Annotated in this window: 46 protein-coding genes (1 of these 46 running past the window's edge); 37 read left to right on the top strand and 9 right to left on the bottom strand. The window is 66.6% G+C overall.

The window, feature by feature from the left end; all coding sequences use genetic code 11:
• The 4 genes from ACYYG1_RS01770 to ACYYG1_RS01755 form a co-directional block, all read left to right on the top strand.
• Positions 1-1,448: the 3' end of a PAS domain-containing hybrid sensor histidine kinase/response regulator gene (locus ACYYG1_RS01770; protein ID WP_461208557.1), read on the top strand. The gene continues 1,795 nt to the left of window position 1, outside the view; the window shows 1,448 of its 3,243 coding nt (coding positions 1,796-3,243); the start codon falls outside the window, past its left edge; its stop codon occupies positions 1,446-1,448.
• A gap of 335 nt (positions 1,449-1,783) precedes the next feature.
• Positions 1,784-3,043, top strand: a complete 1,260-nt coding sequence (locus ACYYG1_RS01765) for a phage tail protein (protein WP_461208556.1) — start codon at positions 1,784-1,786, stop codon at positions 3,041-3,043.
• A 9-nt stretch (positions 3,044-3,052) separates the two neighbouring features.
• Positions 3,053-3,604, top strand: a complete 552-nt coding sequence (locus tag ACYYG1_RS01760) for a hypothetical protein (RefSeq protein WP_461208555.1) — start codon at positions 3,053-3,055, stop codon at positions 3,602-3,604.
• A gap of 58 nt (positions 3,605-3,662) precedes the next feature.
• Positions 3,663-5,927, top strand: a complete 2,265-nt coding sequence (locus ACYYG1_RS01755; protein WP_461208554.1) for a type IA DNA topoisomerase — start codon at positions 3,663-3,665, stop codon at positions 5,925-5,927.
• 237 nt (positions 5,928-6,164) lie between these two features.
• On the opposite strand, the gene ACYYG1_RS01750 is transcribed toward ACYYG1_RS01755, so the two are convergent.
• The 6 genes from ACYYG1_RS01750 to ACYYG1_RS01725 all read right to left on the bottom strand — a co-directional run bounded on the left by ACYYG1_RS01750 (position 6,165) and on the right by ACYYG1_RS01725 (position 16,800).
• Positions 6,165-7,961: a PAS domain-containing sensor histidine kinase gene (locus ACYYG1_RS01750; protein WP_461208553.1), complete on the bottom strand. Its 1,797-nt coding sequence runs from the start codon at positions 7,959-7,961 to the stop codon at positions 6,165-6,167.
• A 190-nt stretch (positions 7,962-8,151) separates the two neighbouring features.
• A complete protein-coding gene (locus ACYYG1_RS01745) occupies positions 8,152-9,384 on the bottom strand; it encodes a pentapeptide repeat-containing protein (protein ID WP_461208766.1) in 1,233 nt (410 codons plus the stop codon).
• A gap of 161 nt (positions 9,385-9,545) precedes the next feature.
• The gene (gene malQ, locus ACYYG1_RS01740; protein WP_461208552.1) at positions 9,546-11,039 is read right to left on the bottom strand and encodes a 4-alpha-glucanotransferase; all 1,494 of its coding nucleotides are present in this window, start codon (positions 11,037-11,039) and stop codon (positions 9,546-9,548) included.
• A 3-nt stretch (positions 11,040-11,042) separates the two neighbouring features.
• Positions 11,043-14,423 (bottom strand): maltose alpha-D-glucosyltransferase, encoded by a 3,381-nt coding sequence (treS, locus tag ACYYG1_RS01735; protein WP_461208551.1) that lies wholly within the window; start codon positions 14,421-14,423, stop codon positions 11,043-11,045.
• Between the two features lie 190 nt (positions 14,424-14,613).
• Positions 14,614-15,960 (bottom strand): glutamine synthetase family protein, encoded by a 1,347-nt coding sequence (locus ACYYG1_RS01730; protein WP_461208550.1) that lies wholly within the window; start codon positions 15,958-15,960, stop codon positions 14,614-14,616.
• Between the two features lie 219 nt (positions 15,961-16,179).
• Positions 16,180-16,800 carry a radical SAM protein gene (locus ACYYG1_RS01725; protein ID WP_461208549.1) on the bottom strand — a complete coding sequence of 207 codons (621 nt, stop codon included), beginning with the start codon at positions 16,798-16,800 and terminating at the stop codon, positions 16,180-16,182.
• A gap of 758 nt (positions 16,801-17,558) precedes the next feature.
• Here ACYYG1_RS01725 and ACYYG1_RS01720 point away from each other — a divergent pair.
• From ACYYG1_RS01720 to ACYYG1_RS01695, 6 genes are all read left to right on the top strand, one after another.
• Positions 17,559-19,877, top strand: a complete 2,319-nt coding sequence (locus ACYYG1_RS01720) for a methyl-accepting chemotaxis protein (protein ID WP_461208548.1) — start codon at positions 17,559-17,561, stop codon at positions 19,875-19,877.
• Positions 19,878-20,240: 363 nt separating this feature from the next.
• The gene (locus ACYYG1_RS01715; protein WP_461208547.1) at positions 20,241-21,380 is read left to right on the top strand and encodes an acyl-CoA dehydrogenase; all 1,140 of its coding nucleotides are present in this window, start codon (positions 20,241-20,243) and stop codon (positions 21,378-21,380) included.
• 18 nt (positions 21,381-21,398) lie between these two features.
• The gene (locus tag ACYYG1_RS01710; RefSeq protein ID WP_461208546.1) at positions 21,399-22,181 is read left to right on the top strand and encodes an electron transfer flavoprotein subunit beta/FixA family protein; all 783 of its coding nucleotides are present in this window, start codon (positions 21,399-21,401) and stop codon (positions 22,179-22,181) included.
• A gap of 21 nt (positions 22,182-22,202) precedes the next feature.
• Positions 22,203-23,150, top strand: coding sequence for an electron transfer flavoprotein subunit alpha/FixB family protein (locus ACYYG1_RS01705; RefSeq protein ID WP_461208545.1), 948 nt, complete (start codon positions 22,203-22,205; stop codon positions 23,148-23,150).
• Positions 23,143-24,429 (top strand): FAD-dependent oxidoreductase, encoded by a 1,287-nt coding sequence (locus tag ACYYG1_RS01700; protein WP_461208544.1) that lies wholly within the window; start codon positions 23,143-23,145, stop codon positions 24,427-24,429. Before ACYYG1_RS01705 ends, ACYYG1_RS01700 begins: the two co-directional genes overlap by 8 nt.
• A complete protein-coding gene (locus ACYYG1_RS01695) occupies positions 24,426-24,713 on the top strand; it encodes a ferredoxin family protein (RefSeq protein WP_461208543.1) in 288 nt (95 codons plus the stop codon). The genes ACYYG1_RS01700 and ACYYG1_RS01695 overlap by 4 nt, the downstream gene beginning before the upstream one ends.
• Positions 24,714-24,898: 185 nt before the next feature.
• Here ACYYG1_RS01695 and ACYYG1_RS01690 read toward each other — a convergent pair whose 3' ends face one another.
• A complete protein-coding gene (locus ACYYG1_RS01690; protein WP_461208542.1) occupies positions 24,899-26,284 on the bottom strand; it encodes a sigma-54 interaction domain-containing protein in 1,386 nt (461 codons plus the stop codon).
• A 564-nt stretch (positions 26,285-26,848) separates the two neighbouring features.
• On the opposite strand from ACYYG1_RS01690, the gene ACYYG1_RS01685 reads away from it, so the two are divergent.
• The 17 genes from ACYYG1_RS01685 to ACYYG1_RS01605 all read left to right on the top strand — a co-directional run bounded on the left by ACYYG1_RS01685 (position 26,849) and on the right by ACYYG1_RS01605 (position 46,205).
• Positions 26,849-28,399, top strand: a complete 1,551-nt coding sequence (locus tag ACYYG1_RS01685) for an acyl CoA:acetate/3-ketoacid CoA transferase (protein ID WP_461208541.1) — start codon at positions 26,849-26,851, stop codon at positions 28,397-28,399.
• Between the two features lie 12 nt (positions 28,400-28,411).
• Entirely contained in the window at positions 28,412-28,825 is a 414-nt protein-coding gene (locus ACYYG1_RS01680) for a MaoC family dehydratase (RefSeq protein WP_461208540.1), read from the top strand.
• Between the two features lie 237 nt (positions 28,826-29,062).
• Complete coding sequence (locus ACYYG1_RS01675) at positions 29,063-30,469, top strand: GntP family permease (RefSeq protein WP_461208539.1); 1,407 nt, start codon at positions 29,063-29,065, stop codon at positions 30,467-30,469.
• Positions 30,470-30,653: 184 nt separating this feature from the next.
• Entirely contained in the window at positions 30,654-31,439 is a 786-nt protein-coding gene (locus ACYYG1_RS01670; protein WP_461208538.1) for a short-chain-enoyl-CoA hydratase, read from the top strand.
• A gap of 164 nt (positions 31,440-31,603) precedes the next feature.
• On the top strand, positions 31,604-32,116 hold the full coding sequence (coaD, locus tag ACYYG1_RS01665) for a pantetheine-phosphate adenylyltransferase (RefSeq protein ID WP_461208537.1): 513 nt from the start codon (positions 31,604-31,606) through the stop codon (positions 32,114-32,116).
• A 227-nt stretch (positions 32,117-32,343) separates the two neighbouring features.
• Complete coding sequence (gene recQ, locus ACYYG1_RS01660; protein WP_461208536.1) at positions 32,344-34,563, top strand: DNA helicase RecQ; 2,220 nt, start codon at positions 32,344-32,346, stop codon at positions 34,561-34,563.
• Positions 34,564-34,892: 329 nt separating this feature from the next.
• The gene (locus ACYYG1_RS01655) at positions 34,893-35,612 is read left to right on the top strand and encodes an ABC transporter ATP-binding protein (RefSeq protein WP_461208535.1); all 720 of its coding nucleotides are present in this window, start codon (positions 34,893-34,895) and stop codon (positions 35,610-35,612) included.
• Positions 35,609-36,358 carry a molybdate ABC transporter substrate-binding protein gene (gene modA / locus ACYYG1_RS01650; RefSeq protein WP_461208534.1) on the top strand — a complete coding sequence of 250 codons (750 nt, stop codon included), beginning with the start codon at positions 35,609-35,611 and terminating at the stop codon, positions 36,356-36,358. The genes ACYYG1_RS01655 and modA overlap by 4 nt, the downstream gene beginning before the upstream one ends.
• Positions 36,359-36,365: 7 nt before the next feature.
• Positions 36,366-37,034 (top strand): molybdate ABC transporter permease subunit, encoded by a 669-nt coding sequence (locus tag ACYYG1_RS01645; protein ID WP_461208533.1) that lies wholly within the window; start codon positions 36,366-36,368, stop codon positions 37,032-37,034.
• Positions 37,035-37,052: 18 nt separating this feature from the next.
• Complete coding sequence (locus tag ACYYG1_RS01640; protein WP_461208532.1) at positions 37,053-37,781, top strand: Rossmann-like domain-containing protein; 729 nt, start codon at positions 37,053-37,055, stop codon at positions 37,779-37,781.
• 313 nt (positions 37,782-38,094) lie between these two features.
• Complete coding sequence (locus ACYYG1_RS01635; protein ID WP_461208531.1) at positions 38,095-38,559, top strand: type III secretion system chaperone; 465 nt, start codon at positions 38,095-38,097, stop codon at positions 38,557-38,559.
• 29 nt (positions 38,560-38,588) lie between these two features.
• Complete coding sequence (locus ACYYG1_RS01630; RefSeq protein WP_461208530.1) at positions 38,589-40,724, top strand: hypothetical protein; 2,136 nt, start codon at positions 38,589-38,591, stop codon at positions 40,722-40,724.
• 176 nt (positions 40,725-40,900) lie between these two features.
• Entirely contained in the window at positions 40,901-41,992 is a 1,092-nt protein-coding gene (locus tag ACYYG1_RS01625) for a BMP family ABC transporter substrate-binding protein (protein ID WP_461208529.1), read from the top strand.
• A 62-nt stretch (positions 41,993-42,054) separates the two neighbouring features.
• Entirely contained in the window at positions 42,055-42,702 is a 648-nt protein-coding gene (locus tag ACYYG1_RS01620; RefSeq protein ID WP_461208528.1) for a phosphoribosyltransferase family protein, read from the top strand.
• The gene (locus ACYYG1_RS01615) at positions 42,699-44,210 is read left to right on the top strand and encodes an ABC transporter ATP-binding protein (protein ID WP_461208527.1); all 1,512 of its coding nucleotides are present in this window, start codon (positions 42,699-42,701) and stop codon (positions 44,208-44,210) included. Before ACYYG1_RS01620 ends, ACYYG1_RS01615 begins: the two co-directional genes overlap by 4 nt.
• The gene (locus ACYYG1_RS01610; protein ID WP_461208526.1) at positions 44,207-45,292 is read left to right on the top strand and encodes an ABC transporter permease; all 1,086 of its coding nucleotides are present in this window, start codon (positions 44,207-44,209) and stop codon (positions 45,290-45,292) included. The genes ACYYG1_RS01615 and ACYYG1_RS01610 overlap by 4 nt, the downstream gene beginning before the upstream one ends.
• On the top strand, positions 45,285-46,205 hold the full coding sequence (locus ACYYG1_RS01605) for an ABC transporter permease (protein WP_461208525.1): 921 nt from the start codon (positions 45,285-45,287) through the stop codon (positions 46,203-46,205). Before ACYYG1_RS01610 ends, ACYYG1_RS01605 begins: the two co-directional genes overlap by 8 nt.
• Before the next feature lie 104 nt (positions 46,206-46,309).
• Here the strand turns inward: ACYYG1_RS01605 and ACYYG1_RS01600 are convergent, their stop codons facing one another.
• Positions 46,310-47,281, bottom strand: a complete 972-nt coding sequence (locus tag ACYYG1_RS01600; protein ID WP_461208524.1) for an elongator complex protein 3 — start codon at positions 47,279-47,281, stop codon at positions 46,310-46,312.
• 394 nt (positions 47,282-47,675) lie between these two features.
• On the opposite strand from ACYYG1_RS01600, the gene ACYYG1_RS01595 reads away from it, so the two are divergent.
• Positions 47,676-47,969, top strand: a complete 294-nt coding sequence (locus tag ACYYG1_RS01595) for an integration host factor subunit alpha (RefSeq protein ID WP_461208523.1) — start codon at positions 47,676-47,678, stop codon at positions 47,967-47,969.
• Here ACYYG1_RS01595 and ACYYG1_RS01590 read toward each other — a convergent pair.
• Positions 47,956-48,741, bottom strand: coding sequence for a septal ring lytic transglycosylase RlpA family protein (locus ACYYG1_RS01590; protein WP_461208522.1), 786 nt, complete (start codon positions 48,739-48,741; stop codon positions 47,956-47,958). The two genes, ACYYG1_RS01595 and ACYYG1_RS01590, sit on opposite strands and share 14 nt — an antisense overlap.
• Positions 48,742-48,876: 135 nt before the next feature.
• On the opposite strand from ACYYG1_RS01590, the gene ACYYG1_RS01585 reads away from it, so the two are divergent.
• From ACYYG1_RS01585 to ACYYG1_RS01545, 9 genes are all read left to right on the top strand, one after another.
• Positions 48,877-50,013 carry an amidohydrolase family protein gene (locus tag ACYYG1_RS01585; RefSeq protein ID WP_461208521.1) on the top strand — a complete coding sequence of 379 codons (1,137 nt, stop codon included), beginning with the start codon at positions 48,877-48,879 and terminating at the stop codon, positions 50,011-50,013.
• A 69-nt stretch (positions 50,014-50,082) separates the two neighbouring features.
• Positions 50,083-51,033: an aspartate carbamoyltransferase catalytic subunit gene (locus ACYYG1_RS01580; protein WP_461208520.1), complete on the top strand. Its 951-nt coding sequence runs from the start codon at positions 50,083-50,085 to the stop codon at positions 51,031-51,033.
• Positions 51,020-52,288: a dihydroorotase gene (locus ACYYG1_RS01575; protein ID WP_461208519.1), complete on the top strand. Its 1,269-nt coding sequence runs from the start codon at positions 51,020-51,022 to the stop codon at positions 52,286-52,288. Before ACYYG1_RS01580 ends, ACYYG1_RS01575 begins: the two co-directional genes overlap by 14 nt.
• An 83-nt stretch (positions 52,289-52,371) precedes the next feature.
• Positions 52,372-53,706: an HDIG domain-containing metalloprotein gene (locus ACYYG1_RS01570; RefSeq protein ID WP_461208518.1), complete on the top strand. Its 1,335-nt coding sequence runs from the start codon at positions 52,372-52,374 to the stop codon at positions 53,704-53,706.
• A gap of 161 nt (positions 53,707-53,867) precedes the next feature.
• On the top strand, positions 53,868-54,923 hold the full coding sequence (gene rlmN, locus ACYYG1_RS01565) for a dual-specificity RNA methyltransferase RlmN (RefSeq protein ID WP_461208517.1): 1,056 nt from the start codon (positions 53,868-53,870) through the stop codon (positions 54,921-54,923).
• A 20-nt stretch (positions 54,924-54,943) separates the two neighbouring features.
• Positions 54,944-55,318, top strand: coding sequence for a phosphoribosyl-AMP cyclohydrolase (gene hisI, locus ACYYG1_RS01560; RefSeq protein ID WP_461208516.1), 375 nt, complete (start codon positions 54,944-54,946; stop codon positions 55,316-55,318).
• Positions 55,318-56,205 (top strand): ATP phosphoribosyltransferase, encoded by an 888-nt coding sequence (gene hisG / locus ACYYG1_RS01555; protein ID WP_461208515.1) that lies wholly within the window; start codon positions 55,318-55,320, stop codon positions 56,203-56,205. Before hisI ends, hisG begins: the two co-directional genes overlap by 1 nt.
• A gap of 185 nt (positions 56,206-56,390) precedes the next feature.
• A complete protein-coding gene (locus ACYYG1_RS01550; protein ID WP_461208514.1) occupies positions 56,391-56,978 on the top strand; it encodes a hypothetical protein in 588 nt (195 codons plus the stop codon).
• A 17-nt stretch (positions 56,979-56,995) separates the two neighbouring features.
• Complete coding sequence (locus ACYYG1_RS01545) at positions 56,996-57,622, top strand: DUF3644 domain-containing protein (protein ID WP_461208513.1); 627 nt, start codon at positions 56,996-56,998, stop codon at positions 57,620-57,622.
• Positions 57,623-57,671 lie beyond the last annotated feature (49 nt).

Genomic DNA, 57,671 nt, shown 5'->3' with positions numbered 1-57,671 from the left:
TCGGGTGGGACCCGGCGGAGAAGAACCCGTCCGAGTGCCTGGCCCCGGCCAACGTCCACCCGGAGGATCAGGACCAATACAGAAGGCGGATCCAAAGCTATCTCCACGGCCGCGCCTCCGAGTTCAGCGCGGAATTCAGGCTGCGCACCCGGGACGGGGACTGGCGCTGGTTTTATTCCCGGGGCCGGGTGGTGGAATGGGGCGAGGGCGAGGCCCCCTTGCGCATGGTGGGCGCGGTCACCGACATCACCGAGCTGAAGAAGGTCCAGGAGGACCTCACCCGCGCCAAGGAGGCGGCCGAGCACGCCACCAGGATCAAGAGCGAATTCCTGGCCAACATGAGCCACGAGCTGCGCACGCCCCTCAACGGCGTGTTCGGCATGCTGCAACTCATGCAGGGCACGGAACTCAGCCCCGAACAGGATGAATACGTGCACACGGCCCTGTCCACGGGGCGCAGCCTGCTGACCATCATCAACGACGTGCTGGACTTCTCCAAGCTGGAGGCCGGGCAGTTGCTCATCGCCAGCGAGCCCTTCGACCTGCGCCGCTCCCTGGAGATGGTCATGCGCAACTTCACGGTCCAGGCCCGGGACAAGGGCCTCGACCTGCGGCTGTCCATGGACCGGAACATCCCGCGCCTGCTGACGGGCGACAAGGGCCGCATCAGGCAGGTGCTGTTCAACCTCGTGGGCAACGCCGTGAAATTCTGCGACCGGGGCTCGGTGCTGGTGGACGTGTCCGTGCTGCCCCGCGCGGCCAGGGGCGAGGACGTGCGCCTCTTGTTCCACGTGTCGGACACGGGCATCGGCATCCCCGAGGACATGCTGGAGTACGTGTTCAAGGCCTTCACCCAGGTGGACGGGGCGGCGACGCGCCGCTACTCGGGCACGGGCCTGGGCCTGGGCATCGTGCGCAGGCTGGTGGCGGCCATGCACGGCTCCCTTGCCGTGGACAGCGAACCGGGCCGGGGCACGGACATCTATTTCAGCCTGCCCTTCGGCCTGGCCGAATCACCGGCCCCGTCCCCGGGCGACGCGCGTCCCGAGCCGCCCAGCGGACTGCGCGTCCTGCTGGTGGAGGACGAGAAGGTCAACCAGATGGCCGCGGGCCTGTTCCTGAAAAAGAACGGCCACAAGGTGGCCTGCGCGGACAACGGGGCCCAGGCCCTGGAAATGCTGGAGCGCGAGGCCTTCGACTGCGTGCTCATGGACATCCAGATGCCCGTGATGGACGGACTCTCGGCCACCCGCGCCATCCGCGAATCCGACGGCCCCCAGGCCCGGGTGCCGGTCATCGCCATGACCGCCCACGCCATGCGCGACGACCAGGAACGCTTTCTCCAGGCGGGCATGGACGGCTACATCGCCAAGCCCATGGACATGGACGAACTGCAGCTGGTCCTGGCGAAGGTGCTGCCCCCGGGCAAGCGCCCCTCCGGTTCCTGATCCCCTCCCCCCGCCAATGCACATCCGCCGCCCCGCACGCTGGCGGGCGTGGTATGTATGCCGCCTCATCAGACTGTCGTAAAATCATTTTGCGCAGGCCGTTCCAAAATAGCGCTTCGCTGAGATGCAAGGCGCAAGAAAAATTGTTTGCTGGCCGTCCTGGCCAGCGCCCCTGCGGGCGATGCGCTTCGCCGCATCGACCAATTTTGCCTTCCTGCAAAATTTTCAAGACCGAAGCTTACTCCTAGTAAGTGAGGGTTTGAATTTTTCGCAGCAGCGAAGCGACGAAGCAGATCGCTGTTTTGGGGCGGCCTGCCGTGCGGAGGAAACCTTCCATGACCGTGGAATCCACCACCACCAAGGTCCGCTACCGGGGCAACGGCTCGGCCACGGAGTTCCCCACGGGCTTCGCCTTCGCCCGGGACGCCCACGTGCGCGCGGTGCTGCGCAGACCGGACGTCGACGGCAACGAGGACCTGGAGCTGGCTCTGGGCGAGGACTACGCCCTGTCCGGCGCGGGCGGCGAAGGCCAGGGCACCCTGACCTATCCCCTGGATGGCGCGCCCCTGGCCGAGGGCGAAACCCTGACCATCCACCAGCACGTGCCCATGACCCAGGAGAAATCCTGGGGCAACCTGGACGTCATCGACACGGCGGAGATCGAAAAGGCCGACGACAAGCTCACGCGCATCTGCCTGCAGCTCGGCGAGGCCCTGGAGCGCTGCGTGAAGATGCCCGTTACCGCCGAGGACGACCCGGCCGACCCCGAGGAACTCCTGGCCGCCGCGTCCACGGCCCAGGCCGCCGTGGCCCGGGCCCTGGCCGCGCGGGACGAGGCCGTGGCGGCTGCCGGGTCCGTGGCCCTGCCCGCCCTGGGCGGGGCCGGAACCTTCCTCTCGGTCACGGCCGGGGGAGACGCCCTGGAATACGCGGGCGGTGCCGCCGCGCGGGCCAAGCTGTGCCTGGGCGCGGCCGCCCTGGCGGACACGGGCGCGGCGGCGGGGAACGTGCCCGTGCTGGACGCGGAGGGGCTCCTGGCCCCCGGGCTCGTCGCGGACATGCAGGGGGACGCGGGCGCGGGCGGGGCGCGCGGGCTGGTGCCCGCTCCCGCCGCCGGGGACGCGGGCAAGGCGCTCCTGGGCTCCGGGGCGTGGGGGATGATCGCGGGCGTACCCCCGGGATGCGTGGCCTGGTTCGGCGCGGACACGCCGCCCGAGGGCTGGCTGGAATGCGATGGAGCGGCCGTGTCGCGCACCACCTACGCGGACCTGTTCACGGCCATCGGCGAGGCCTTCGGCGCGGGGGACGGGTCCACGACCTTCGCCCTGCCGGACCTGCGCGGCCAGTTCGTGCGCGGCTGGGACAACGGCGCGGGAGTGGACCCGGGCCGCGCCCTGGGCGGCGCGCAAAGCGACCAGAACGCCTCGCACTCGCATTCGTACGACAAGGCGTCGTCCGACACGCTGATTTGCGATTCGTACGGAGGGTCACCCGGCAGCCATACGGCATCCATATCAAGCGCCAGCACCGGCGGCAGCGGCGGCGGCGAGGCCCGGCCCAGGAACGTGGCGCTGTTGCCCATCATCAAATACTAGGAGGCCCCCATGCTGATCTACAACTACGATGCGGACAGCGGCGAATACCTGGGAGAAGGCACGGCGCGCCCGGATCCCCTGGAAACGGCGCGCGGCGGGCAGCCCGCGTACCTGATCCCGGCGAACGCCACCGCCGGGGCCCCGCCCGAGGCCGTGGCGGGATACGCGCGCTGCTTCGTGGACGGGGCCTGGACCCAGGTGGAGGACCACCGGGGCGAGACCTACTACGGCACGGCCACGGGCCAGGCCGTGACCATCGCAGAACTGGGGGCGCTGCCCGACGGCATCACCCAGGACGCGCCCGGGACCCATCAGATATGGGACGAGGACTCCGCGACCTGGGTGGAAGACCAGGCGGTCATGGACGCCGCCGCCCTGGCGGCGATGGACGCGCAACTCGCGGCCCTGGACCTGGCCGCCGTGCGCGCCCTGCGCGCCGTGCAGGCCGCCGGGCTGGCAGGCGAAACCCCGGACGCCGGGGACGTCTCCACCCTGGCCGGGCTGGAAACCCGGGCCGTGGCCCTGCGCGCACAGCGGGCCGAACTGGCCGCGCAGGCATAGCCCCCGGCCCGAATCCCGGCCTTCCTAAGCGGCGCGGCACCTGCTATGACTGCCGCCTATGGAAAACGCCTCCAAGAGAACCGTCATCGTCGCGGAAAAGCCCTCCGTGGCCCGGGAGCTGGCCAAGGTTCTGGGCGTGCGCGGCGCGCGCGCGGACGGCTACATCGCGGACCAGCGCTACGTGGTCACCTGGGCCATCGGGCACCTGGTGAACATCGCCGAGCCCGAGGAGCAGGACCCGGCCTGGGGCGGCCGCTGGAGCCAGCAGCAGCTGCCCATGATCCCGGGGCGCTTCAAGCTCGCGGTGCTGCCATCCACCAGCAAGCAGTTCTCCATCGTCAGGGCCCTGCTCACGGCCGAGGACACGGGCGAGGTCATCAACGCCACGGACGCCGGGCGCGAGGGCGAGCTGATCTTCAGGCGCATCGCCCTCATGGCCGGGTACGACAAGCCCGTCAAACGCCTCTGGGCCAACGACATGACCGAGGAAGGCCTGAAAAAGGCCCTGGCGCGCACCGTGCCCGACGAGCAGAAGCGCGACCTGGGCCTGGCCGCCTTCGCCCGCGCCGAGGCGGACTGGCTCATCGGCATGAACTTCTCGCGCCTGTTCACCCTGAAGGACAAATCGCTGATCACCGTGGGCCGCGTGCAGACCCCGGTGCTCAAGCTGCTGGTGGACCGCCGCCGCGAGATCGAGCATTTCACGCCCCAGGACTACTGGACCGTGGAGGCCTCCCTGGCGCGCGAGGGCGAGGCCTTCGAGGCCGTGTGGCACGCGCCCGAGGAGTACAAGGACACGCGCCTGGACGCCGAGGACGAGGCCCAGGCCGTGGCCGGGGCCTGCCAAGGTCGCACGGGCAAGGTCCTGTCCGTGGAAAGCCGCAACGGCCAGCAGAAGCCGCCACTGCCCTTCGACCTGACCACCCTGCAGCGCGAGGCCAACTCGCGCTTCGGGCTCTCGGCCAAGGACACGCTGACAATCGCCCAGGCCCTGTACGAGCAGAAGAAGCTGCTGACCTACCCGCGAACCGACTCCCGCTACCTGACCAGAGAGCTGTTCAAGGAGGCGCTTACCCACCTGCGCGCGGTGTACCGCCTGTTCCCGGAGGCGGCCTCGGCCGCGGCCGAGCGCATCAAGAGCGGCAAGCACAAGTTCGACTGCGTCAACGACAAGAAGGTCTCGGACCACCACGCCATCATCCCCACGGCCCGCCAGGCGGACAAGAACGCCCTGTCCGAGGACGAGTGGAACATCTACGAGATGGTCTGCCGCCGGTTCTGCGCCGCGTTCATGGCCCCGGCCAAGTATGCCTCGTCCACGGTCTGGGCGGAAATCGAGACCCACCGCTTCAAGGCCACGGGCAAGATATTCAAGGACCACGGATGGCTGGCCGCCGAGCCCTGGCGCACGGCCAAGGACAACCCCCTGCCCAAGGTGCGCAAGGGCTCGGACGTCACCGCCGAGACCGTGGAGGCCAAGAAGCACCAGACCAAGCCCCCGGCCCACTACACGGACGCCTCGCTGCTGGCGGCCATGGAGACAGCGGGCAAGCTGGTGGACGACGAGGAGCTGCGCGAGGCCATGAAGGAGCGCGGCCTGGGCACCCCGGCCACCCGGGCCCAGACCATCGAGACGCTCATCTCGCGCAAGTACGTGGGAAAGGACAAGAAGCGCCTCATCGCCACGGATGCGGGCATGCACGCCGTGGACCTCATCGAATCCCTGCTGCCGGATCTGGTGAGCCCGCAGATGACCGGCGACTGGGAAAAGCGCCTCAAGGACATCGAGCAGGCCCAGGACACCTACGCGGCCTTCATGCGCGACATCCGCGCCCAGGTGCAGGGCGGGGTGAGCACCGTGCGCAACTGGCGGGCCTATGATCGCGACGGATTCCCGGTGGCCCCGCCCGGCGCGCCCCCCGCGCAGCAGGCCCCGCGCCCCGCGCCCCAGGCGCCTCCCCCGCCGCCGCCCAGGCCCCGGGGGCTGGACCGCGACGGATTCCCCATCGAGGCGCCCCCGGCCCAGGCCGAACAGAAGCCCGCCGCGCCCCTGCCCGCCGAACCCCTGGGGCCCTGCCCCCTGTGCGGCCGCGACGTGCTGGAGCAGCCCGAGTCGTACGACTGCGCGGGCCGCGACGACGGGTCCTGCGTGCTCTGCATCAAGAAGAAGCTCCTGGGCGGGGAACTGCCCCGGGCCCAGGCCCGGGACCTGGTGGTCAAGGGCCGGACCTTCAAACGCGGCAAGTTCAAGTCCAAGGCGGGCAAATCCTTCAACGCCTTTCTCAAACTCGACGGCACGCGCGTGGAGCCGCTGTTCGAATAGAACGCACCCCGCCCAACGCAAGGCCCCCCTTCCGAAGCTTCGGAAGGGGGGCCTTGCGTTGGGGAACCGGGGCGACTCCGCAACCTGTTGAAAAAGTCAAATTACGCAGGCCGTCCCAAAATAGCGCTTCGCTAAGATGCAAGGCGCAAGAAAAATGCAAGACCGACGCGTATCCTTATACGCGAGGGTTTGAATTTTTCGCAGCAACGAAGCAGATTGCTGTTTTGGGGCGACCTGTCAGGCCACGGCGGCCCGCTCCTCTGCCGCCTGCGGCAGCTGGAGCACGAACCTGGCGCCGCCTTCGGCCGGGGCCTCGGCCGTGATCCGGCCGTGGTGGTTGCGGGTCACGATGAAGTAGGACACGGCCAGGCCCAGGCCCGTGCCCATGGGCTTGGTGGTGAAGAAGGGCTCGAACAGCCGCTTGATGACGTCCTGGCTGAGGCCCGGACCGTTGTCCTGGACCTCCACGCGCACCATGTCCCCGTCCCGGGCCGTGCGCAGGACCAGGGTCGGTTCCAGCCCGGCGTCGGCCATCCCGGCCATGGCCTGGGCCGCGTTGCTGAACAAGTTCAGAAGCACCTGCTCCATCTCCATCTGCTCCGCCGCGATCTTCGGCAGGTCCGGCGCGTATTCGCGCACGATGCGGATGCGGCCGAAGTCGATCTTGCGGGTCGGGTCGTAGCCGCTCCCGGCCAGCTCCACGGAGCGCTCCAGGAGCCCGGCCACGTCGCAGGGCGCGAGCACCGAATCGCTCTGGCAGCTGAAGGCCAGGATGCTGTGGACGAGGCCAGCGGCGCGCTCGCCGGCGGACTGGGCCCCGGCCATGAATTTCATGATCCCCCTGCGCTCGCAATACTCCATCATGGCCGGCAGGCTGAGCCCCAGGCTCTGCGCGACCTCCCGGTTGGCGGGCAGGTCCGCGAACAGGCGGCGGCGGATGTTCTGCAACCCCTGGAGCACGCCGCCCAGGGGGTTGTTCAGTTCGTGGGCCATGCCCGCGGCCAGCCCGCCCACGGAAAGCATCTTCTCGGACTGGATCATGACTTGGCGCAGCTGTACCCGCTCGGTGACGTCGTCCACGCGGATCACCGCCCCGTCCATGCCCGCCCCCTCCAGGGGAAAGACCAGCAGGTCCACATACCGGCCATCGTGATCCCCGAGGGGCAGGCTCGTGCGCTCCAGGCTTCGGCCCTGGCGCACGGCCCGGGCCACTTCCGGCACAAGGCCGGACGGCAGCACGTCCAACTCGGGCAGGGAGCGGCCCAGGGCCTGCTCCGGCGAAAGGCCCGTGATGGACTGGGCGGCCCGGTTCCACTGGGTCACCAGGAGCTCGCGGTCCGTACCCACGATGACCGAAGGCATGGAATTGATGATGCTGTCCAGATAGTTGCGCAGGGTCCTGAGTTCGTGCTCGTACTGCTTGCGGTCGGTTATGTCCGTGTGGGTTCCCACCAGGCGCAACGCCCGGCCCTGGTCGTCCTGCCTGACGACTTCCCCCCGGGCCAGAATCCAGCGCCACTCCCCGTTCAGGGCCCGCATGCGGAACTCCATGGCGAAATGGACGAGGCGGCACGCCATGCAATCCTCGCAAGTCTTCAAGGCGTGGGCCTTGTCGTCGGGGTGCAGGTGGCTCATCCAGTCGTCCAGGGTGGTGAAGCCCGCGTTGTCCTCATAGCCGAGCATGGCCGTGTATCCGGGGCTGTAATAGACGTCGCCGGTGGCCACGTTCCAATCCCAGACCCCGTCCCGCACCGCGTCCAGAGCCCGTTGCAGGCGGTCCTGGCTGGCGGCGATTTCTTCCTGTTGGCACACGATCTTTCTGATATATCTGGATGCCAGCAAGTAAACGAGCAGGGCCGTGGCCAACACGAAGAGCCAGCCCTTCCAGACCTGGAACATGACGTAGGAATCGAGGCTTGAGACAAGCCAGCCGAGAATCTCGTCGGAAAGCAAGACCCAAAGCCCGCCGACGGTGGCGTAGATGGAAGCGGCCTTGAGGGCGGGGCTGACCCAGGGCCGGGAGGCGTGGTCCATGGTTGCGGCAGGCTCCTTGGCATCCGGATGGCAAACAGCCGCGACATTACCCCAAATCCGCCCCTGTTTTCAAGCCGAAAAAGCCCTTCCGGTTTCCTGATACGTCACCCAGACACAGCAACCCCGCACAGAACCCAACCCATCGGTTTCCTTGGAAACCAAGGCCAGAGCCCCGCCGTTTAGCCGCCGCTTAACCGCTGCGCCGGGCCAACTTGTTGGCAAAGATGGAGATGAGCCCACCAAGCATGACGTAGCCGAAGATCACCTCAAGGGTGACGAAGAAGGCGGCCAACCCGGTCTTGGGCACGATGTCCCCAAAACCCAGGGTCGTGAAGGTCACGATGCTGTAGTACAGCAAAGCCAAGAAGCCAGGAGAGCCTGCGCCGCTTTTTGTTGAGGCAAGATGGGAGGCATGAAACGCCCCTTCCCCCAGCCCCCAGTAGGCACAGCCAAAGAGAAAGGCCAGCAGTATGGACCATCCAGCCCAAATGAGAAAACCACGCCCGCAGTCGGCAAAAATAAGCCACGGGAGATAAAGGAGAAAAAAGCGCCATCTCCAAGTGCGCGGATTCCAATTCCATTCCCAAAAACGCCAGGTTTTCCATTGCAACAGGCGTTTCCAGGGCCATTTCCAGGGCCGCATATCCACGTCCCAATCCCGAAACTCCTCGATGAAATCCTGGTCCTTGGCGTGACGAAGAAACCGCTGGCTGCCATATGCCCCTTCCAAGCGAATACCTCGATATGGCCCCCTGCGATTGTATCTGACCCCAGCCACGTTACAATTTCTCAGGTCTGCACCTCGTAAGACAGTCCCCTTCAAATGGGCATCCCTCAAATCTAACCCCTCAAGATGGGCAGCCCACAAATTAGCCCCCTCCAAATGAGCCTGACCCAAGCATACCCCCTCAAGATGGGCCAGACTCAAATTTGCCTTCTCCAGATGAGCCCGCCGCAAATATGCCCCCTCCAGAAAAGTCATACTCAAATGTGATCCTTCTAGATGAGCCTCGCTCAAATCTGTTTTCTCAAGATGGGCCAGACTCAAATTTGCCTTCTCCAGGTGCGTCCCACACAAATCTGCCTCTTCCAGATAGACACCACTCAAATTTGCCCCCTCCAGATGGGCCCCCCTGAGGTCAGCGCCAACCAAGCGTGCACCGAAAAGAATGACACCGGAGAGCCAAATGCCCTGAAGGTCGGGAACAAGACAAAGGAACTGGGATGGTGTCCGCCCCTCAAAGAATTCAGGAGTGTCTTTCCTCTTCACGACCAACACAGACTCCTGGGCCTCAGGGCTCCAGATATCGAACCCGATCAAATCCGGACGAAAAGACGGGTCCTGCTTGCGCTGGTCGTAGAGCCACTCGTTCCAATGCTCGACGCCCTTGAGCAGTTCCTTGACGTGATCCGGGTTTGCCATAGACAAGCCGGTATCGCCATGGCGACCTTGGGTCAAGGGGCGAGGTGAATTATGTCCCCTACCCAGAGAAAAGGTTTAGGGGGATGGGGGTGGGAGCGCGAGGGCGGGGGAAGGGGGGCTTTTTCCAAAGCCCCCTTCCCCCGCCCTCGCATTTCCCCTTCCTACCTACCGTAGAGCCAGGCCATGTCCCGCAGGCGTTCCACGACGTCCGAGGTCAGAGCGCCCTCGCGCATGCGCCAGGTCCAGTTGCCTGCGAGGTTGCCCGGGCGGTTCATGCGCGCCTCGGGGCCCAGGCCCAGGAGGTCCTGTACCGGGACCACGGCCAGCTGCGCGGGCGAGGACATGCAGAGGCGGATCATGGACCAGTGCATGTCGTCGGTGACCAGCCGCCGCCCCAGGTAGCGGGACAGGCGGTCGCGCGTGTCCGCGTCGATCTCCTCCTGATACCAGGCCTGCACGGGGTTGTTGTCGTGGGTGCCGGTGTAGGCCACGGAATGCGGCACGATGTTGTGCGGCGCGTAGGGGTTTCGCGGCATGTCCTCGCCGAAGGCGAAGCTGAGGATCTTCATGCCCGGCAGGGCGTATTGGCGCATGATCTCGCGCACGTCCGGGGTGATGACGCCCAGGTCCTCGGCGACGATGGCCGGGGCCGGGTGCTCGGCGTGCAGGGCGTCCAGGAACGCGCGCGCCGGGGCCTCGACCCACTTGCCCTTCATGGCGGTCTTCTCTCCGGCGGGCACCTCCCAGTAGGCCACCAGCCCCCGGAAATGGTCGATGCGCAGGATGTCGAAGAGGTCCAGGTTGCGGCGAATGCGCGCCAGCCACCAGGAGAAGTCCTGGTCGCGGTGCGCGGGCCAGTCGTAGACCGGGCTCTCCCAGAGCTGGCCCGTGGCGCTGAAATAGTCCGGCGGCACGCCCGCCTGGGCCGTGGGCGCGAGGTTCCTGTCCAGCTTCCAGAGCCCGGGCCGCGCCCAGACGTCGGCGCTCTGAAGGTCCACGTAGATGGGCATGTCCCCGAACAGGGCGATGCGCCGTTTGCGGCAGTAGTCGCGCAGCGACCGCCACTGGTTGGCGAAGACCCATTGCAGGAACACGGCGCGCAGCACGGGCTCGGCCAGGTCCTGGCGCGCGCGCTCCAGGGCGTCCTCCTCGCGGCGGCGCAGGGGCTCGGGCCAGGTGTTCCAGGGCGCGCCCGCGTAGCGCTCGGAGAGCGCGGCGAACAGGGCGTAGTCCATGAGCCAGGAGGCGTTCTCGGCGCAGAACAGGCCGAAGCCCGGCTCCGAATCCGGGTCGAAGGCCGCGAAGGCCTTGTGCAGGAGCGGCGTCTTCCAGGCGGTGGCGGCCTCGAAGTCCACATGGTCCCGGGGGAAATCCGGGGGCGAGGCCACGTCCTCCGGCTCCAGCCAGCCGTCGCGCACCAGGAACCCGGGGTCCAGCAGCAGCGGGTTGCCCGCGAAGGCGCTGACGCTGTGGTAGGGGTCGTTGTGCGTGGCCAGGGACGTGGGCGTGAGCGGCAGGATCTGCCACACGCGCTGCCCGGCCCGGCACAGGGTGTCGGCGAAGCGGTAGGCCTCGGGGCCCAGGCCGCCGACGCCGTAGGGCGAGGGCAGGCTGGTGAGGTGCATGAGCACCCCGGCGGAGCGCAGGTTGAGCATGGGTCAGTCCTCCTTGCCGGGAACGGGGCCGCCGCCGGTGAGCAGCCTGCGGATGGCCCTGAGCGGCACCTCGGCCCAGGCGGGCCGGTTGCGCAGTTCCTCGTCCAGTTCGGCCACTGCGTGGTCCATGAGAAAGATGTCCAGGAGCATGCGGCACTCGTCCGGGCGCACGGGCACGATGTCCGCCTCCCCCAGGGCCCGGAAATAGGCCGTGAGGATGGCCGAGGCGCACCAGAAACGCCAGGAACGGCACCAGGAGCGCAGCTCGTCCAGGTCCTCGTCGCGGGCCAGGCCGTGCTCCCGGGCCGAGGACAGGGCCGCGAAGGACGCGTAGTGCAGGGAGCGCAGCAGCGAGGCCACGTCGCGCAGGGGCGAACGCTTGATGCGCCGCTCGGACAGGGGCCGCGAGGCGTCGCCCTCGAAGTCGATGATGGCGATGTCGCGGCCCGTGAGCAGCATCTGCTGAAGGTGGAAATCGCCGTGGGTGCGGATGCGCTTGCCCGTGAGCCGCCGTTCCAGGAGGCCCTGGAAGAAGCCCTGGGCCGGACGCTTGGCCGCGGCCACCTGCGCGCCCAGGACCAGGGCGTGCTCGGGCAGGCTGTCCAGGGACTTTTCCAGGAGCGGGAAGACCCGCCCCACCTGGCTGCGGCAGCCCTGGAACAGGGAACGCTGGTACAGGCGCGTGAAGCTCTCGGGCCGGAAATCGTCGGCCTCGGGGGACGCCGGGTCCGGCGAGGACAGGGCCAGATGCAGCCCGGCCATGCGCCCGCCGAGCAGCTCCATCTTCTCCAGGCAGGGGGCGAAATGCGCGGACACGGCCCCGGGCGGGGCCTGGCCCAGGCTTTCGGCGACGTGGCCCTCGGGCTCCGGGGGCGGGGCCGCGTCCGAGGAGCGCAGGTCCTCGAAAAAACCCTCCAGCACGTCCTGGGTGTAGGCCCAGGCGTCGCCCTCGCTGGGGATGTAGCTCTGGAGCACGGCCAGGGTGATGGGGGTCTGGCGCTCGCGGCGGTATTCGATGGCCCCCATGGTCTCGGGCACCCCCGGGAAGCCGCGCTCGTCCAGGAAGCGGCCCACCTCCAGCTCGGGGTTCAGGCCCGGCTCCAGGCGGCGGAAGAACTTCAGCGCCAGGGTCTGGCCGAAGACCACCAGGGTGTTGTTGCGCTCCACCCGCGCCGAGGGCGCGTGCAGGCTGAAGTCGTGGCGCTTGATGGCCTTGGTGAAGGCCCTGGTGCGCGAGGCCATGAGGCGGCCCTCCTCGCCCTGCATGCTGGCGCGGCAGGGCACGGCGTCCAGGATGGCGCGGCAGAAGTCGTGGTCCGCCAGGGCGTCGTAGAGCAGCCCCACCTCGCGGGGCTCGGCCAGGCGCAGCCGGGCCACGGCCGCGGCCGGGCTGTCGCGCAGGATCCGGTTGGCCTTGTCCGGCCCCGCATAGGCCAGAGGCAGCGCGTAGACCTCCTCGTCCCCGCCCACGTAGGACACGTCCACCAGGGTGATGTAGGCCCTGGGGTCCACGCCGGACACGGTGAGGGCCTCCTGCAGGCGCACGCGCTTGATGCGCCTGCCCTGGCCGTTGAACCACAGGCAGCCCACGAGATAGCGCGGCAGGGCCCCCTCCAGGGCCGAGCGCACGCCGTCGGCCAGAATGTCCTCGCGCCCGCCCGGACCGTCCAGCACGGGCAGCTCGGAGCGCCCCCGGTCTTCGACGCCCAGGGAGGCCTGCACGGGCTTGAGGATAAACCAGTAGAAGGTGTGCGGCCCCATGGTCAGGGTGTAGGGGATCAGCCCGATGAGGGGGAAGTCGCTGCGCCCGAACACCTCCACGGGCACCATGCCCGCGAACTCCGAGAGGTCCAGGTCCGCGAACTGCACGTAGCGCGAGAGGTTGGCCACCACCAGGATGTTCTCGTCCCCGAAGCTGCGCACGAAGGCCAGGATCTTGCGATTCTCCGGGGTCAGGAAACGGATGTCCCCGCGCCCGAAGGCCTTGAAGCGCTTGCGCAGGGAGATGATGCGCCGCATCCACCAGAGCAGCGAATGGGGGTTGGCCTCCTGGGCCTCCACGTTCACGGTCTGGTAGTGGTATTCGGGGTCGATGATCACCGGCAGGTAGAGCTGCTGGGGGTTGGCGTCGGAGAACCCGGCGTTCTTGTCCGTGGACCACTGCATGGGCGTGCGCACGGCGTTGCGGTCGCCGAGGTAGATGTTGTCGCCCATGCCGATCTCGTCGCCGTAGTAGAGCACGGGCGTGCCGGGCAGGGACAGGAGCAGGGCGTTCAGGAGCTCCATGGTGCGGCGGTTGTTGCCCATGAGCGGGGCGAAGCGGCGGCGGATGCCGAGGTTCACGCGCATGCGCGGGTCGCCCGCGTACACGCGATACATGTAGTCCCGCTCCTCGTCGGTGACCATCTCCAGGGTCAGCTCGTCGTGGTTGCGGAGGAACAGGGCCCACTGGCTGGTGTCCGGGATGGTCGGGGTCTGCTCCAGGATATCCAGGAGCGGGAAGCGGTCCTCCATATGCAGGGCCATGTACAGCCGGGGCATGATGGGGAAGTGGAAGGCCATGTGGCAGAGGTCGCCGTCCCCGAAATAGGCGGCCGAGTCCTCGGGCCACTGGTTGGCCTCGGCCAGGAGCATCTTGTCCTTGTGGTGCTCGTCCACGTGGGCGCGGAGCCTGCGCAGCAGGTCGTAGGTCTCGGGCAGGTTCTCGCAGTTGGTGCCCTCGCGCTCGTAGAGGTAGGGCACGGCGTCCAGGCGCAGGCCGTCCACCCCGAGCTTGAACCAGAAGTCCACCACCCGGAACATGGCCTTGACCACCTGGGGGTTGTCGAAGTTCAGATCCGGCTGGTGGGAATAGAAGCGGTGCCAGTAGTAGGCCCCGGCCACGGGGTCCCAGGTCCAGTTGGAGGACTCGTAGTCCTTGAAGATGATGCGCGCCTCCTCGTAGCGGTGCACGGTGTCGCTGAACACGTAGAAGTCGCGCAGCCTGCTGCCGGGAGGGGCGTTTCGGGCCTTCTGGAACCAGGGATGGGCGTCGGAGGTGTGGTTGAGCACCAGCTCGGTGATCACGCGCAGGCCGCGCTTGTGGGCCTCGCGCAGGAAGCGCTTGAAGTCCGCCAGGCTGCCGTAGGCCGGGTGCACCCCGGTGTAGTCGGCGGTGTCGTAGCCGTCGTCCTTGAGCGGCGAGGGGAAGAAGGGCAACAGCCAGATGGCCGTGACGCCCAGCTCCTGCAGATAGTCGAGCTTGCCGGCCAGGCCCTTGAAGTCGCCGATGCCGTCGCCGTCGGAATCGCAGAAGGCGCGCACGTGCATCTCGTAGATGATGGCGTCCTTGTACCACTGGGGGTCGTCTTTCCGAATCCGGCCGGGCTTGCGCGTCTGGGGCATGGCGGGTCTCCGTGCTGGGGCTGTGCGGCGCTCGTTGGGTTCGCGTGGGCGCGGAAGAAAGCCCTTCCGGGAGCATACCCCAAAGCCCGGAGGGAGGCAAAACCCGCCGCGCATTTGGGCCGCAGGGCGAAAACAAAGGCCCCCGGTCCGCGCGGACCGAGGGCCTGGGTCGCTTGAATGCCTCCCGTTCCTAGAGGACGGGCAGGTACTTCTTGATCTCGAACTCCGAGACATGGGTGCGGTATTCGTCCCACTCGGCCAGCTTGTTGTTCACCAGGTTGGCGTGCATGGACTCGCCCAGGGTCTCCTTCATCAGCTCCGAGGCCTCCAGCTCGCGGGCGGCGGAGTGCAGGTCCCCGGGCAGGGCCTCGATGCCGTGGGTGTCCATGTCCTTTTCCGTGAAGGCGAAGATGTTCTTCTCCACGGCCGGGGACAGCTCGTAGCCCTCCTCGATGCCCTTGAGGCCGGCGGCCAGCATGACCGCGAAGCAGAGGTAGGGGTTGGCCGCCGGGTCGGGGTTGCGCATCTCGATGCGCGTGGCGGCTTCCTTGCCGGGCTTGTACATGGGCACGCGGATGAGCGCCGAGCGGTTGCGCTGGGCCCAGGCCACGTACACCGGGGCCTCGTAGCCGGGCACCAGGCGCTTGTAGGAGTTGACCCACTGGTTGGTGACGCAGCAGAACTCCTTGGCATGCTTGAGCAGCCCGGCGATGTAGGACTTGCACTCGGCGGACAGGCTGTTGGGGTCCTTGGGGTCGAAGAAGGCGTTGCGGCCGTTGCGGAACAGGGACTGGTGCACGTGCATGCCCGAACCGTTCTCGCCGAAGATGGGCTTGGGCATGAAGGTGGCGTAGCAGCCGTGCTTGCGGGCCGTCTCCTTGACCACCACGCGGTAGGTGGTGGCGATGTCGGCCATGGCCAGGGCCTCGTCGTAGCGCAGGTCGATCTCGTGCTGGGACGGGGCCACCTCGTGGTGGGAATACTCCACCTGGATGCCCATGCGCTCCAGGGAGAAGATGATGTCGCGGCGGATGTCGTTGCCGAGATCCAGGGGCGGGGCGTCGAAGTAGCCTCCGAAGTCCAGGAGCTCGGGGCTGGCGGAGTTGGCGAAGAGGAAGAACTCCAGCTCCGGGCCCATGTAGCAGGTGTAGCCCTTCTCCGCGGCCTTGGCGATGACCTTCTTGAGCACGTAGCGGGGGTCGTTCTCGTAGGGAGAGAGGTCGGGCAGCTTGATGTCGCAGAACATGCGCGCCACCGGGCGTTCCGTGGGCCGCCAGGAGATCATCTGGAAGGTGGTGGGGTCGGGGATGGCCACCATGTCCGACTCCTCGATGCGCGTGAAGCCGAGGATGGAGGAGCCGTCGAAGCCCATGCCCTCCTCAAAGGAGGCCTCCAGCTCCTTGGGCGTGACCTGGAAGCTCTTCAGGGTGCCCAGGATGTCTATGAACCAGAACTGGATGAAGCTGACGTTGTAGTCCCGGACGGCCTTGAGCACGTCGTCCGCGTTGCGGCAATTGAAAACAGGCGATGATTCCATTGATCCCTCCGTCTGTCATTTTTGTCAAAAAAAGGCGTTGTTTGCTTAATGATACGCAAGTGCTTTCAAGACCAGTGCCATATTTTGATCACGCATAAAACCGGGAGGTTGATGCCCCCGGCCGGGGGCCGGACCCCGCAAGGTTGACAAAAGCGTAGAGTTTACCCCCTTGTCCGGCCGGGGAGTGGTCAAATTTGTAACCCGTTTCCGCAGGCTTGGCTAGGGTTTCGGGGCCAGGCGGCGCAGCAGGTGGCGCACCAGCCCGCCCCGGCGCTCGTCCAGGCGGACGAGCCCGGCCCGCCGGGCCAGGGCGCGGGCCTCGGCCACCTCCCGGGCGCTCACCGGGCGGGCGATGTCCTGGTGCTCGCGGGCCCGGCCGCAGGGCCGGTACTGGCCCATGACATTGACGTAGGTGCGCGTGGACAGCCCGGCCAGGAAGCGCATCCAGGGGGCGGTGCCCGCCAGGCCCGATGGCAGCACCAGATGCCGCGCCAGGAGCCCGCGCCGGGCCGCGCCGCGCGCGTCCAGCTCCAGGTCGCCCACCGGGGCGTGCATGGCCGCCACGGCCTCGCGGGCGCGCTGCGGATAGTCCGGGGCTCCGGCCAGACGCGCGGCCACGGCGGGGTCGTGGAACTTCACGTCGGGCATGTAGATGTCCACCACCCCGTGGAGCAGGGCCAGGGTCTCCAGGCCGTCGTAGCCCCCGCTGTTGTAGACCAGGGGCAGGCGCAGCCCGCCCTCCGCGGCCAGGGGCAGGGCCTCCAGGATCTGCGCGGCCACGTGGGACGGGGACACGAGGTTGATGTTCTCCGCGCCCCGGGCCTGGATTTCGAGCATCACGCCGGAGAGCTCCCCGGGCGAGGCCTCGGGCGCGTCCCCTCCCCCCTCTTCCGCCCCCCCGGCTGATCTCCCAACTGATCTCCGAATTCTGGCAGAACACGCAGCCCAGGTTGCAGCCCGCGAAAAAGATCGTGCCCGAGCCGCCCTCGGCCACCAGCGGGTCCTCCTCCCCCCAATGCAGGTCGAAGCAGGCCACCCGCGCCGCACGGCCGATGCCGCAGAAACCGGCCTCCCCGGCCAGACGGTCCACGCCGCAGGCGCGCGGGCAGAGGCGGCACGGGGACAGCAGGTCCAGGGCGTGCCGCACCCGGCGCGCGAGCTCGCCCGAACGGTGAGGGCCAGATAAGCGGGTTCCATGGACGCATGGAAACAAAGCCCGCCCCGGGCGTCAAGACGCCGGGACGCCGCGTGTTCCGCCTTCCCTGCGGCCGCGTCCGACGCAGCGCTCTCCACATGGCCATGCATAATGCAACTCGCCAGCCTGTAAAGACTGTAACGTTCTCGACATAATTTGAAAAACAATATACAGGGAGCGCCACTAACAACAGTACGCATTTTTAATAGTTGCGGAGCTAATCATCAACAAACAACGAGTATCCTACAGCACGTAGATAAACGACTGCTCTATGATGATTCAATGGTCACAAATTGAATATCTTATCACTGTCATTGTGACAAGAAACTGTAACAAGCACGTAAAGCCAGCTTCTCGTTCTATGAAATAGTGTCGATCAAATATTACCACGGGGGATAACCTTATGAAGATGAAAAGCATGACTCCTGTTATAACATTGTGCGTCGCGGTCATCATCGCAGTGGCCATGACAGCGGGGGTCGTCGTGGTCAGCCGAACCAGCTATACATCCACTTTCGCGGATCAGTCCAAGGCCATGGGCAACGCGGTGAACGCGGCCATGGCCGGAGTGGAGGGCTTCGTGTCCAACGCCCAGGTGGTGGCCCGCACCGTCGCCCTGGCCCCGGGAGTGCGCGGCCTCGCCGCCCGGGGCGACGGCCAGGCCCAGGTGCAGCGCATGCTCGCCGGCATCCTCGAACAGAACGATAACTACTGGGCCCTGTTCGTGTTCGACGCCCAGGGGCGCATCCTGGCCGGAGGCAACGCCCGGGGCGACGACCTCACCGGAGGCGACAGGAGCGCCAGGGACTACGTGCGGGACATCCTCGCGGGCCACGAGACCTTCCTGGGCAAGAGCCTCCTGCGCGCCAAGAGCGGCGGCGGGCTGCCCGTGGCCGCCGTGGCCCACGCCGTGCGCGACGACTCGGGGCGCGTCGTGGGCGGAGTGGGCCTGTTTCCCAACTGGACCGTGCTCACCGAGCGCTACATCGCCCCGGTGCGCATCGGCCAGTCCGGCTACGGATTCATCATCGACGGCCAGGGCACCATCATCGCCCATGCGGACCCGGCCATGTGCTTCAAGAACGTGGCGGACCAGCCCTTCGTGCGCGACGCCCTGGCCCGGAAGAATGGCAGCCTGGAATACGGCTGGGGCGACGACAAGAAGTACATGACCTTCAAGACATTCGAACGGACCGGTTGGCTCACGGGCATGTCGGCCTACGAATCCGATCTGGCCGCCACGGCCATCTCCCAGCGCAACATGCTCATGGCGGGCGGGGCCCTGTGCGGCCTGCTGGTGGTGGCGGCCATCGTGGTGGCCCTGCGGCGGCTGATCCAGAAACCCGTGTCCGGCCTTCTGGAATACGCGCGGGACCTGGGCGCGGGCGATTACCGGACACAGCTCAAGGGAAAATACAGCTATGAATTCGAGGGGCTGGCCCACAACATCCAGGAGATGACCGGCGCCCTCAAGGAGCGCCTGGGATTCGCCCAGGGCCTTCTGGACAACATGCCCCTGGCCACGGTGGTCTGCGACCTCCAGGGCCGCATCGTGTTCGTCAACAACCAGATGGTGGCCCTGGCGGGACGCCAGGGCGACGGCTCGAAGTTCCGGGGCCAGGCCGCCGGGGCATTCCTGTACGGAGACCCCGGGAAGCAGACGGTCACCTCCCTGGTGCTGCGGCAGAAACGCCCCCTGCTGAACCTGGAGCGGGAACTGCGCACCAGCCAGGGGCGCACCCTGCAGGTGCGCATCGACGCGGCCCCGCTCTTCGACCTGGACGGGACCCTCACGGGCTCCTTCGCCATGATCACGGACCTCTCCGTGATCATGGAGCAGCAGCGGGACATCAGCGCCCAGAACGAGCGCATCGCCTCGGCGGCCGAGTCCGCCGCCGACGTGGCGGCCCGCGTGGCCTCGGCCTCGGAGGAGCTGTCCGCCCAGGTGGAGCAGTCCAGCAAAGGCGCCGAGGCGCAGCACATGCGCTCCACCGAGACGGCCTCGGCCATCGAGGAGATCAACGCCTCCATCCTGGAAGTGGCCAAAAACGCCTCCATGAGCGCGCAAAGCGCGGACCTGTCCAGGGAAAAGGCCCGCGAGGGCGCCCTCAAGGTCGGGCAGGTGGAGGAGGCGGTGAGCCGCCTGCAGGAAAGGATCATGGCGCTGAAGGCCGACATGAGCTCCCTGGGCGACCGGGCCCGGGGCGTGGGTTCGGTGCTGGGCGTGATCACGGACATCGCGGACCAGACCAACCTGCTGGCCCTGAACGCGGCCATCGAGGCCGCGCGCGCCGGGGACGCGGGACGCGGATTCGCCGTGGTGGCCGACGAGGTGCGCAAGCTGGCCGAGAAGACCATGCAGGCCACCCACGAGGTGGGCCTGGCCGTGTCCGCCATCCAGGACGAGACGCGCGAGGCCGTGGAGCTCACGGGCCAGGCCGCGGAGCTGGTGGCCTCCAACAGCGTCCTGGCCCGGGAATCCGGGGACTGCCTGCGCGAGATCGTGGACATGGCCACGGGCACGTCCGACCAGGTCCGGGCCATCGCCACGGCCGCCGAACAGCAGTCCGCCGCCGTGGAGCAGATCAGCCGCGGCGCCGAGGAGATCAACCGCATCAGCGGGGAAACCTCCACGGCCATGGAACAGTCCTTCTGCGCGGTGCGCGAATTATCCCAGCTGGCCGGGACCCTGGACGGGATCATCGGGTCCATGCAGCGCTGACGGCGGCCCGTGGTGCCGGAATCCACCGCCCCGCAAGGCTCTCCCCCACGGCGCTGCCGGATCCGCGAAGGGGCGGTGACGAATCGCACCGCTTGGTGAAAAAACACCTTTTCCAAGCAACTACATAATTTTATTGCATCTTCCTGCAACAGGGCCGCCCGGTGGTGATGAACTTCACCGCCGGGCGCGCTGTTTTCAAAACCATCGTTCCAATTACCCCATGATATTATTGGGTTTTTTTGTTCACAAGCGTATTGGCATGACCCCTGCTTTAGGGGAGTCGCGTTCACTGACGTGAGGCCCGTTACCTAACCGACTGAGTGGATTTGCCTCCAAGAACTCACAACACACGAGGAGCAGAAAATGAGCTTCCAGTTAACTGAAGAGCAAACGCTCATTAAGCAGATGGTACGCGAATTCGCCGAGCAGAAGGTCCAGCCCATCGCTGCGGCCATCGACAAGGAGCATCGCTTCCCCGCCGAGACCGTTAAGGAAATGGCCGACCTGAACCTCCTGGGCCTGACCGTCCCCGAGGAGCTCGAGGGCGCCGGCGGGGATTCCCTGTCCTACACCCTGGCCGTCGAGGAACTCAGCCGCGTGTGCGCCACCCACGGCGTCATCCTCTCGGCCCACGTGTCCCTGGGCGTGCATCCGATCCTCAAGTTCGGCTCCGAGGAGCAGAAGCAGAAATACATCCCCGACCTGGCCAGCGGCCGCAAGCTCGCGGCGTTCTGCCTCACCGAGCCCGGCGCGGGCACCGACGCCGCGTCCCAGCAGACCGTGGCCGAGCTCAAGGGCGACAAGTACATCCTCAACGGCAGCAAGGTCTTCATCACCAACGGCGCCGTGGCCGAGACCTTCATCGTCTTCGCCATGACCGACAAGTCCAAGGGCCTCAAGGGCATCTCCGCCTTCATCGTGGAGAAGGAATTCCCGGGCTTCAGCGTGGGCCAGGTCGAGGACAAGCTGGGCATCTGCGGCTCCTCCACCACCGAGATCCTGTTCAAGGACTGCGAAGTGCCCGTGGCGAACATGCTGGGCGCCGAGGGCAAGGGCTTCGGCATCGCCATGCAGACCCTGGACGGCGGCCGCATCGGCATCGCCTCCCAGGCGCTGGGCATCGCCCAGGGCGCCCTGGAAGCGGCCATCACCTACGCCAAGGAGCGCGTGCAGTTCGGCAAGCCCATCAGCGCCAACCAGGGCATCCAGTGGATGCTGGCCGACATGGCCGTGCAGGTCGAGGCCGCGCGCATGCTGACCTACAACGCCGCCATCACCAAGGACTCCGGCGCCCGCTTCAGCAAGGAAGCCGCCATGGCCAAGCTGTTCGCCGCTGAGACCGCCATGAGCGTGGCCACCAAGTCCATCCAGATCCACGGCGGCATCGGCTACACCAAGAGCTACCCGGTGGAGCGCTTCTTCCGCGACGCCAAGATCACGGAAATCTACGAAGGCACCAGCGAAGTGCAGCGCATGGTCATCGCTGGCAACATCCTGGCCTAAGGACCGGAGGCTGCACAGATGAAGAAAATAGTCGTCTGCTTCAAGTGGCTCCTGGATGTCGCGGACATCCGCGTCAACGAGGCCACGGGCACCCTCGACCCGGACAAGGCCAAGTGGATGCTCAACGAATACGACCGCAACGCCATCGAGGCGGGCGTGCAGATCAAGAACGCCACGGGCTGCGAGCTCGTGGGTCTGACCTGCGGCCCCAAGGCCCAGGCGTCCTGCAAGGACTCCCTGTCGCGCGGTCTGGATTCCGTGACCTACATCGAGAACCCGGCCCTGGAACAGGCCGACAGCGGCGCGACCGCCAAGACCCTGGCAGCGGCCATCAAGGCCATGGGAGACGTGGACCTGGTGCTGTGCAGCGAAGGATCCAGTGACGAATACGCCCAGCAGACGGGCGGCCGTTTGGCCGCCCTGCTGGGCATGTCGTCGGTTTCCTGCGTCAGCGCCATCGCCCTGGACGGCGAGTCCCTGACCCTGGACCGCAAGCTGGAGGACGGCGTGGAGCGCGTGCAGGTCACGGGCTCCGCGGTGCTCTCCGTGGTCCCGGACGTGAACGAGGCTCCCATCCCCAGCGTCAAGCAGATCCTGGGGGCCAAGAAGAAGCCCAGCAACGAGTGCGAGCTGGCCAGCGTGGGCCTGTGCGAAGGCGACTGCGCCCCGCAGCTGACCACCCTTTCCGTGCTGGCTCCCAAGGTGGACCGCAAGATGGTCCATCTGAACCCCGAGGGCACGTCCCTTGAGGCCGCCGCGGCCGAGCTGGTCAAGAAGCTCGTGGCCGAGAGTGTCCTGTAAAGGCGATAAGGGAGAATACAGATGAGCGTCATCGTATGGACAATAGCTGAAAGCAAGCAGCTCGCCGCCGAGCTCGTGGCCGGCGCCCGGGCCGTGGCCGGGGCCGACGCCCAGGTCGTCGCCTTTGTGGGCGCGGACGAGGGCGCGGCACAGGAACTGGTGGCCGCCGGGGCCGACGCGGCCCGGGCCATGCCCCTGCCCGCCGACGCCCCGTGGGAGGCCTACGTGCCCGTGCTGGCCAAGCTGGCCCAGGACGCCGCGCCCCGGTTGATCCTGGTGGGCGCCACCAAGCGCGGCAAGGACATGGCCGCGCAGCTGGCGGGCCTTCTGGACGCGCCCTGCGTGTCCGACGCCAAGGACCTGCGCCTGGACAACGGCACCCTGGAGGCCGGACGCATGGTCTACGGCGGCATGGCCGTGAAGACCTTGAGCAGCACCTCGCCCACGGTCGTGGCCACGATATCCGCGCAGTGCTTCGAAGCCCTGGCTCCGGACGCCTCGCGCTCCGGCGACGTCCAGACCCTGGCCCCCGAGGCCGGGGCCGTGAAGGTCGTGGCCCGCGAGCCCAGGCAGAAGGGCGGCGTTAACCTGGCCGAGGCCACCCGCGTGGTGGGCGTGGGCCGAGGCTTCACCGAGGAAAGCGATCTGCAGCTGGCCAGGGATCTGGCCGAGGCCATGGAGGCCGAAGTGGCCTGCACCAGGCCCATTGCCGAGTTCTTCAAGTGGCTCCCCGAAGAACTCTATCTGGGCATCTCCGGTCAGGTCATCAAGCCCCAGGTCTATCTCGCCGCCGGCGTGTCCGGGCAGGCGCAGCACGTCTACGGCGTGCGCGACTCCAAGGTCATCGTCGGCGTGAACAAGGACGAGAACGCCCCCATCTTCCAGACGTCGGACTACTACATCGTGGGCGACGTCAAGGAAGTGCTTCCCGCCCTGACCAAGGCCTTCAAGGAACACGGCAATGCCTGATTACGACGCCATAGTCGTGGGAGCCGGCATTGCGGGCAGCGTGGCCGCCTACTGCATGGCCAAGGAAGGGCTCGAAGTGCTGATGGTGGAACGCGGGGACACCCCCGGCTCCAAGAACGTCAGCGGCGGGCGCCTGTACGCCCATAGCCTGGAGAAAGTCATGCCGGGCTTTGCGGAGCGGGCGCCCGTGCAGCGCAAGGTGACGCGGGAGACCATCTCCATGCTCACCGAGGACAGCGCCTTCAGCATCGACTTCCAGTCCGCCAAGCTGGGCGGCCCCGCCGACGCGGTGTCCTACACCGTTCTGCGTTCGGACTTCGACGCCTGGCTCGCCGAGCAGGCCGAGGAGGCCGGGTGCGACGTGGTCTACCCGGCCCACGTCGACTCCCTGCTCAGGGAGGAAGGCAGGATCGCGGGAGTGGTCGCCGGCGAGGATGAGCTCACGTCCAACGTGGTCATCCTGGCCGACGGCGTGAACAGCCTGCTGGCCCAGCAGGCCGGGCTGAAAAAGGAACTCACCGCCCACAGCGTGGGCGTGGGCGCCAAGGAGATAATCGAACTGCCCGAGGGGGTCATCAACGACCGCTTCGGAGTGGAGTCGGGCCAGGGCGTGGCCCGCCTGTTTGCGGGCGACCCGTCCCAGGGGCTCGTGGGCGGCGGCTTCCTGTACACCAACAAGGACAGCCTCTCCCTGGGCCTGGTGGTCACGGTGGACAACGTCAAGAAGTCCGCCACCCGCCTGCCCGACATGCTGGAGCGCTTCAAGCAGCATCCGGCCGTGCGGCCCCTCATCGAGGGCGGCAAGATCGCGGAATACGGCGCCCACCTAGTGCCCGAGGCCGGCATGGGCATGCTGCCCGAGCTGGTGACCGACAACCTGCTGATTGCCGGCGACGCGGCGGGCATGTGCCTGAACCTCGGATACACCATCCGCGGCATGGACTATGCCGTGGCCTCGGGCGAAATGGCCGCCAAGGCCGTGATCGCCGCCAAGGCCAAGGACGACTACAGCAAGGCCTCCCTGTCCGGGTACAAGACCCTGCTGGAGCAGAGCATCGTGCTCAAGGACATGAAGACCTACGCCAACGCGCCGGGATTCATAGACAACAGCCGGATGTACAAGGACTACCCCGAACTCATGGAGCAGATCTTCATGGAACTGTTCCGCGTGGACGGGGAGCCCGCCAAGATGGCCGTGAAGAAGCTCCTGCCGCATGTGCGCAAGGTCGGCTTCCTGAATCTGGCCCGCGACGGCTGGAAAGGAGTGCGATCCATATGAGCATGAGCATCGAACAGAAGCTGTCCCTGGACAAGTTCGTGGTGGACGAGGGCCATCCTCACATCACCATCGACCAGGGCAAGATGGACGAAGCGACCGTACGCGCCCTGACCGTCGGCTGTCCCGCGGGGCTGTACACCCTCAACGAGAACGGACAGCTCGCCTTCGAGGTGGCCGGTTGCCTGGAATGCGGCACCTGCCGCGTGATCTGCGCCGGTTGCCCCGGGGCCATGACCTGGGAGCATCCACGCCCCTCTTTCGGAGTGTTCTACCGCTTCGGATAGGGTGTCCTCTGCCATAGACACACCACCCCGCCTTATGGCCCATGCCGCGCTCACCCTCACCCCTCCTAGCGCGGCATGGGCCCTCTTCATTTCCTTTGCGCGGCGCACGGCGGGCCGCAAAAAACGGCCGGCCCAAAAGGGCCGGCCGTTTTTTCACGCCTGCGGCGCGGGGCCAGTGTCCCGAATCACTTTTCCTCGTCGGCCGTGACCTTAGCGCCCGTTTCCAGATTGTAGCGCGCCGCCTTCTTGACCACCGTGGAGTGATCCACGCCCACGGCCGCGGCCGTGCGGCGGCAGGACCCGTAGCGGGTCAGGGCGTCCTGCCAGTAGCGGCGCTCGAACTGGTCGCGGACCTGGCGGTAGGACAGGTTGTCGTCGCCGCGGGCCACGGCGTTCTCGGGGTCGAAGCCCTTGCACATGCTCGCGGGCAGGCTCTGGGGCTGGATCTCGTCCTGGGCGCTGACCACCACCAGGCGTTCCACCATGTTCTCCAGCTCGCGCACGTTGCCCGGCCAGTCGTACTCCATGAGCAGATGGCACAGGGACGGGGAAAAGGTCTTGTTCTGCTTGTAGCGGACGTTGCATTGCTTCAGGAACAGCTCGGCCAGGGGATAGATGTCCTCGCGGCGCTCGCGCAGGGGCGGCAGGACCAGCTTGAGCACATTCAGGCGGTAGAAGAGGTCGCCCCGGAAGGAGCCCTCCTCCACCATCTCCTCCAGGTCGCGGTTGGTGGCCGCGATGACGCGCACGTCCACCTTGCGGACCTTCTTGCCGCCCACGCGGTAGAATTCCTTCTGCTGGATGAAGCGCAACAGCTTGACCTGCACGGAGATGGGAATCTCGCTGACCTCGTCCAGAAAGGCCGTGCCCTTGTCCGCCATCTCCAGGAGGCCGATGCAGCCCTCCTTGCGCGCGCCCGTGAAGGCGCCCTCCTCGTAGCCGAAGAGCTGGGACTCCAGCAGGGACTCGGGGATGGCGCTGCAGTTGATCTTGATGAACGGCCCGTCGCGGCGGTCGCTGTGCTTGTGCACCAGGTCCGTGACCACCTCCTTGCCCGTGCCCGTCTCGCCCAGCACCAGCAGATGGGCGTCCACCTGGGCGAAGCGGATGGCCATGGCCTTGACCTTGCGCATGGAGGGGCTGTTGAAGATGCGTCCGTCCTCCTCTCCGGTGAGGGTGGAGACGAGCTTGGCGTACTGGTCCAGTTTTTCACGAGAGGACGAGACCTCTTCGCGCAGCTTGTTCAGCTCGGTGGTGTCGCGGATGTTGACGACGACCCGGAAAAGCTGGCCGTTCTCGTCGAAGACGGGGGTGGCCGTGATGTGGCTCATGCGGCCGGTGCGGAATATCTGGGTCATGGATTCGGTCTTGCACGACTCCAGGACCTTGTAGGTGGGCGAATCGGAGACCATTCCCAGGTCCACGATCTGGTGGCTGTCCAGCCCGATAATCTCGCTGGGGGATATGCCGGTTATGTTTTCGTAGTTCTTGTTTATTCTGAGATATACGCCACATGCGTCGGCCACGACGATGCCGTCGTGCGAAGCCTCGAAAATGGCCTCCAGCTCCATGTTCCTGCGTTTGAGTTCAATGATTCTGGCTAGTTCTTCCTCGTCGATCGCATGATGGTATACACATAAGAAAATATCCCTATCGCCTTGTCTTATGCGAGTGATCTCGAACATCCCCTCGCCATGTTTGAAAACGAACGACCTTTGCCTCGGATCGCTTGCAAGCACCTTTTCCTTGATAGAACGCGACACGAAACTGCACCGCATTATATCATTAGGTTCGCAGTATAGAAACTCACCCGACTCGTCGATTACGGAACATACTGTCTTTGCCTCGACCTTGTGCGACATTTTCTGTCTCCTCAGTGTTTATAGCGCCCCAACACTGAGCGGTGAATTTTTTCACCCGCAGGTGAATTCATTCACCAGCTGGAAAGCCTTGTCAAGCCTATTGCTGCCCACCTCTCTGGTGACTTCCATCACCATATGCAATCTTCAATGTTCTTAAGAATCACATAAACGGCCTGTAATAGAGGGCCCTGACGGGCGCCTTGCGTGGCACATCCTTTGCTTTAACAGCAAATAACGGGCCTCGAAGAAACCTTATATATGGAGATCGATAAAATGGTAAAATTCATGACCGCCAGGGAAGCAGCCGACCTGATCAAGGACGGCGACACCCTGGTTACCGAAGGATTCGTGGTCAACTGCCACCCCGAATCCCTATGCGCGGCTCTGGAGGAGCGGTTCCTGGAGACGGGAACCCCTGCGGGCCTGACCCTCTTGTTCTCCGCCGGACAAGGCGACGGCAAGGACGCCGCCCTCAACCACCTGGGACACGAGAAGCTTCTCAAGCGCGTCATCGGCGGCCATTGGAACCTCTCGCCCAAGCTGGGGCAGCTCTCCAGCGACAACAAGATCGAAGCCTACAACCTGCCTCAGGGCGCCATCGCCCAGCTCTACCGTGAAATCGCCAGCGGCCGCCCCGGCCTGATCACCCACGTGGGCCTGAAGACCTTCGTGGATCCCCGCCTGGACGGCGGCAAGATCAACGACGTGACCACCGAGGACGTGGTGGAACTGATCGAGATTGCCGGGCAGGAGAAGCTGTTCTACAAGTCCATGCCCATCAACGTCTGTTTCCTGCGCGGCACCACCGCCGACGAGAAGGGCAACATCAGCATGGAGAAGGAAGGGCTGTATCTCGGCGCCGCCGTCATCGCCCAGGCCACCAAGAACTCCGGCGGCAAGGTCGTGGTGCAGGTGGAGCGCAAGGTCAAGGGCGGCAGCATCGACCCGCGCCTGGTCAAGATCCCGGGCATCTACGTCGACGCCGTGGTGGTCGTGCCCCCGGCCGAGAACATGTTCGAAGCCAACCCCGAGCTGGCCCCCGCCTATTGCGGCGACGTGCGCCTGCCCGCCGACAGCCTGCCCCCCATCCCCCTGGACGCCCGCAAGGTCATCGCCCGCAGGGCCGCCATGGAGCTGACCCCCGGCGCCGTGGTCAACCTGGGCATCGGCATCCCGGAGATGGTCTCCGCCGTGGCCGGCGAGGAAGGCATCGGCGACCAGATGACCCTCACCGTCGAGGCCGGCCCCGTGGGCGGCTTCCCGGCCAACGGCCTGGCCTTCGGCCTGTCCATGAACCCCGAGGTCATCCTCGACCAGGCCACCCAGTTCGACTTCTACGACGGCGGCGGCCTGGACCTGGCCTACCTCGGCCTGGCCGAATGCGACCCCGAGGGCAACATCAACGTCAGCAAGCTGGGCAAGCGCGTCACGGGTTGCGGCGGATTTATCAACATCACCCAAAACGCCAAACGCCTGTTCTACTGCGGAACCTTCACCGCCAAGGGCCTGAAGCTCGAGGTGGGCGGCGGCAAGCTGACCATCACCCAGGAAGGCCAGAGCAAGAAGTTCGTGGAAAAGGTCGGGCACGTGACCTTCAGCGGCAAGTACGCCGCCGAGATCGGCCAGCCCGTGCTGTACATCACGGAACGCGCCGTGTTCGAACTGCGCGCCGACGGCCTGCACCTCACCGAGGTGGCCCCCGGCGTGGATATCCAGAAGGACGTCCTGGACCAGATGGACTTCATTCCCAAGATGGACGTCCCGCCCAAGCTGATGGACGCGCGCATCTTCACCGACCAACCCATGGGCCTCGACAAGCAATAAAAGGAGCTAAAAATGAGCTGGACTTTTGCAAGCCTGGAAGTCGGCAGCAGCGATTCGATCAGCAAGGTGATCACCGCCGCCGACGTGGAAGGATTCGCCGGAATCACCCTGGACAACAACCCCGTGCATCTGAACGAGGAGTACGCCCAGGGCACCATGTTCAAGCACCGCATCGCCCACGGCATGATCAGCGCGGGCCTCATCTCCGCGGTGCTTGGCACCCGGCTCCCGGGAAACGGCACCATCTACATGAAGCAGGAACTGATCTTCAAGCGTCCCGTGTACCTGGACGAGGAGCTCACCGCCCATGTGGAAGTGGCCGAAAAGATTGAGGCCAAAAAGCGCCTGCGCCTGAAGACCTGGGTCACGAATCAGGCGGGCGACACGGTCACGGATGGCGAGGCCCTGGTGATGTTCGACGCCTAGCCTCCTCCAACTGGTCGCGCCCGGTTGTTGGGGCGGACGCGGCCACTCATGCTCATTGGGCGAGTGCGGCTGGACGGGGATTCGCCCCGCCAGTCAACGGAGCATTTGAGTTGAGTACCGGACATTGGCCTCACGCTCCCCGCCAAGCGTCTTTCGCGGGCAATCGAAAGACGAGGCGGGAAGCAGCTCCCGGCCGTAACGCGGTGCAGCCGCCAGGCTGCACAAGGAGACATGAGTATGGAAGTTTTAGGAATCGTTCTCAGCCTGTTCCTCCTGATGTACATCGCGTACAGGGGCTTCTCCGTCATCCTCTTCGCCCCGATCCTCGCCCTGTTGGCTGCAGGGCTGCAGGGCATGCCCATCATGCCCACGTACACGGAAATCTTCATGACCAAGGGCGTGATGTACATCAAGGCCTTTTTCCCGGTATTCCTGCTGGGCGCCATCTTCGGCAAGGTCATGGAAGACACCAACCTGGCAAAGGGTATCTCCCACACCATCATCAGCAAGCTGGGGCATAAGCACGCCATCCTCTCGGTGGTGCTGTCCGCGGCCATCCTGACCTACGGCGGCGTGAGCCTGTTCGTGGTGGTCTTCGCCGTGTACCCCTTCGCCGCGGCCATGTTCCGCGAAGCGAACATTCCCAAGCGTCTGTTGCCTGGCTGCATCGCCCTGGGTTCCTTCACCTTCACCATGACCTGCATCCCGGGCACCCCGCAGATCCAGAACATCATTCCCACCAACTTCTACGGCACCGACGCCTTCGCGGCACCGGTCTCCGGCATCCTGGCCGCCATCATCGTCATGGGCGTGGGCATGTTCTGGCTGGAGCGCCGCCGCAAGGCCGCCGACGCCGTGAACGAGGGCTACGGCGACCACACCATCAACGAGCCCGAAAGCAACGGCGACGACAGCCTGCCTTCCTGGATCGTCGGCCTGCTGCCCTTGGTGGTGGTGCTGGCGTCCAACTACGCCCTGTCCCACTGGGTGACCTGGAGCCCCTCCATCCTGGAGCCCCTGTCCGGCATGAAGCTGCCCCTGATGGTCGCCTCCGTGAAGAAGGTCGTCGGCATCTGGTCCCTGATCATCGCCCTGGTGCTCGGCATCCTCACCGCCATCGCCCTGGGCAACAAGAAGTTCCTCAATAACAAGGGCTCCCTGCAGAAGGCCCTGAACGCCGGTGCCATCGGATCGCTGCTGGCGATCATGAACACCGCCTCCGAGGTTGGTTACGGCAACGTCATCGCCTCCCTGCCTGGCTTCAAGACCATCGCCCACGCCCTGTTGGGCATCCAGATCGGCGGTTCCCCGCTGGTGTCCGAGGCGGTCTCCGTCTCCACCCTGGCCGGTATCACCGGTTCGGCCTCCGGCGGCATGTCCATCGCCCTGGACGTCATGAGCAAGGACTGGCTGGCCATGGCCAACGCCATCGGCATGAGCCCCGACATCCTGCACAGGATCGCCTCCATCGCCTCCGGCGGCATGGACACCCTGCCCCACAACGGCGCGGTCATCACGCTCTTGGCCGTGTGCGGCCTGACCCACAAGCAGTCCTACAAGGACATCGGCATGGTCTCCCTGGTGATCCCCTTCGCTACGGCGTTCGTGGTCATCTTCTTCCACGCCGTGACCGGCATCCTCTAGGAGCGAGGCCCACAGAGGCATAACCAACAAACAATAAACAAACCGCATTTCGCGGGCGCCGCACCGTGCGGCGCAGAACGAGGCAAGCCGCCTGCGCCCTCCTCCGGCCAACGGGGGTCGGAGGAGGGCGGGGCGGAACATGCCCCGCAAATAGAAGCTACCATCCTGACAAGGAGATAGAGATATGAGCGAGTACCAGAATTTACTGTATGAATGCACTGACGGCATCGCCACGGTGACCATCAACAGGCCCAAGGCCCTGAACGCCTTGAACGCCGATCTCCTGGGCGAACTGGACTCCCTGCTGGACGAAATCGCCGCCGACGCCGGCGTACAGGTGGTGATCATCACCGGCGCGGGCGACAAGGCCTTCGTGGCCGGCGCGGACATCGCCTACATGCAGGAAATGCAGGCCATCGAGGGCCGCAACTGGGGCATGGTCGGCCAGGCCGTGTTCAACAAGATCGAGAACCTGCCCCAGCCCGTCATCGCCGCCATCAACGGCTTCGCCCTGGGCGGCGGCTGCGAGCTGGCCATGGCCTGCGACATCCGCCTGGCCTCGGAAAAGGCCAAGTTCGGCCAGCCCGAAGTCACCCTGGGCATCACCCCGGGCTTCGGCGGCACCCAGCGCCTGCCCCGCCTGGTGGGCAAGGGCCGCGCCAAGGAGCTGCTGTACACCGGCGACATGATCAAGGCCGACCGCGCCGCCGAGATCGGCTTGGTCAACGCCGTGGCCGCGCCCGAGGCGCTCATGGACGCCGCCGTGGAGATGGCCAAGAAGATCATGTCCCGCGCCCCCGTGGCCGTGCGCATGTGCAAGGCCGCCGTGAATCGCGGCATGGACGTCGACCTGTCCACAGGCGTGTCCTACGAGGCCGAGGTCTTCGGCCTGTGCTTCGCCACGGCCGACCAGAAGGAAGGCATGGGCGCCTTCGTGGAAAAGCGCGCCGCCGCGTTCAGCGGAAAGTAGCAGTCGCGCCGGAACGCACGGCCATGCCCTGTCCAACCTGGCTTTCCGAACGGACGGCATTCGCCGTCACAGGGCCGGCCTGCGGCCGGATGTGAACCAACCGCCCGCCGAGCCTCCCCTCTCCCCACAGGGGGACGGCCCGGCGGGCGCAACAAGGCAAGACCATGAGCAACCAGAACACGAGAATCATCGCCTACCCCGGCAGCTTCGACCCCATCACCATGGGCCATGTCAGCCTGGTGCAGCGGGCCCTGGCGATCTTCGACCAGGTGGTGGTCTCGGTGGTCAGCATACCGGCCAAGCCCATGACCTTCTCCCTGGACGAGCGCATGGACATGGCCCGCGAGGTCTTCGCTGGCGAGCCCAGGGTCTCGGTGGAGGGCTTCGACGGCCTGCTGCCCAAATACGTCCGGCAGTGCAGGGCCGACGCCGTGCTCAGGGGCCTGCGGGCCGTGTCGGACTTCGACTGCGAATTCCAGCTGGCGCTCATGAACCGCCGCCAGGACCACCACGTGGAGACCCTGTTCCTGATGACGGACTCCCAGTGGCTGTACACCAGCTCCTCGGGCATCAAGGACCTGGCGCGGCTGGGCGGCAACATCACGGGCCTGGTGCCCGACTGCGTGGCCCGGCGCCTGGACGAGAAGTTCCACCACTGTCCCCAGGCCGCCAGCTAGCAGGCTGCCCCAAAAGCATAATCTGCTTCGTTGCTGCAAAAAATTCAAACCCTCGCGTATGTCCATATACGCGTCGGCCTTGAATTTTTTTTTGCGCCTAGCATCTCACGCTTTTGGGACAGCCTGCGAATAGATTTTTCTCGACAATCCGCCAATTTCCCTTTCCCCGCCGCTGAGGGTATACCTCCCCCTGGCCCGCAACCCAGCATCAACCGGCCAGGAGAATCATGCCCCCGTCCCCTTCCCCACAGAGCCCGCGCGACATCCTGCGCACGGTCTTCGGCTTCGACGCCTTCATCGGCCTGCAGGAGGCCGTCATCGACAACGTGCTCGCGGGACGGGACTCCCTGGTGCTGATGCCCACGGGCGGGGGCAAGTCCCTATGCTACCAGATCCCCTCCCTGGCCCTGCCGGGCACGGGAGTCTGCGTTTCGCCCCTCATCGCCCTGATGCAGGACCAGGTCCAGGGCCTGACCCAGATGGGCGTGCGAGCGGCCTGCCTGAACTCGTCCCTGGACCCGCGCGACGCCCGCGAGGTCACCGCGCGCCTCGTGGGCGGGGACCTGGACCTGTTGTACGTGGCCCCGGAGCGCCTGTGCAGGCCCGAGTTCCTGGACCTGCTCGCGCGCTGCAAGCCCTGCCTCTTCGCCATCGACGAGGCCCATTGCGTGTCCCAGTGGGGCCACGACTTCCGGCCCGAATACACCCAGCTCTCCATCATCGCCGAGCACTTCCCCGGGGTGCCGCGCCTGGCGCTCACGGCCACGGCGGACAAGCCCACCCAGGGCGACATCCTCAACAGCCTGGAGCTGCAAGGCGCGCAGACCTTCGCCACGGGCTTCGACCGGCCCAACATCAGCTACACCGTGCGCCCCAAGCACGAGCCCCTGCGCATGCTCACGCGCTTCATCCGCGAGAACCACGAGGGCGACGCGGGCATCGTCTACCGCCTGAGCCGGGCCAACGTGGAGAAGACCGCCGCCCACCTCGTGAAGGAGGGCTTCAACGCCCTGCCCTACCACGCGGGCCTGGCCAAAGGCGTGCGCCAGGAGAACCAGGAGCGCTTCATGCGCGAGGAAGGGGTGATCATGGTGGCCACGGTGGCCTTCGGCATGGGCGTGGACAAGCCCAACGTGCGCTTTGTCTGCCACCTGGAGCCGCCCAAGAGCCTGGAGGCCTATCACCAGGAAACGGGCCGCGCCGGGCGCGACGGCCTGCCCGCCACGGCCTGGATGTGCTACGGCCTGCAGGACATGGCCGTGCTGCGCTCCATGATCGATTCGGGCGAGGCCGACGAGGACAGAAAGCGCATCGAGCACCACAAATTGAACGCCCTGTTCGCCTTTCTGGAGACGGCCGGGTGCCGCCGCCAGTCCCTGCTGGCCTATTTCGGGGAGCGCCGGGAGCCCTGCGGCAACTGCGACAACTGCCTGCACCCCGTGGCCACCTGGGACGGCACCGTGGCCGCCCAAAAGGCCCTGTCCAACATCTACCGCACGGGCCAGCGCTTCGGGGCCGGGCACCTGGCCGCCGTGCTCACCGGACGCACGGACGAGCGCATCCTGCGCTTCGGCCACGACCAGGTCTCCACCCACGGCATCGGCACGGAGCTGAATCTGGAGGAATGGAAGTCCGTGTACCGCCAGCTGGCCGGGGCCGGGCTGCTGTCCGTGGACATGGAGCGCTGGGGCGCCCTGACCCTCAACGAGGACTCCTGGGCCGTGCTGCGCGGGGAGCGCGAGGTGCGCCTGCGCACGGACCCGACCCTGCCCAGGGCCGCGAGCGCCAAGCGCGGCAAGGCGGCCGCCGCCGCCCCTGAGGACGCCGAGGCCCGGGCCCTGTTCGACGCCCTGCGCGAACTGCGCCTGTCCATTTCCAAGGAGCGCTCGGTGCCGCCCTACGCCATCTTCCCGGACCGCACCCTCATGGAGATGGTGCGCTACCGGCCCGAGGATCTGGACGGCCTGGGGCTGCTCTCGGGCGTGGGCCGGGTCAAGCTCCAGCGCTTCGGCCAGGCCTTTGTGGACGCCCTCGCGGCCTATGCGGCGGAGCACGGCCGTCCCGCGGACCTGGCCGAAATCCCCCGGGAACGCCGCGCGGCCCGCGAACGCGCCGAGGCCAGGGAATCCGAAGGCCTGTCCGCCACCCAGGAGGCGTCCCTGGCCCTGTTCGGGGAGCACGGGGACGTGGAGGCCGTGGCCCGGGAGCGCGGGCTCAAGGAAGGCACGGTCTGGAACCATCTCCTCTGCGCGGTGCGCCAGGGCCGCCTGGCCCCGGACGACCTGCTGCGCCTGTCCCCCAAGGACGACGAGGCCGTGCGCCAGGCCTTCGAAACCTGCCGCGCCCAGGGCGCCGTGGGTCTGACCCCGGTGCACGAGGCCCTGGGCGGCCGCTTCTCCTACGAGCTGTTACGGGCTGTGGCGTCCTGCGGCGCAGACCGTCCATAAGGCGCAATCTGCTTCGTCAGCGAAAAAATCCAGACCGCTTATGTATGCCAAATACACTGCGCGGCCTGGATTTTTCCGCTTCCTCGCATCTCACACCTTCTGAACGGTCTGCAAAGGAAAATTGAATTTTTCCGCAAGACATGTCCCCAAATAGTAAACGGTAATCGCGCACTGGCCGCAGCAACGAAGCAGATCGCGCCTTATGGGCGGCCTGAGGTTCAGTCACGCTTGTACCCGCGTACGTGACCGTTTTGTCAGGCCCCCTTGCGGCGCGTATAGGCTTGGAACATGAGCCTATTTCTCCGTCCCGGCCTGCCCGGGAACACGCCATGAGCCTGCGCGTGACCGTGACCAAGGGCCTGGCCCATTTCACCCTGGACGTGGACCTTTGTTGTCCGGCGGGGAGCTTCACGGTGCTCGTGGGGCCGTCGGGCGCGGGCAAGACCACGCTGATGCGCATGGTGGCGGGCCTGGGGCGGCCGGACGGCGGGCGCATCGCCTTTGGCGGCGAAACCTGGGTGGACACGGACGCGGGCCTGTTCGTCCCGCCCCAGAAACGCGGCCTGGCCCTGGTGTTCCAGGACTACGCCCTGTTTCCGCACATGACCGTGGCCAGGAACGTAGCCTTCGCGGCCCGGGACAAGGCCCGCGTGCCCGAGCTCCTGGAGATGTTCGGCATCGGGCGCCTGGCTTCGGCCCGGCCCTGCGCCGTGTCCGGGGGCGAGCGCCAGCGCGCGGCCCTGTGCCAGGCCCTGGCCCGCGAGCCCCGCGTGCTGCTCCTGGACGAGCCCTTCTCGGCCCTGGACGTGGCCACCCGCCTGGCCCTGCGCGCGGAGCTCAAGGCCCTGACCCGGGCCCTGGGCGTGAGCGTGCTGCACGTGACCCACGACCTGGACGAGGCCCGCTACCTCGCCGACTCCCTGGCCCCCCTTGTCCGGGGCCGTCTCGACCCAAGCTGGCCCGAACGCCAATACCGCCTGCTGGCCGAAGCCCAGGCCGCTCCCGGCCCCTTCCCCCCCCCTCCAACCGCCCAGAGGATGCAGCCATGAAACCCTTTTCCAAGACATTGTTGCGCTACTTTGCCGCCACGTTCCTGGCCCTGATCCTGGCCCTGCCCTGCGCCCGGGCGCGCGCCGAAACCGTGGTCGTGGCCGCGGGCGCGGGCTACAAGAAGATGGTCGACGCCCTGGCCAAGTCCTACGAGGCCCGCACCGGCAACACCGTGGACCGCGCCTACGGCAACATGGCCCGGACCCTGGCCCAGGCCAAGGCCGGGGGCGTGGTGGACCTGGTCATCGGCGCGGACTGGTTCCTCAAGCGCTCGGACATCGCCTTCAGCGACGTGCGCCCCCTGGGCAAGGGCCGCCTGGTGCTGGTCTGGGCCAAGAGCGCGCACTTCGCCTCGGCCGAGGACCTGCTCGCCCCCGAGGTCAAGCGCATCGCCCTGCCCAACACAGAGCGCGCCATCTACGGCCGGGCGGCCATGCAGTACCTGAAGAACACAGGCCTCTACGACAAGATCAAGGACAAGCTGCTCATGGTGGCCACGGTTCCCCAGGTCTCGTCCTACCTGCTCACGGGCGAGGTGGACATGGGCTTCGTGAACTCCACCCACGTCCTGGCCATCAAGGACAAGGTGGGCGGATACGCCATGGCCGACGAGGGCAAGTACGAGCCCATCGCCATCATGGCCGCCAGCACCCCGGACGCGCCGCACCCCGAGGCCCTGGCGCACTTCCTGAACTTCCTGGCCTCGGACGCGGCCAAGGCCATCATCACGGCCAACGGCATCTGATGCGCGCATGACGGTCCTGGAAATCCTGCGCCAGCCCGGCACCACCGGGCCGCTGATCCTCACGGCCAAGGTCCTGGCCGCCTCGGGCGCCCTGCACTTGCTCAGCGGCCTGGTCCTGGGCTACTACCTCAATGGTCCCAAAACGTTGCTGCGCGGTTTCGTGGACTTTCTGGTGACCCTGCCCCTGGTCTTCCCGCCCATCGCCACGGGCTTCGCCCTGCTGTTGCTCCTGGGGCGCAACGGCCCCCTGGGCGGCATGCTCGGGCTGGACATGGTCTTCAGCTTCTCCGGGGTGGTGCTGGCGGCCTACGTGGCCGGGCTGCCCCTGATGGTCAAGCCCCTGCAGGCGGCCCTGGCGGGCAACGCCGCGCACCTGGCCGAGGCGGCCTACGTCCTGGGCAAGAGCCCGCTCCAGACCTACGTGCTGGTGCTGCTGCCCACGGTGCGGCGCAACCTGGCCGCGGGCTGGTTCCTGGCCCTGGGGCGGTCCCTGGGCGAGGTGGGCATCACCCTGATGCTCGGCGGCGACATCCTGGGCAAGACCAACACCCTGTCGCTGGAGATATACAACGCCGTGTTCAGCGGCGAACTGGACCGCGCCCTGGTGCTCTCGGGCATCATCGCGGTCGTGTCCCTAGGCATCTACCTGGCATTACGGCGGCTTTCCGCACTATAACGACAAAGGAGACATGGCATGGCCGGAGTTCTGGACCAAGTGCGCGAAAGGGCCGTGGCCCTGTGGGAGCGCGAGGGCATCCTGGAGGAGTCCGTCGCGGTCAAGGCCCGGGTCCTGTCCACCGAGGAGGCCATCGGCAACCCCGAGGGCGACGACTTTCCCCTGCAGCAGGGCCGCGAGCGCCTCATGGAGGCCGTGTTCCGGGGTTGCCCGGGCCAGGCCTTCACAGACCGCTTCGGCGATTTCTCGGCGCGCCTTGCGGACATCGCGGCCATGCCCCTGAGCAACAACTTCCGCCGCGCCGTGTTCGTGGCCTCCCTGAACGCGGTCATGCGCAGCCTGGGCCAGGCCCAGGGCACCATCCACTGCCGCGACACGGGGCCCGCCGAATGCGCCGGGCTCCTGGCCGAGCACGTGGCCAAGACCTACGGCCGCGTCAAGGTCGGCCAGGTCGGCTTCCAGCCCGCCATGGTCCAGGCCCTGGGCCGGGAGACGGACCTGCGCGTCCTGGACATGGACCCGGACAATATCGGCCAGGTGCGCCGGGGCTGTCTGGTGGAGGGCCCCGAGGCCACGGACGAGGTCGTCGCCTGGGCCGACCTGCTGGTGGTCACGGGCACCACCCTGGCCAACGACACCGTGGACCGCTTCCTGGAGCCGGGCAAGCCGCTGATCTTCTTCGGCACCACCATCTCCGGGGCCGCGGCGCTTATGGGCTGGCAGCGCTTCTGCGCACGCTCCACTTAGCGGATCGTCCCAAAGGCGCAATCTGCTTCGTTGCTGCGAAAGCCGCAAACCCTCGCGTATTGGAATACGCGTCGGGCTTGCGGCTTTCTTGCGCCTCGCATCTCACGCCTTTGGAACGATCCGCTACGCGCGCTTTCCAGCCCTGGAAGCCTAGAGCCTCCAGCACCCGGAAGGGCCCGCGTTGACATGGCAGCCTAGACACGTATGTTCAATCAACTCAAATCCCATTGACATATCCCGCCGGGCACCCGGCAGGGGCGGTCGCGGGTTGTGGCACCGATCTTGAAGAACCCGGGTCGCAAGGAGTCGCACCATGAACAACGTCAGCGCAATCATCTCGGAATTCGGACAGGCCATCGGACTGGACGGCCTGGTCCTGGACGACAACGGCTGCTGCACCCTCAAGTTCGACGAGGTGGTGGTCAACGTCGAGTATCTGCCTGATTCCGAAGAATTTTATTTCTACAGCCGGGTCGGTCAGGCCCCCGAGGACCAGGAGTCCAGGCTCGCCGTCTTCGCCCTTCTGCTGGAGAGCGACTGCTTCTACCGACGCACCAGCGGCGGCATCCTGGGCCTGGACGCGGACAGCGACTCCCTCGTCTACACCAACAAGATTGGCGCGGACGGCTGGCTGAACGCCACCATTTTTGGCGAATACGTCCAGGCCTTCGTCAATCTGGCCGAGGAATTCGAACGGGAAATCAAGGAAATCGCGGTGCGGCCCAAGGGAGGCAACGACACTCCCCTGGACCCCTCGCGCATGACCCTGCGCGTCTAGAGCGAACCCACAACCACAAGGAGCACGCCATGCCCGGCGGTACCATTGAAAAACTCGCGAACCTGGGCCAGACCTTCAACAAGATCGGCGACAGCCAGGTCGCCCTGGACAAGGACCGCAAGGCCACGGCCGGGGCCAGCTCCTGGCTCGGCCGCACCGTGAACTGGATCAAGTCCGCCCTGGACCTCGGCGACGCGCGGCGCGTGAACAGCGGCATCATGGAACACGTGGTCAAGACCATCCGCAACACCCAGGGCCTGGGCGACAGCTTCGCGGACATCGCCAAGGGCCGCTTCGGCGCGGCCCTGGACAAGGGCACGCCCATCACCGGCCGCAAGGTCTCCCAGGTCATTTCCGACGTCATCGGCCTCAAGCGGACCAAGGACAACGAGGCCTTGCTGCACAAGGAAAACATCAAGTACAACCTCGCCAAGCTCTGCGACGCCCCCAGCCAGGGCGAAGGCTCGCCGTCCAGGCTCGAAGCCGCCCTGCGCAAGTCGCTGGCCCAGTATGGCATGCCCGACGACATGACCCAGTTCACCGAGAACGACCTCAAGACCGTCAAGGACAAGCTGGAGGCCCCGTTCCTCAACCGGGATCGCAGCCCCGAATCCGACGCCGAGTTCCAGAACGCGCTGGACACGGCCGCCAGCCGCGTGGTCTCCGGCAAGTGCCAGGACATCATCCACCAGAAGCTGGAAAACCTGCAGGCCCGCTTCCAGGACGCGGCCAAGGCGAGGGGCATGGACGCGACGCTCTGCCCGCAGCTCCTGAAAAACCTGCGGAACAAGGCCTTCGAAACGATCAGGTTCGTCTGCATGGGCGACGACGACAACATGCACCCGCCCACGGACGCCGAGGTCAAATCCGTCACGGACAAGCTCTTCGCCTCGCTCCTGGACGCTTTGCAGGTGGTGGACGACGACACCTCCCTGAACCAGGGGCAGAAAGACGCCCTGAAGGCGGAAATGCTCGCCTCCCCGGACATCTGCAACCCCGTCATGGCCAAGGCCATGTGCAAGAGCCTGGGCGCCGCCCAGGCCATGATCGGTTCCGTCACCAACGCCACCGCCACCACCGCGCAGACCAAGACCGCCCTGGAAGCCTTCGAGACCGCCTTCGACGCCAACGTCAAGCAGGAGAAAGGCGGGCGCCTGTATCAGGAAGGCATCGACGAAAAGGGCACGGCCACGGGCATGAAGGAGATGCTCATCAGGGCGGGGGCCAAGCTGGCCGGGCTGACCGGAAACACGGCCGACCAGCCCCTGGACCGCATGCTGGCCAGGGGCTCGGCCATGAACGAGTTCCGTTTCCAATCCCTGCGCAATCCCGAGGACTCCATGTTCCTCGTGGAGACCAGGCTCAACGCCACCCTGCTGCTGCTGACCCTGGGCCAGGGCCGGGACCTGGGCGCCAGGGCGTCCATGCTGGACATGAAGGGCGTGGGCATGGACAGCGTGACCTTCGCCCAGGCCAGGGCGCACCTGGGCGACGGCGTGCACACCGACGTGGGCCTCCCCGAGATCAAGGGCTTCGACATGACCAAGGCCAAGGAGCATCTGACCACCGTCTTCACCGGCTACACCAGGACCTCGCCCCTGCAACAGGTCGATCCGTCCGGAGGGGATTTTTCAAGGTCCGTCAAATCCTTGCAGGAAAAAGTGACGCATTTTTCCTCGGCCTTCCTGGTGGACTTTTTCCGCAACGGCATCACCGTGGACGGCGAAACCATCGAGGGAACCGGCAACAGCGACGACGTCGCCAGGGAGCGGGCCCTGGACAGGCTCATCGCCCATTTCCCGAGCGTCGAGGAAGCCGGACGGGCCACCAGGGGCGTCTTCCAGGTCTACGGAGTCACGACGCAGGAGGCCCTGTTCCTGGATCCGGCCACCAACGCGGCAACCGACCAGACCCTGACGAGCATGGGCAACACCCGCATCGACCACATCGCCCTGAGCATGGAGTCCAGGGGCGGGGGCGCATACGGGGTCACCATGGACTACTCGCTGCAGCACGACTTCCAGAACTATGAAGGCGGCGAAGCCGACCCGCGCGGGATGTGCGCGCGCATCGACGTGACCCTCACGGGCATGGACCAGACCACGACCCCGCCCACGGTCAGGGTGGACGATTTCGACTTCATCTTCGCGACCATGAGGCATTAGGCGTCTCTTTCTCCGCCCGCCGGGGGGACACGGGGGTCGCGGCCGCATGGCGCGGCCCCTTTTTTCCACGCCGCGCCGGGGTTTGCCGCACTTGACGGACCCCGGGCTTCGGGGCACTTTCCGCCTTGGAAGGCTGACAGCAAACCCGGCCCAAAGCCGGTGAAGGGAGAAGACGCATGAAACGGATCACGACCCTCTGCGCCCTGGCGGCGCTATGCCTGGTCCTGGCGGCCCCGTCCGCGGCCCAGGCCAAGAAACTCAAGGTTGGCTTCGCGCTCCTCTGGACCATCGATGACCGGGGCTGGACCACGGCCCACTACAACGGCATCAAATACCTGGAGGAGAAGCTCGGCGACCAGATCGAGGTGATCTACAAGGAAAAGGTCCTCGGCCCCGACGCGGAGCGCGTGTTCCGCGAGTTCGCCGAGGACGGCTGCGACATCATCTTCGGCACCTGCTTCGACCACATGGAGCCCGAGTTCCGCGTGGCCAAGGACTACCCGGACATCAAGTTCGAGCACTGCTCGGGCTACAAGTCCCTGCCCAACATGCGCACCTACATGGCGCGCCTGTACCAGGCCGACTACCTCTGCGGCTACCTGGCCGGGCTCATGGGCTACAAGAACGTGGGCACCGTGGGCACGCATCCCATCCCCGAGCCCGTGCGCGGGGTGGACGCCTTCACCCTGGGCCAGCTCCGGGGCCTCAAGGAGGCCGGGGTCAAGCACGGCAAGATCGTGAACACCGTGGCCTGGCTCAATTCCTGGGCCGACTCCGTGAAGGAGACCACCCTGGCCGAGACCCTGGTGGCCAAAAAGCACGACCTCATCCGCCAGATGGCCGACACCCCGGACAGCTCCCTGGCGGCCTGCGCCGCGGGCGTGCCCGCCCTGGGCTACGGCACGGACGCGGCCCACTGGGGCGCGGACTGCACCCTGACCAGCGCGGTGCTCAACTGGGGCCCGTACTACGTCAAGGCCGTCAAGGACGTGCTGGAGGGCACCTGGAAGACCGGGGCCTACTGGAAGGGCTTCGACGCCGACGCCGTGCGCCTGGCGCCCTTCTCCCCCAAGGTGCCCCAGGCCGTGCAGGACAAGGTCCTGGCCGCCATGCAGGAGTTCAAGGGCGGCAAGGACGACGTCTGGGCCGGGCCCATCCTGGACCAGAAGGGCAAGACCGTGGTGCCCGCCGGCCAGAAGCTGGACGACAAGGCGCTCCTTTCCCTGCAGATGCTCGTCCAGGGCGTCCAGGGCAAGCTCGCCAAGTAGAACGATTCACGCGGCGCCCGGGTCCGGCCCGCGCGCCGCTTCCTTTTTCCCGGAGCAAGACAATGGACGTCCTCGGCGCGCGCGAATCCGGCGCGAAGCACCGCCTTGCGGTGCCGGGCCTGCCCTACGAGATCGAAATTCCCTACGTCACCCTGGCCTCGTCCGGCGGGCCGGTGACCATCGCCTCCTTCAACCTGGTGGGCCAGATCCGCCTGAACCGCGACCTGGGCCTGCTCATGGCCGCGCAGATCAGGCAGACCCTGGGCGACCTGGCGGGCATCGCCATCCTCACGGTGGTGGAAAAGGCCTTGCAGCTGACCCAGGTGGTGGCCCAGGACCTGGGCCTGGACGCCGTGGCCGTGGCCTACAACCGCATCAAGCCGCACATGGAGGCCGAGCGCAGGCCCGTGATCCAGGTGGGCACGGACTCCATCACCAGCGGCGGCAAGTTCCTGGCCGTGTACGAGCGGGACCTGAACCTCCTGGCCGAGGCCCGGGGCGTGATCCTCATCGACGACGTGGTCTCCACGGGCGGCACCATCCTGGGCCTGGCCGACCTCATGGAGGAGGTGGCGCGCCAAAAGGGCGTGGCCGCGCCGGAGATCCGCGGCATCTACTGCGTGGCCCAGGAGGGGGACAGCCATCCGCTCTTGCCCGCGCCGCTCTATTCCCTGGCCACCCTGCCGCAGCCCGGGCGCGTGGCCGGATGACGGAGCAAGCCCCACTGCTTTCCTGCCGGGGCCTGACCAAGCGTTTCGGCGAGGTCGCAGCCAACCAGGACATCTCCCTGGATGTGTTTCCCGGGCAGGTGCTGGCCGTGCTGGGCGAAAACGGCGCGGGCAAGTCCACGCTGATGTCCATGCTCGCCGGGCGCTACCGCCCCGACGCGGGCCAGATCAGCATCAAAGGCCGGCCCGTGCGCCTGGGCTGCCCGGCCGACGCCATGCGCCTGGGCGTGGGCATGGTCTACCAGCGCTTCATGCTCGTGGAGCGGCTCACCGTGGCCGAGAACATCCGCCTGTCCGCCGGGGCCTGCGGCCTGTCCGCGCGCCAGACGGACCGGCGCATGGCCGAGCTGTCCGCGCGCTACGGCCTGGGCGTGGACCCGGCGCGGGCCGTGGCCTCCCTTTCCATGGGCGAGCGCCAGCTGGCCGAAATCCTCAAGCTCCTGGTGCAGGACGCCGAGGTCCTGGTCTTCGACGAGCCCACGGCCGTGCTCAGCCAGCCCGAGGCCGAGGCCCTGTTCGAGATCTTCCGCCGCCTGCGCGAGAGCGGGCGCGGGGTGGTCTTCATCACCCACAAGCTGGAGGAGGTGCTCAGCGCCGCGGACCGCATCGCCATCCTGCGCCGGGGCAGGATGATCGCCCATCTGGCCCCGGGGGACCTGCCCAGCCGCCGCGAGCTGGCCCGGCTGATGGTCGGCCGGGAGTTCGTGCTGGCCGTGGACAAGCCCGCGATCGAACCCGGCGAGACCGTGCTGGAGCTCACGAATTTCAGCGGCTCCGGCCGCTTCGGCAGCGCGGGCTTCGCGGACGTGGACCTGACCCTGCGCCGGGGCGAGATCGTGGGCCTCATCGGCGTGGCGGGCAACGGACAGTCCGCCCTGGCTGCGGCCCTCACCGGCACCTCCGACGCCGGGCGGCCCGAGGCCGGGACCGTGTCCTTCCTGGGCCGGACATCCGAGGCGCGCCGCTGGCGCGGACACCCCCGCATCGCCCACGTGCCCGAGGACAGGCACGAGCAGGGCAGCGTGGGCGGCATGACCCTGGCCGAGAACGCCGTGCTCACGCGCATGGACGCGGCGGGCCCGGGCCCCTGGCTGGACCCGGCGTCCATGCGCGGCGAGGCCGCGCGGGCCATCGACCGATTCTCCATCCGCGCCACGGGCCCCGACGCCCTGGCGGGCAGCCTGTCCGGCGGCAACCTGCAGAAGCTCATCCTGGCCCGGGAGCTGGCCCGGGACCCGGACCTGTTCGTGGCCGAACAGCCCACCCAGGGCCTGGACATCGCGGCCACCGAGGACATCTGGGCCGCCCTCATCCGCCAGCGCGAGCGCTCGGCCGTGCTCCTGATCTCCGGCGACCTCAAGGAGGTCCTGTCCCTGGCCGACCGCATCGCGGTCATGTTCCGGGGCCGCATCCTGGAGGTGGTGGACGCCCTGAACGCCGACGCCGTGGGCCGGGTGGGCCTGCTCATGGCCGGGGGCGACGCGGCATGAGCCTGCGCATCGTCCGCCGCACGCGGCCCCTGCCGCACAAGGGCCTGGTCACGGGGCTGCTGGCCCTGTTCCTGGCCCTGCTCACCGGGGCCGTGGTCTTCCTCGGCCAGGGCGTGAATCCGCTCACGGCCTACGCGACCATGGCCTCGGGCGCCCTGGGCAGCCTGGGCGGGCTGGCCGAGGTGGCGGTGAAGGCCGTGCCCCTGACCCTCACGGGCCTGTCCGTGGCCCTGGCCGCCACCATGCTGCTCTGGAACATCGGGGCCGAGGGCCAGTTCGTGTGGGGGGTCATCGGCGCGGGCTGGGCCGCCCTGTACGCCGCGCCGCACCTGCCCGCGCCCCTGGTGCTGCCCGCCTGCCTGGTCTGCGGGGCCCTGGCCGGGGCCGCGTGGGCGGCCGTCCCGGCGGCGCTCAAGGTGCGCTTCGGGGTCAGCGAGATCCTCTCCACCCTGCTGCTGAACTACGTGGCCATCATCTTCATGGAACACCTCTATTTCGGGCCCTGGCGCGACCCCATGGCCTTCGGCTTCCCGGGCACGCCCATCTTCCCGGAGTCCGCCTGGCTGCCCCGCCTGGGCCGGACCCGCCTGCACCTGGGAGCGGCCCTGGCCGTGCTGGCCCCGGCGGCGCTGCACGTGCTCTTGACGCGCACCAAATGGGGCCTGGCCGTGCGCGTGGCCGGGCACAGTCCCCGGGCCGCGCGCCACGCGGGCCTGGGCGCCGGGCGGCTGACCTTCGCGGTCCTGGCCCTGGCCGGGGCCCTGGCCGGGCTGGCCGGGGTGGGCGAGGTCTGCGGCATCCACTACGTGATCCGCGAGGGCGTGAACCCGGGCTACGGGTACGACGGCATCATCGTGGCCTGCCTGGCGGGGCTGAAGCCGCTGCTGGTGCCGGTCTACGCCCTGGTCCTGGGGGCCTTCCTCATCGGCGCGGACAGGTTGCAGTCCGTGATGCAGCTGCCCGCGTCCATCGGCATGGTCCTGGAAGGCGCGCTGCTCCTGGGGCTCTTGGCCGCCGAGGCCCTGACCCGCTTCACGGTGGTGCGCGGGCAAGAAGACGCGGCGGAGGGCGGCGATGCTTGAGGACCTGCTGTTCATCGCCACCATCGCGGTGAAGTCCTCCATGGCAGTGCTCTTCGCGGCCGTGGGCGAGGTCCTGGCCGAGCGCTCCGGGGTCCTGAACCTGGGCGTGGAGGGCATGATGCTCTTCGGGGCCATGGTGGGCGCGGCCGCGGGCACGGCCTGGGGCGACCCCTGGCTGGCCGCAGGCTGCGGCATGCTGGCCGGGGCGGCCCTGGCCGCCGTGCACGGATTCTTCGCCATCACCCTGGGCGCGGACCAGACCCTCTCGGGCCTGGCCATCACCATCCTGGGCGGCGGGCTGGCCGGGTTCCTGGGGCGGCCGCTCATCGGCGTGCGCGGGGTGCGCTTCAACCTCTCGGCCGTTCCCGGGCTCTCGGACATCCCCGTGCTGGGCGACGTGCTCTTCCGCCAGAACGCCCTGGCCTACGCGGGCTACGTGCTGGTGCCCGCGGCCGCCTGGGTGCTGTTCAGGACGTCCATCGGGCTCAAGGTGCGCGCCGTGGGCGAGGACGCGGCCGCGGCCGACGCCATGGGCGTGAACGTGCCGCTGACGCGCTGGTGCTGCGTGCTCCTGGGCGGGCTCTTGGCCGGGCTGGGGGGCTGCTACCTGTCCCTGGCCTACACCCCGGGCTGGAAGGACGGCATGACCATGGGCCAGGGCTGGATCGCCGTGGCCATGGTCATCTTCTCGGGCTGGCGGCCGGGCCGGGCGGCCCTGGGCGCGCTGCTCTTCGGGGCCCTGGCGGCCCTGCAATGGCATTTCGAAGCCGGGGGCGTGGAATTCGTGCCCGCCTGGGTGCTGAAGATGCTGCCCTACGTGCTGACCATCGCGGTGCTGGTCCTGGTGCGCCGCAAGGGTTCCAGGAGCGGCGGCGCGCCTCAAGATCTAGGCCGGTCCTTCCGCCGCCTCTAGCAGCCCGCCCCAAAGGGGCAATCTGCTTCGTCAGCGAAACAATCCAGACCGTTCATGTACGCCCGGTACATCACGCGTCCTGGATTGTTCCGCTTCCTCGCATCTCACACCTTTGGAACGCCCTGCGGGGAATCGAACCAGAACAATTCACCGTCGTGGAAGCGGATGCGCTCCTCGGGCAGGCCCAGGGCCGCGTAGCGCGGCAGCATGGAGCGGGCGTGGCCCAGGACGTCCGAGCGCCAACGCTGCGGCGCGGCCAGGCCCCGAGGCGCCGCGTCCAGCGCCTCCAGCCTGCCCCGCAGGTGCAGGAACAGGGCCTCGGAGCGCGCCAGCTGGCCCAGGGCCGGGTGCGCGGGCCCGGCCAGGACGTGCTCCGCGAGCCCCGGCTCGGCGGGCAGGCCCACGCGGATCACGGCGACGCCCGCAGCCCAGAACCGTTCCAGGGCCCAGCCCACGGCCTGAACGGTCTGCTCCAGGGGCCAAGGCGCATAGGCCCCGCGCTCCCAGTCCCGGGCCAGGGCCGTGTCCCGCAGCACCATGCAGGGGTACAGGCGCACGCATTCCGGCTCCAGGCCGATGGCCGTTTCCACGTCGCGCTCGAAGGCCGCGCGGTCCTGGCCGGGCAGCCCGGGCATCAGCTGCACCCCCAGGGCGAATCCGGCCCCGCGCACGCGCAGGCAGCCCTCCCGGGCCGCCTGGCCGCCGTAGCCCCGGCGCACGGCCGCCAGGGCGCGGTCGTCAAAACTCTGTATCCCCAGCTCCACCATGTCCAGGCCGCGCGCCCGGAGCCGCTCCAGGACCTCCGGCCCCAGGGCGTCGGGCCGGGTGGAGCAGCGCACGCGGGACACCGTGCCGCGCGCCCTGTGCGCCTCGGCCAGTTCCAGGAAGCGATCCATCCAGGGCAGGGGCAGGGCCGTGAAGGTGCCGCCGAAAAACGCCAGTTCCATGACCCTGGAATCCTCTTCCAGGGCCTTGGCGAGGGCCGCGAGCTCCACGTCCAGTGATTCCGGGCCCCGGCCGGTGACGGCATGCTGGTTGCAGAACGTACAGCGGGCGACGCAGCCCGCAAAAGGCAAGAAACACGGCCTGATGCGGGGCCGTCCGACCTCGGGCGCGGGATGCGGAAACCCTTGCCCCCCGCCGCTTGCGGGGGACATAGGTGGCCCCGGAGGGGATATTTGTCGAATCGAATGCAAAATACTTGATAAAAAAAGAAACGTTAGGTAATAATGTTTCATGCAAGAGGCCCCTTGGCGCTGCCAAGGACGAACACGCGGCGTTTTTTGCGCGTCGCCGTATGATGGTGGCAACCGATTGCGCTTTTTGCAAGATCAATCGGGGAGAGCATTTCCCGTGCCCGGGGCGCGGATGCGCTAGCGCTCCCGGAGCGCCGACACGACAACTTCGAGGGGAACAATGCCGCTCCGGCTGTTCGGAGCGGGACTATCCGAGGGGAAGACGGAGGACAACATGGCTGGGAAGACCCTGACCAAAGCTGACATCGTGGACAGCATCTACGAAAAGTCCGAACGCAACCGCGCCGAAGTCAAGGCGCAGGTCGAGGACCTGCTGGAAATCATGAAGCAGGCCGTGAAAAAGGACCATTCACTGCTCATCAGCGGCTTCGGCAAGTTCGAAGCCTATGACAAGAAGGCCCGCAAGGGACGCAATCCGCAGACCAACGACACCATCACCCTGCCCCCGCGCAAGGTGGTCGTGTTCCGGCTCTCGCGGAAGTTCCGCGCGGAACTCAATCCGCAATAAGAAACGATCTTGGATATTCGCGCTTCAGTGCGGCATGGGCCTTGTTCGCGCGGTCCATGCCCCTGAACGCGCCCGCCTGCACACGCCAGAACGTCCTGCCCTTCACCTGCGCCCTTTCCACGCGCGTCTGGACATAGCCCGCCGCGCGCAACGACTCCTGCATCCGCTCCGCATTGGCGCGCTCGGTGAACGATCCCACCTGCACGTAGAACAGGCTCTGGGCCACGGCCCGGGCCACCGACACGGGCTTGCTTCCGGCCACGCCCACGGCCTCCAGGCGCACCTGGGCCGTGCCCGGCCCCAGCATGTCCAGGGCTTGGGCCCCGGCCCGGGACAGATCCACGATGCGGTTGGCCACGAAGGGCCCCCGGTCGTTGACCCTCAGCGTGGCCACGCGGCCGTTGGCCTCGTTGGTCACGCGCACGTAGGTGTTCATGGGCAGGACCTTGTGCGCGCAGGTCATGGCGTGCATGTCGTAGGTCTCGCCGTTGGCGGTCTTGCGGCCGTGGAAGTCCGGGCCGTACCACGAGGCCACGCCCCGCTCCACGTAGCCGTCGGACGTGGCCAGGGGATAGTAGGTCCGGCCCGACACGGTGTAGGGCTTGAAGGTCCCCTTGGGCGCTGGGCCCGCGGTGGTCGGGGTCTGGGTGGACGGCCGCGCGGCCCCGTCCGGCCGCGTGGGAACGATCTTGCGGCCGCAGCCCGAGAGGGCCAGGGCCAGGAGCAGGATGCAGCACAACAGCCCCAGCCCGCGTCGACGCCAATCTTCCATGTTCTTCGGCTCCTTTGCTTCGCCTTCCAGTACACGATGCCCCGGGCCCGGCGCAAGGCCGGGAGTCCGCCCCCGGCGGCCGGGCCGCGAACCCGCCCCTTCCCCCGGCGGGCGCAACGGGCTATCCTGCGCCCCATGCGGGCGATACGCGCGAAAACGGTGGTCCAGGCTCCGGGTCGGGTCCTGGAGGACGGGCTGGTGGTCTTTGACCGCGGCCGCGTGGCCGCCTGCGGGCCGTGGCGCGAGGAGCGCCGTGCATACTCCGGCCCGGTAGAGGACCTGGGGCCCGTGGCCGTGTGCGCGGGCGTGCTCAACATGCACGCGCACCTGGAGCTCTCGCACCTGCTCGGGCGCACCGTGGCCGGGCGGGGCTTCACCGCCTGGGTCAAAAGCCTCCTGGCCCTGCCCGCGAGCGGCCTGGACGCCGCGTCCCTGGACGCCGCCGTGGGCGGCCTCGCGGCCTGCGGCACGGCCTGGGTCGCGGACATCGGGGACCGCAACCCGGCCCTGGTCGCCGGGGCCCTGGACCGCGCCGGGCTGGGCTACGTGCTGGGCGTGGAATTCTTCGGCCACCGCCGGGGCGGGGACCTGGCCTGGCCCCCGGACACCGCGAACCTGACCCCGGCCCAGTGGGAGCGCGTCAGCGCAGCGGGCCACGCCCTGTACTCCACGGACGCGGGCACCCTGCGCGCGGCCCGGGCCTGGTGTCGTGAACGGGGGCGCATCTTCCCCCTGCACCTGGCCGAGCACCGGGGCGAGGTGGAGCTCCTGGCCCACGGGGGCGGGGAGTTCGCCGACCTCCTGCGCCAGCGCGTCCTGCCCGAGGATTTCCTGGCCCCCGGGTGCTCGCCCGTGGCCCACGCCCGGGACCTGGGCCTCCTGGGCCCGGGAACCCTGGCCGTGCATTGCGTGCAGCTGGCGGACGGGGACGTGGACACCCTGGCGAAAAGCGGCGCGGCCGTATGCCTCTGCCCGCGCTCCAACGATTACATCGGCGTGGGCCGCGCGCCCTGGGAGGCCCTGCGGGACGCGGGAATCCCCCTCTGCCTGGGCACGGACAGCCTCTCATCCAACACGGACCTGGACGTCCGCAACGAGGCCCTGGCCGTGGTCCGGGCCTCGGAAGGCGCGGTCTCGGCCATGGAGGCCCTCAGTTGGCTGACCCTCTCCCCGGCGCGGATCCTGGGCCTGGAAAACACGCACGGAACACTTGAATCCGGCAAGGTTGCAGGGTACAGCATAGTTCCGGACGAGTTGGGGCGATTGCTGTAGGTCCGCCCCCGCGAATCCGGCCCCGCCACCGGGCCTTCGTTTCATCAGACAACTCCCAAGAGGGTGTGTATGCAGTGGACACACAAGGACTTGCTCGACGTCAGCGACCTCTCCACGGCCGACGTCGAACGAGTGTTCGAGACTGCGGACTCGTTTCTGGAAATCAACCGCCGGCCCATCAAGAAGGTGCCCACGCTCAAGGGCCGCAGCGTGGTCCTGTTTTTCGCCGAGCCCAGCACCAGGACCAAGACCTCCTTCGACATGGCGGGCAAACGCCTGTCCGCGGACACGTTCTCCCTGGCCAAATCCTCCAGCAGCCTGACCAAGGGCGAAAGCCTCAAGGACACGGCGCTGACCCTGCAGGCCATGAACCCCGACGTCATCGTGCTGCGCCATGGGCACAGCGGGGCCTCGCAGTTCATCGCCGAGCGCCTGGACTGCTCGGTGATCAACGCGGGGGACGGCTGGCACGCCCACCCCACCCAGGCGCTCTTGGACGGCTTTTCCCTGCGTCGGGCCTGGAACGGTGAATTCGCGGGCAAGACCCTGCTCATCCTGGGGGACATCGCCCACAGCCGCGTGGCGCGCTCCAACGTGAACCTGCTCACGCGCCTGGGCGTCAAGGTGCGCGTATGCGGGCCCAGGACGCTCCTGCCGCGCTGCGTGGAAACCTGGGACGCGGAGGTCTTCCACGACCTGTACGAGGCCGTGCGCGGCGTGGACGCGGTGATGTGCCTGCGCCTGCAGCTGGAGCGCCAGCAGGATGGGCTCCTGTCCAGCCAGCGCGAATACGCCGCCTTCTTCGGTCTGGCCCGGCGCCACATGCTCAGGGCCAACGAGGGGGCGGTGATCCTGCACCCGGGGCCGGTGAACCGGGGCATCGAAATTTCCTCGGACCTTGTGGACGCGGGCGACAGCCTGATCCTGAACCAGGTGGAGGCGGGCGTAGCCGTGCGCATGGCCCTGTTGTTCCTGCTGCTGACGCGAAAAGACCAGGGAGGCGAGCATGTCCAGTCCTGATTGCGTGATCCGCGGGGCCCTGTACAAGGGCCGGAAGATGGATCTGCTGCTCAAGGAGGGCAAGGTCCTGGAGCTGCGGCCCACGGGCAACTACACCTACGCGGGCGCCGAGAGCGTGCCCGCCTCGGGCGCGCTGCTCCTGCCCGCGCTCACCGACGCCCACGTGCACCTGCGCGAGCCGGGCTTCGAATGGAAGGAGGACATCGCCTCGGGCCTGGCCGCCGCCGCCCACGGCGGGTTCGCCAACATCATGTGCATGGCCAACACCACGCCGGTGAACGACTGCGCCGCGGTCACCGAGCAGATGCTGGACAAGGCCCGGGCCGCCTGGCCCCACGGGCCGCGCCTGTTCCCCATCGCCGGGCTGACCAAGGGCCTCAAGGGCCAGGAGCTGGCCGACATGGGCGAGATGCGCCGGGCCGGTTGCGCGGCCGCGTCCAACGACGGCCTGCCCATGAAGAGCACCGAACTCATGCGCCGGGCCGTGGAATACGCCCGCGACTTCTCCCTGGTGGTCGTGGACCACTGCGAGGACCCGCACATGGCCCCGGCCGCCGGGGTCAACGAGGGCCGGGTCAGCCTGGGCCTGGGCCTCAAGGGCCAGCCCACGGCGGGCGAGGCCATCCAAGTGGCCCGGGACATCCTCCTGGCCGAGTACCTGGACATGCCCATGCACATCGCCCACGTCTCCTGCCGCCAGGCCGTGGAGCTCCTGGCCTGGGCCAAGGGCCGGGGCGTGCCCGTGACCGCCGAGACCTGCCCCCACTACCTGCTGCTCACCGAGGAGGCCGTGACGGGCTACGACACGGCGGCCAAGGTCAACCCGCCCCTACGCACCAAGGACGACGTCGAGGCCGTGCGCCAGGCCCTGCGCGAGGGCGTCATCGACATCCTGATCACGGACCACGCGCCCCACGCGGCCCACGAAAAGGAAGTGCCCTTCGCCGAGGCACCCTGCGGCATCTCCGGCCTGGACACGGCCCTGTCCCTGACCATGGGCCTAGTGGACGAGGGCGTGCTGGACCTGGACACGGTGATGCGCGCCTGGTGCTCGCGCCCGGCGGAGATCTTCGGCCTGCCCCACTGCTCCTTCGAGCCCGGTGACAGCGCGGATTTCGTGCTCTACGACCCCGCCGCCGCCTGGGAGGTGCGCCCCGAGGCCATGTACTCCAAGGGGAAGAACACGCCCTTCATGGGCCGCACCATGCCCGGCAGGGTCAGCGCCCTGTTCGTGGACGGCAGGCGAATCGTTTGACGCGGCCCCCGCACGCCCCTATATTCAGCCAGCTTCAGGGACAGGAACCACCGGACAACGAACCGCCCACGGAGAAGACATACATGAGCGACCCCTACAAAGAAGCCGTCGGCATCTGCAAGACCATCATGCGCAACGGCTACGACGCCTACGTGGTCAATGCGCGCATGCAGAAGGCGGCCATGGACGGCAAGGGCACCACGGAACTGGACATCGCCACGGACATGGACTTCAAGGGCCTGGACAAGCTCTTCCCGGCCGTGGAGTTCTCCAAGGAACACATGGCCATCGCCAAGCTCAACGAGGGCGGCGTGCTGTTCCACTTCTACCCCACGGATATCGAGGACGGCTCGCACCCCGAGGAATGCGTCTCGCGCATCACCCCCCGGCTGATGCGCAAGCTGGAGGGCACGGGCGAGATCCCGGCCAACCTGGCCTGCCCCTACGTCCCCGAGAGCGAGGACCGCTACAAGGGCTTCGAGGACCTGGACGCCGGCGAGATCAAGTTCAAGGGCTTCCCCGACGATACCCTGCGCCACGACTACCTGCGCGGGGTGCGCGCCCTGCGCTTCGCCGCCAATTTCGACTTTCCCATCGAGGCCAACTCCTGGGTGGCCATCGTGCGCAACTCCCAGCGCATCCTGGACTACGTGTCCGTGACGGACATCATGGACGAGTGGCGCATGGTGGAGGCCGAGAACATGCACAAGTTCGTGCAGCTGCTCTTCGACTCCATGCTTCTGCACGGCCTGATCCCCGAGATCGCCGCCCTGTCGCGCGTCAAACAGCTGAAGAACGAAGAGGAGAACGGCGAGGAGGAGACTGTCTTCGAGCACACCCTGAACGTGATGCGCTACTATCCGGAAGAGCGCCCCTACGACTGGATCGGCACCCTGGCCTGCATGTTCCACGACGTGGGCAAGCTCTTCACCGTGGAGACCTTCGACGACCGGACCACCTTCTACCAGCACCACAGGGTGGGGGCCAAGGTGGCCCGCAAGATCATGCACCGCATGCGCTTCGACCCCGTGGACACCGATCTGGTCTGCCACATGACGCGCAACCACAAGCGCTTCGGCTTCATGCTCACGGACAAGGGCATCCGCCGCTTCAAGGCCCTTGAGGAATACCCCAGGCTCATCGAGATGGAGCGCGCCGGAGTCAAGGCCCGGGGCGGCAACTACACCGAGTTCAACCACAACATGAAGATGATGGAGCGCACGGACACCCCCGAGGAGATGCTCGAGCCGCTCTTGAACGGCCGCGAGATCATGGACTTCACGGGCCTGCATCCCGGCCCGGCCGTGGGCATCATCCGCGACGCGCTGCTCCAGGCCCAGATCCGGGGCGACGTGTCCAGCGTGCCCGAGGCCGTGGAATTCTCCATCCGCTACAAGGAACGCGAAAACCTGACGTAAATGTCGGGCGCGGCCCCCCAGGGGCGCGCACTTTACGAACCGCCCGATACGCGATAACACATGCCTCCCCCGGCACGGGCTTTGCCCGAGCCGGGGGTTTGCGCCGCGGCGGCTTATCCCCGCGGCATACTGCTGGCGGCAGGCCGCGATCCGGAACACCCATGCAGAATCTTTTGGACATGACCCAGGACGAACTGGTCCGGTTCGTCTCCGGGCTCTCGGAGCCCGCCTACCGCGCCGAGCAGCTGTGGCAATGGCTGTGGCAGAAGGGCGCGCGCGATTTCTCCGAGATGACCAACCTCTCCAAGGACCTGCGCGCCAAGCTGGCCGAGACGGCCGTGATCCGCTGGCCCGAGGTGGCCGAGGAACGCGTGTCCCGGGACGAGACCGTGAAGTTCCTCCTGCGCCTGGCCGACGGCGAGCTGGTGGAGACGGTGCTCATCCCCGAGCGCACGCACCTGACCCTGTGCATGTCCACCCAGGTGGGCTGCGCCATGGGCTGCACCTTCTGCTCCACCGGGGGCCTGGGGTTCGCGCGCAACATGACCATGGGCGAGATCCTGGGCCAGGTGCTCGTGGCCCGGGACTGGCTGGGCCGCCAGGGCCGCGACCGCGCGGAGCTCAAGAACCTGGTCATCATGGGCATGGGCGAGCCGCTCTTGAATTTGGACGAGTTGATGCGCGCCCTGGGGGCGCTTGGCAGCGACAAGGGCCTGAATGTTTCGTCACGCAGGGTCACCGTCTCCACGGTGGGGATCCCAAAAGGACTGGAGGTGCTCGGAGACAGCGGGCTGGCTATGCTCGCAGTCTCGTTGCATGCGCCGACCCAGGAACTGCGCGAGGCCATCATGCCCAAGGCCGCGCGCATGACGCCGCTGCCCGAGCTCATGGAGGCCCTGGACCGATACCCCTTGCGGCCCCGGCAGCGCATCACGTACGAATACATCATGCTCAGGGGCGTCAACGACCGCCCGGAGCACGCCAAGGCACTGGTGCGGCTGCTCGGCCAGCGCAAGGCCAAGGTGAACCTCATCGCCTGCAACCCGGGGCCCGGCAGCCCCTACGAGGCCCCCACCGCGGACGAAATGCTGGCCTTCGAGACCATGCTCCACGTCAAGGGCCTCACGGCGACCATCCGCCACAGCAAGGGGCAGGACATAAGCGCCGCCTGCGGCCAGCTCAAGGCCGAGAGCCGCGGGACGGGCGCGGGGAAGTGAAACCCAAAGGACACAGGACCATGATACGACCCGATTTCAAGAAAATGAACGACCTCGTCCCGGCCATCGCCCAGGACGCCGAGACCGGCGAGGTGCTGATGATGGCCTATATGAACGAGCTGGCCTGGGACAAGACCCTGGAGACGGGCGAGGCCCACTACTGGAGCCGCTCGCGCCAGGAGCTCTGGCACAAGGGCGGCACCAGCGGCCATACCCAGAAGGTGCGCGCCATCCGCATCGACTGCGACGACGACACCCTGGTCCTGCTGATCGACCAGATCGGCGGGGCGGCCTGCCACAAGGGCTACCGTTCCTGCTTCTACCGCGAACTCAAGGACGGGGGGGTGAGCCAGTGCTCGCCCCTGGTCTTCGACCCCAAGGAGGTCTACAAATAATGTCCACCAGCAACGGCAAACAACTCAAATTCGGCATTCCCAAGGGGTCCCTGCAGGACGCCACCGTGGCCCTCCTTGAAAAGGCGGGCTGGAAGATCCGCCAGTACCACCGCAACTATTTCCCGGACGTGGACGACAAGGATCTCAAGATCTCCATGTGCCGCGCCCAGGAGATGTCCCGCTACGTGGCCGACGGCACACTGGACCTGGGGCTGACGGGCAAGGACTGGATCATGGAGAACCAGTCCGACGTGCACGTGGTGCGCGACCTGATCTACTCCAAGGTCTCCAACCGCCCGGCGCGCTGGGTCCTGGCCGTGGCCGGGGACTCCCCGTACAAGCGCCCCGAGGACCTGGCCGGCAAGAAGATCGCCACCGAGCTGGTGGGCTGCACCAAGCGCTATTTCGCCGACGCGGGCATCCCCGTGGAGGTGGAATACTCCTGGGGCGCCACCGAGGCCAAGGTGGTGGAGGGCCTGTGCGACGCCATCGTGGAGGTCACGGAGACCGGCACCACCATCCGGGCCCACGGCCTGCGCATCATCGCCGAGCTGATGCAGACCAACACCCGGCTCATCGCCAACCACGAGGCCATGAAGGACCCCTTCAAGCGCAAGAAGATCGAGCAGATCGACGTGCTGTTGAACGGCGCCCTGGACGCCGAGTCCATGGTGGCCCTGAAGATGAACGTGCCCGGGGACAAGGTGGACGTGGTGCTGAATGAGCTGCCCTCGGCCAACTCCCCCACCGTGGCGCACCTGCACGATTCCGACTGGGTGTCCATCGAGATCGTGGTGCCCAAGAAGGTGGTCAGGGACCTGATCCCCTGCCTGCGGGCCAAGGGCGCGCTGGCGATTATTGAGTATTCGCTGAATAAGGTGATCTAGGGGACTGCGCCCTGGCGGCGCGAGACCAAGTGCATATCAGCCCCCGCACCAGATGGTGCGGGGGCTTTTTTGTGGCCTCCGGCGTGATGAAACAAAAGATCCAGCCCTTTCTATTTCGGACCTTGGCATTTTATCAACAGCGGAGTATGCGGCTATGGTGACTACAAGCAATATAAAGGTGAATTATGGCTTCAGTTCATGGTGGAACGATTGGACGCTGGTTTGAAAAACTCTGTCGGACAAAACACCTCAAGCTAGCGGAAATTGTTTATAAAAACAAACAGTTAAGCAAAAATTCATTACCAAAAGAGAGTGGAGTTTATGCTTTCTGGTGGACAGGAAACTTTGATCTGTTCAGCACGCGGAACAGAAATATCGTCTTAAAAGGCCCCAGAGAACGGCCCGTCAAGCTTCTCTTTGACGATGATTGGCTTGGGACAAAAGCAGGCTACCCTATCCCATTATATGTTGGCAAAACCACTTCGGGGATAAACAAAAGAATCGGCCAACATCTCATGCTGAGGGCGAAGCGCATACTTCCCCTGGGAGAAAAAGCAGAAAAGGCCAAGCCACCAACCACGTCATGTCAACTACGAGCTGGCATTGAGCATTTTTTTCAAACCACAGAAGATACAAGAACATTAATTCTTGAGAATATTGGACTGTCCTACGTTTTGCTTGATGGCGATCAGCACGCTGCCAATAGATTCTATCTGGAAGACTTGGCGATTGGATTGATGAGACCACCGCTGAATGTCGACATAGAAAGATAAACATTCCTGAGAAAAACATGACAAGCAAACGAATTCGAAAATGGGGATCCATCAAAGACGAACTCATCAAGAAATCACGAGAAGCTGCTCTTGCTGCTGTTCAAATTTTTAATAACCCGAGCATCACGTTCAAGGCTGAGAGCTATGTTGCCTTGATGATCATATCGTGGACATATCTCCTACACGCACATTATCGTTCTAAAAAAACAATTTATTGTTATTACGAACAAAAAGGAACACGAAAGATCTATGACAAGACAAAAAGCGGAGCATACAGATATTGGGAACTAGAAAGATGCTTGAATGATCGAAACTCTCCCATTGATAAAGACACAACAAATAATCTCAAATTTTTAATCGGATTGAGGCACGAAATTGAGCATCAGATGACCTCAAGAATTGATGACGTACTCAGTGCTCGCTTCCAAGCTTGCTGTCTAAACTACAACCAGTACATAAAATCTCTTTTTGGTGATAAGCACGGAATTGAAAAGCATCTATCATTTAGCCTCCAATTTTCGACGATAAATGATGAGCAAAAAGAACTTCTCGAAGAACATGATGATCTTCCGAAGAGTTTAAAATCATATATTATGAACTTTGACAACAATTTGACTAATTGTACAGAGATAGTATTCACCTGACACTGCCGCCCCTGGCGGGGTGATTTCTAGGCGGCCGCCTCGGCCGCCT

The organism is Desulfocurvus sp. DL1XJH-121, assembly GCF_054819825.1.
Note: the sequence above shows the minus strand (reverse complement) of the source record. Positions and strands in the feature narration are given on the sequence as shown.

Excerpts from the sequence above, each read along its gene's own strand:
- ACYYG1_RS01550 (WP_461208514.1), top strand. The coding sequence starts at position 56,391 with ATGGCTTCAGTTCATGGTGGAACGATTGGACGCTGGTTTGAAAAACTC.
- modA (WP_461208534.1), top strand. The coding sequence starts at position 35,609 with ATGAAACCCTTTTCCAAGACATTGTTGCGCTACTTTGCCGCCACGTTC.
- ACYYG1_RS01585 (WP_461208521.1), top strand. The coding sequence starts at position 48,877 with ATGCGGGCGATACGCGCGAAAACGGTGGTCCAGGCTCCGGGTCGGGTC.
- ACYYG1_RS01685 (WP_461208541.1), top strand. The coding sequence starts at position 26,849 with ATGGTAAAATTCATGACCGCCAGGGAAGCAGCCGACCTGATCAAGGAC.
- ACYYG1_RS01630 (WP_461208530.1), top strand. The coding sequence starts at position 38,589 with ATGCCCGGCGGTACCATTGAAAAACTCGCGAACCTGGGCCAGACCTTC.
- ACYYG1_RS01625 (WP_461208529.1), top strand. The coding sequence starts at position 40,901 with ATGAAACGGATCACGACCCTCTGCGCCCTGGCGGCGCTATGCCTGGTC.
- ACYYG1_RS01620 (WP_461208528.1), top strand. The coding sequence starts at position 42,055 with ATGGACGTCCTCGGCGCGCGCGAATCCGGCGCGAAGCACCGCCTTGCG.
- ACYYG1_RS01605 (WP_461208525.1), top strand. The coding sequence starts at position 45,285 with ATGCTTGAGGACCTGCTGTTCATCGCCACCATCGCGGTGAAGTCCTCC.
- ACYYG1_RS01615 (WP_461208527.1), top strand. The coding sequence starts at position 42,699 with ATGACGGAGCAAGCCCCACTGCTTTCCTGCCGGGGCCTGACCAAGCGT.
- recQ (WP_461208536.1), top strand. The coding sequence starts at position 32,344 with ATGCCCCCGTCCCCTTCCCCACAGAGCCCGCGCGACATCCTGCGCACG.
- ACYYG1_RS01755 (WP_461208554.1), top strand. The coding sequence starts at position 3,663 with ATGGAAAACGCCTCCAAGAGAACCGTCATCGTCGCGGAAAAGCCCTCC.
- ACYYG1_RS01695 (WP_461208543.1), top strand. The coding sequence starts at position 24,426 with ATGAGCATGAGCATCGAACAGAAGCTGTCCCTGGACAAGTTCGTGGTG.
- ACYYG1_RS01580 (WP_461208520.1), top strand. The coding sequence starts at position 50,083 with ATGCAGTGGACACACAAGGACTTGCTCGACGTCAGCGACCTCTCCACG.
- ACYYG1_RS01670 (WP_461208538.1), top strand. The coding sequence starts at position 30,654 with ATGAGCGAGTACCAGAATTTACTGTATGAATGCACTGACGGCATCGCC.
- ACYYG1_RS01690 (WP_461208542.1), bottom strand. The coding sequence starts at position 26,284 with ATGGAGCTGGAGGCCATTTTCGAGGCTTCGCACGACGGCATCGTCGTG.
- ACYYG1_RS01655 (WP_461208535.1), top strand. The coding sequence starts at position 34,893 with ATGAGCCTGCGCGTGACCGTGACCAAGGGCCTGGCCCATTTCACCCTG.
- ACYYG1_RS01715 (WP_461208547.1), top strand. The coding sequence starts at position 20,241 with ATGAGCTTCCAGTTAACTGAAGAGCAAACGCTCATTAAGCAGATGGTA.
- rlmN (WP_461208517.1), top strand. The coding sequence starts at position 53,868 with ATGCAGAATCTTTTGGACATGACCCAGGACGAACTGGTCCGGTTCGTC.
- ACYYG1_RS01590 (WP_461208522.1), bottom strand. The coding sequence starts at position 48,741 with ATGGAAGATTGGCGTCGACGCGGGCTGGGGCTGTTGTGCTGCATCCTG.
- ACYYG1_RS01675 (WP_461208539.1), top strand. The coding sequence starts at position 29,063 with ATGGAAGTTTTAGGAATCGTTCTCAGCCTGTTCCTCCTGATGTACATC.
- ACYYG1_RS01745 (WP_461208766.1), bottom strand. The coding sequence starts at position 9,384 with ATGGCAAACCCGGATCACGTCAAGGAACTGCTCAAGGGCGTCGAGCAT.
- ACYYG1_RS01765 (WP_461208556.1), top strand. The coding sequence starts at position 1,784 with ATGACCGTGGAATCCACCACCACCAAGGTCCGCTACCGGGGCAACGGC.
- ACYYG1_RS01635 (WP_461208531.1), top strand. The coding sequence starts at position 38,095 with ATGAACAACGTCAGCGCAATCATCTCGGAATTCGGACAGGCCATCGGA.
- ACYYG1_RS01705 (WP_461208545.1), top strand. The coding sequence starts at position 22,203 with ATGAGCGTCATCGTATGGACAATAGCTGAAAGCAAGCAGCTCGCCGCC.
- ACYYG1_RS01570 (WP_461208518.1), top strand. The coding sequence starts at position 52,372 with ATGAGCGACCCCTACAAAGAAGCCGTCGGCATCTGCAAGACCATCATG.
- coaD (WP_461208537.1), top strand. The coding sequence starts at position 31,604 with ATGAGCAACCAGAACACGAGAATCATCGCCTACCCCGGCAGCTTCGAC.
- ACYYG1_RS01720 (WP_461208548.1), top strand. The coding sequence starts at position 17,559 with ATGAAGATGAAAAGCATGACTCCTGTTATAACATTGTGCGTCGCGGTC.
- ACYYG1_RS01760 (WP_461208555.1), top strand. The coding sequence starts at position 3,053 with ATGCTGATCTACAACTACGATGCGGACAGCGGCGAATACCTGGGAGAA.
- treS (WP_461208551.1), bottom strand. The coding sequence starts at position 14,423 with ATGCCCCAGACGCGCAAGCCCGGCCGGATTCGGAAAGACGACCCCCAG.
- hisG (WP_461208515.1), top strand. The coding sequence starts at position 55,318 with ATGTCCACCAGCAACGGCAAACAACTCAAATTCGGCATTCCCAAGGGG.
- ACYYG1_RS01545 (WP_461208513.1), top strand. The coding sequence starts at position 56,996 with ATGACAAGCAAACGAATTCGAAAATGGGGATCCATCAAAGACGAACTC.
- ACYYG1_RS01750 (WP_461208553.1), bottom strand. The coding sequence starts at position 7,961 with ATGGACCACGCCTCCCGGCCCTGGGTCAGCCCCGCCCTCAAGGCCGCT.
- ACYYG1_RS01575 (WP_461208519.1), top strand. The coding sequence starts at position 51,020 with ATGTCCAGTCCTGATTGCGTGATCCGCGGGGCCCTGTACAAGGGCCGG.
- ACYYG1_RS01680 (WP_461208540.1), top strand. The coding sequence starts at position 28,412 with ATGAGCTGGACTTTTGCAAGCCTGGAAGTCGGCAGCAGCGATTCGATC.
- ACYYG1_RS01645 (WP_461208533.1), top strand. The coding sequence starts at position 36,366 with ATGACGGTCCTGGAAATCCTGCGCCAGCCCGGCACCACCGGGCCGCTG.
- ACYYG1_RS01610 (WP_461208526.1), top strand. The coding sequence starts at position 44,207 with ATGAGCCTGCGCATCGTCCGCCGCACGCGGCCCCTGCCGCACAAGGGC.
- malQ (WP_461208552.1), bottom strand. The coding sequence starts at position 11,039 with ATGCTCAACCTGCGCTCCGCCGGGGTGCTCATGCACCTCACCAGCCTG.
- ACYYG1_RS01595 (WP_461208523.1), top strand. The coding sequence starts at position 47,676 with ATGGCTGGGAAGACCCTGACCAAAGCTGACATCGTGGACAGCATCTAC.
- hisI (WP_461208516.1), top strand. The coding sequence starts at position 54,944 with ATGATACGACCCGATTTCAAGAAAATGAACGACCTCGTCCCGGCCATC.
- ACYYG1_RS01640 (WP_461208532.1), top strand. The coding sequence starts at position 37,053 with ATGGCCGGAGTTCTGGACCAAGTGCGCGAAAGGGCCGTGGCCCTGTGG.
- ACYYG1_RS01730 (WP_461208550.1), bottom strand. The coding sequence starts at position 15,960 with ATGGAATCATCGCCTGTTTTCAATTGCCGCAACGCGGACGACGTGCTC.
- ACYYG1_RS01710 (WP_461208546.1), top strand. The coding sequence starts at position 21,399 with ATGAAGAAAATAGTCGTCTGCTTCAAGTGGCTCCTGGATGTCGCGGAC.
- ACYYG1_RS01700 (WP_461208544.1), top strand. The coding sequence starts at position 23,143 with ATGCCTGATTACGACGCCATAGTCGTGGGAGCCGGCATTGCGGGCAGC.